Raw genomic sequence first — 56,080 nt, 5'->3', positions numbered from 1 at the left:
TTTCGTCCTGCTGGTCAGCTCGGACGGGGGCGCGGACGATCCGGCCACCAAGGCGGCGGGCACAGTGCTGGCCGACTCGCTCAAATCCCGCACGGACGTCCAGGGCGTCCAGTCCTACTGGACCACGCCGCAGCCGCTGGCGAACGCGTTACGCAGCACCGACGGCAAGAGCGCCTTGGTGGTCGCCTACATCGAAGGCGACGAGACCCAGGTGCAGCAGACCGCGAGCGACCTGGAACGGCAGTTCGCGGGCGTCTCCAACGGCATCACCGTGCGCCAAGGCGGCATCGCCGCGATCTATCACGACGTCACCGAGCAGACCACCCGCGACCTCGCGCTGGCCGAGGGCGTCGCGGTGCCGCTGTCGATGATCGTGCTGATCCTGGTGTTCGGCAGCCTCGTCGCCGCGTCCCTCCCGTTGGCCATCGGGGTGTTCGCCATTCTCGCGACGCTGGCGCTGCTGCGCATGTTCACGCTGTTCACCGATGTCTCCATCTACGCGCTGAACATGACGACGGCGATGGGGCTGGCGCTGGCCATCGACTCCAGCCTGTTCATCGTCAGCCGTTTCCGGGAAGAACTCGCCAACGGCTTGGATCCAGCCGCGGCCACCATCCGGTCCGTGCAGACCGCGGGGCGCACCGTGCTGTTCTCCGCGCTCACCGTCGCACTCTCGATGGCCGTCCTGAGCGTGTTCGACCTGTACTTCCTGAAAAGCTTCGCGTACGCGGGCGTCGCGGTGGTCGCCGCCGCGGCGATCGCGTCGATCGTGGTGTTGCCCGCGGCGCTGGTGCTGCTCGGCCATCGGGTGAACTCCCTCGACCTGCGGGCTCCGCTGCGCCGCCTGTTCGGTCGCGGCGCGCCCGCACCCGGCCCGCAGGCGCCGGAGGACACCGCCTGGTACCGGCTGGCCGGCGTGGTGATGCGGCACGCCGCGCCGGTCGCGGTCGCGATCATCGCGCTGCTGCTCGCGCTGGGCGCGCCGTTCCTCTCGGTCAAGTTCGGTTATCCAGACGATCGGGTGCTGCCGGACTCCGCCGCCAGCCGTCAGGTCGGCGACGCCCTGCGGACCGAGTTCCCCCAGGCCGATCCGGTCGCCAGCACCACGATCGTGCTGGACGGCTATCGCGGCGACAGCGCGGCCCTCGGCGGATACGCCGCGCAACTGTCCAAGGTGGACGGCGTGCCCGCGGTGCTTTCGGCCGCGGGCGTCTACGTGACCGGCGCGCGAGTCGCGCCGCCGCCGCCCGGAATGATCAACGACACCGGGACCTACTTGAGCGTCGCGACCAAACTCGACCCCTTCTCGCCCGCCGGTGACCGTCAGCTGAAAGCGATCCGGGCGGTCCCCGCACCGGGTGACGCGCTCTACGGCGGCGCCGCGGCGGCCAACGCCGACTCGCTGCAGGCATTGGCCGCCCGGCTCCCGCTCGCCGCCGCCTTGATCGCGCTGACCACGTTCGTCGTGTTGTTCCTGTTCACCGGCAGCGTCGTGCTGCCGGTCAAAGCGCTCGTGCTGAACACCTTGTCGCTGGCCGCCGCGTTCGGCGCGATGGTGTGGGTGTTCCAGGAAGGCCACCTGTCGGGCCTGCTCGGTTTCACCGCGGTCGGATACTTGGTGCCGACCATGCCGATCCTGATGTTCTGCCTGGCCTTCGGCCTGTCCATGGACTACGAGGTGTTCCTGCTGTCGCGGGTGCGCGAGGAATGGCTGGCCACGCACGACAACACCCGCGCGGTCGCGATCGGCCTGGCGCGCACGGGCCGGATCTTCACCGCCGCCGCCGTGCTGATGGCCATCGTGCTCGGCGCCCTGGTGACCGCGAAGGTGTCGTTCATGCAGCTGCTCGGGCTCGGCCTCACGCTGACCGTGCTCGCCGACGCCACGCTCATCCGCGGCTTGCTCGCGCCCGCGCTCATGCGCCTGCTCGGTCCGGCCAACTGGTGGGCGCCCGCACCCCTGGCCCGCCTGCACGCCAAGATCGGGTTGACCGAGGGCGAGGAGGACACCGCAGCACGCCCGCTGGAAACCGCGGGACGCGCATGATCGGTGGGAGGCGTCCGCGATCGCCGCGCGGTTCCGGAGCCCAGTTGCGCGACGAGATCCTGCGGGCCACGGCCGAGCTGCTCACCAGCACCGGGCACGCCGACGCCGTCTCGATCCGGGCGGTGAGCAAGCTGGTGGGGGTGAGCGCGCCGTCGATCTACCGGCACTTCGCCGATAAGGACGAGCTCCTCGAGGCGGTCGTGGCCAAGGTCTTCGAAGACCTCGCCGACGCGATCCGGGCCGCCACCGACCCCGCGACCTCTCCGTTGACCCAGCTGCACGACCAAGGCATGGCCTACGTCCGTTTCGCCCTCGAGCATCCCGAGCAGTACCGGCTGGCGACCGCGCCCACCGAGACCGGAGGAGCGGTGGATCAGGTCCTCACCAGCGGGGCCTTCCAGCATTTCGCGGCCACCGTGCGCAAGTGCATGGACGAGGGGACGATCGCGCCGCGCGACCCGCTGCCGATCGTGCTGGAGCTGTGGTCGGTGGGTCACGGCATCGCCTCCCTCCTGCTCGCCAAACCCTTCCTACCCTGGGGTGACGCGGAAGCGACCGCCTCCCGCGTGATGGGCGCGGCATGCATCGGCTACACCGTGCTCGACCTGGTCGGCGCGGACCCGCCCACGCCGGACGCGGTCGCCGCGTGGCTGCGCGGTGTCCGGAAGGATCAGCCCTCCGCCTGACCCGAGAGTCACACTTTCCCGATCTGTTGTCGGCCCGCGAGCGACCATTCGGTAACTTCCTCGCAGCGCATTCGCGCGGAAGGAGTAACCCGTGTCCCCGACCATCGACCCCGCGGCCACCGCTTGGCTGCTGATCAGCACGGCGCTCGTCTTGCTGATGACCCCCGGCCTGGCCATTTTCTACGGCGGGATGGTGCGCTCGACCGGCGTGCTCAACATGCTGATGATGAACTTCATCGCGATCCCGCTGGTGACCGTGGCCTGGCTACTTTTCGGCTACAGCCTGGCGTTCGGCGCGGACGCGGGCGGCGGCCTGATCGGCGGCCTCGATCACCTGGGCATGGCGGGCATCGATCCGGGTTCGGTGCACGGCTCGGTGCCGGAGTTGTTGTTCGTCACGTTCCAGCTCGCCTTCGCCGTCCTGACCGCAGCGCTGATCAGCGGCGCCATCGCCGACCGCGCCAAATTCTCCGCGTGGATGATCTTCGTGCCGGTGTGGGCGCTGGCGGTGTACGCGCCGATCGCCCACTGGGTGTGGGGCCCGGACGGCTGGCTCGCGCGGTTCGGCGCGCTGGACTACGCGGGTGGACTGGTGGTGGAGATCGCCTCCGGCGCGTCGGCCCTGGCCCTCGCGCTCGTGCTCGGCCCCCGCATCGGATTCCGGACCGACGCGATGCGCCCGCACAATCTGCCCTTCGTGCTGCTCGGCGTCGGCCTGCTGTGGTTCGGCTGGTTCGGCTTCAACGCCGGTTCGGCGCTGGCGGCCAACGGCCTCGCCGCGGCCGTCTTCCTGAACACGCTGGTGGCGGGCTGCCTCGGCATGCTCGGCTGGCTGGCGGTCGAGCAGATCCGCGACGGCAGGCCGACCACCTTCGGCGCCGCCTCCGGCGTGGTGGCGGGCCTGGTCGCCATCACGCCCTCGTGCGGGTCGGTCAACACCCTGGGCGCGGTGCTGGTCGGGCTGGCCGCGGGCGTGGTGTGCTCGTTCGCGGTGGGCTGGAAGTTCAAGGCCGGTTACGACGATTCGCTCGACGTGGTCGGCGTGCACTTCGCCGGTGGAGTCGTCGGCACCGTGCTGATCGGCTTGCTCGCCACCGCGGTGATGACCGGCGGCGCCGATGGGCTGTTCTTCGGCGGTGGACTCGCCCAGCTCGGCAAGCAACTGGTGGCGGTGCTGGTCGTCGCGGCCTACGCCTTCGGCGTCTCCTTCGCGCTCGGCAAGGGCATCGACCGGCTCGTCGGCTTCCGCGTCAGCAAGGAGGACGAGACCGCCGGGATCGACTTCGCCCTGCACGCCGAGACGGCATATGCGGAAGGGGTGCACGGACACGCGCCCCGCCGCCTCGGCGAGGGGCATTTCGGACGTCCACATCCCGATCGCACGCTCGACGACGATCCGAAGCTCTGATCGATGGGGCCACTCCCGGCAATCGGCACCGGGCTCGGGGCGGTATCGCGGACTATCTCACCGGGGAGCGCTGCCGCCCTTCGCCCGGCCTGAGCCGGACCGGATGATCACCGCGAGGCGAGTGCCCGCTCGGCGCGTCAGCTGACCGAGCCCGCCGACGCGGTGAACGTATTGCACTGGGCCGCACGGTTCTTGTTCAGTCCGGTCTCGAACCACTGACCGCCGTGCTCGGCGGACCCGTGGTCGCGCATGTCCCCGGCTTGGTCGCCGCGCCCATAGGCGTCCTTGCGGGCCACGGTGATCTGCGGATCGGTCAGCGAGCCGCCTTTCGACGACGAGGAGAGGTACATGCCGTCGAAACAATTGGCCTGCAATTCGACTCGCCGGGACAGTTCCAAACCCTTGGCGGTGCGCGGCCCGGCGTCGGCCCGATCGCTGTTGGCCTTGCGCAGGATGCCGGACATCGCCTGCACATGGTGTCCGTACTCGTGCGCGAAGACCGAGAGGTAGACCACCCAGTTGTCCTTGAAGTAGTCCGTCTGCAACTGGCTGATCGGCATGTAGATGGTCTTGTTCGCCGGGCAGTAGAACGCGGCGAAATTGCTGGTCGAGCCGGTGCACGGCGTGGTTATGCCCGACGTGGTCGCGCTGACGTTCAGCGACGGCGGCTGGAACGGCAGATTCGCCTCGCGCAACACGGGTTTCCACGCGGACTCCAGGCACGACGCGGCGCTTTCGAAGAACTTGCGGGCGGCGTCGACCTGGGTGCCCCACGGCGAGTAGTCGCATCGCGCCGGAACGAGTGTCGTGCTCGGATCGGTCAGCAACGGGTTGGTTCCGGTTTCCGACGGTCCGGTCGAGCCGTCCGGCTGGGCGTCGAACGTGAAACTCGGTCGCGGGCCGGACGCGTCGTTGTCGCCGCGTCCCACCGAGATCGCGTTGCGCACCAGCCCCGCCGCGACCAGGAACACGATGACGATCAGCAGCACCACCCATCCACCGCCACCGCGTTTGCGCCGCGGCGGGTAAGGAGGCCGCCCGGGCGGACCATAGGGCATCGGCGGAGGGACTGGAGAGCCGTATCCCGGCGGCGGGCCGTAACCGGGCTGGGCATACCCCGGCGGCTGGCCGTAGCCGGGCGGCGGGCCGTAGCCGGGTGGCGGACCGTAACCGGGGCGTGGTCCATAGGGCGCACCGTAGCCGGGCGGCGGAGGAACCGGACGCCCCCTGTGCGGGACCGGTCCGTGTCCGTACGGTGGTTGTGTCACGCCCCCGTACCCCCTCGTCTCAGTGATCGCCGACAGCCGCTGACGCAGAATAGCAAGCTGTCTAAAGTAGGCAGCCATGCTGACTTTTCGGGGGGCCGCCCTAGGCGCGCTGCTTCTCGCCATCGCGGCAATGTTCGCGGCGGCCCCGGTCGCCCAAGCCCAGCCCGCACCCGACGGCGTGACCATCACCGCCGATCTGAAGCTGAATCGCGCGGGTGTCCTCGAGGTCGTCGAACAGATTTCGGTGCCGACGGACGGATCGTTCCGGATGTCGCTTCCACTGCGGCTGAAGGTGAGCGACGACGCCGAGCGCGTCTTTCGGGTCACCGATGTGAACACCGAAGGCCCTGGCACCGCGACGGTCGCGAACGACCAGTTCACCATCGAGGCGCGGCCGGGCAAGTCCACCTTCCAGTACTCCGTGCAGAACACCGTCAGTGACGCGCCGGGCACCCAGGTGTTCCATTGGCTCGGCGTGCTTGGCGCCGACATCGCGTCCATCAGCGCCTCGCTGATCAGCCCGAGCTTCGAAATGGGCATCGTGGACTGCAAACTCGGCCCGCCCGGCAACACCCGCCCGTGCGCCGACGTCAAGATCGAGTCCGACGGCGTCCTCTTTCTCGAGCAAACCGACCTGCACAAGGGCGACGCGATCGACCTGACGCTGCAATTGCCGCCCGGCACCGTGCCGAGCAACGCCGACGTGCGCGGCGGCGGCGACGCGGGCCCCTTCGCGATCACCGCCCCGGTGCTCGTGGCGTTCGGTGTCCTGCTACTCGCGCTGGCGATCCTGGTCGTCTTCGTGCTGCGCGCCCGCCGCCAGGACGCGACGGTGGGCGGCGGCACGGAGACGATCGACCCGCTGCTGCGCGAAGGCGATCGAGTGCAGTTCACCTCACCCGACGGCGCGCTGCCCGGCGAGGCCGGCCTGCTGCTGGACGGGTATGTCGATCCGGTAGACATCGCCGCCACGGTGGTGGATCTCGCGGTGCGCCGGTACATCCGGATCACGCCGCTCAGCGACAGCGACTGGCGGATCACCCGGGTGAATACGCCCGACGATCAGCTGCGCGACTACGAGAAGGCCGTCTACCAGACATTGCTGCCTGGTGGCGCCGACGCGGTGACACTGGGTGAGCTGCGCGCGCCGGGGCGGATGACCTCCGGTCCGGTTCGCGCCGCACTGATCGCCGACGCCGTCGCCCGCGGCAACTTCCTCGATCGCCGACGTCCCGGCATCGCGGTGTGGCTCGGTGGGGCGCTGGTGGTCGCGGGTATCGCGGTGACCGTAGCGCTCGCGCTCACCTCGGGGCACGCCTTGGTCGGTGTCGCCATCGCGCTCGGCGGTGTCGCGACTCTGCTCTCCCCGAAGTACCTGCCGGTGCGGACGACTCGGGGGCTGGAACTCGCCCGGCAGATCCGCGCGCTCCAGCGCGGCCTGGAGACCACGCGGCGCGAACATATCCCGCCGATCGACCAGGAGACCGTGTTCTCTCGCGCCCTGCCGTTCACGGTGCTCGGTGCGCGGGCCGACAATTGGATCCGCGCCTTCCGCGACCTCGATCCGTCGGCCGACGCGCAACCGGGCCTCTACTGGTTCGGCGGCTTCGAACGCGACCGCAACTTGCAACGCTTCGCAAGCCACTTCCCGTTCTTCATCACGGCGTTGGAAGGCTTGTTCGCGAACGCGGGCGACCCGCATCGGTAAACGACCCACACGCACGAAAAGGGCGACCGGACAGCACGTCCGGTCGCCCTTCGTCGTATTGCTCAGTCGGTCAACGCGGTTCGCCGGACTGCGGCCAGCGGATCGGCGTAGAGGACGCTCAGCGAGGTCACCACGGCGGCGTATTCCTGTACCTTGCCACCGAATCCGCTGATGCGGATATCGGTGGGCGGCAGCGTCGAACCCTGGTTGAACGCGCGCGCCACATGCGCTACCGCCGGGCGATAGCCGGTGAAGGCCTGGCCACCGAGGATCACCCGATCAGGGTTGAGCATGTCGCGCACCATCGCCACGGTGTGGCCGAGGATGGTGGCCCGCTCGGCGAGCAGCTCGCGCGCCGATTCCGAACCTGCCTCCGCCGCGCGATACAGATCCGCGATGGTCGAACCCGCGGTTCCGTTGTGCGCCGGGATGATGCCGCGGCCGACGGCCCTGGAGTGCAGCGACCGATCACCGACGGTCACCTCCAAGCAACCACGCCGTCCGCAGGTGCATTCGACGTCCGAACCGGTGGGGAGGTGCGCGATCGATCCCGGACCGTTGCTCGGCGTGTGCACGCGACCGTCCAAAGTCACCGCGATACCGGCGGTTTCACGCACGTAGAAATACAGGCTGCTGCCCCGCTCGACGCGGGCCTGGTCTTTGGGCTCACCGGTGGGCAGCAACAACTCCGAGCCTGCCATCGCCTCGACGTGCGGCGCGACCGAGACGGGCAACTCCAGCACCTCGCCGAGCACCGAACCCACCTGCGCGCCACGCCATTCCAGCTTCGGGTGGTCGACGACGCCGGTCAGCGGGTCGACTCGGCCACCGATCGCGACACCGGCCCACAGCGCTTTGCGACGGTGCCAGCGCTGCAGGAACGCCTTGGCGCTGCGGGCGACGGTGGTGGTGGCGAATTCCTGGCCGGTCTGCGGCGTGGCGATGGCCAAGCCGCCGAGGATGCGGCCGCGCAGATCGGCGGCGACGATCTTGGTGACCGCGGCGCCGATGTGGATGCCGATGGTCAGGTAGGCGTCGTGATCGATTTCGAAGGGGACGCGGGGGCGTCCGACCGCACCCGAGGCCGTCAGGTCGGGACGTTCCCGCAGCAGGCCGGCCGCGAGTAGTGCGGAGACCTGGCGGTTGACCGTGGCGATGCTCAAACCCGTTGTGCGCGCGGCATTGTCGCGGGAGACGGGACCGCCGGTCGCGGAGCGCAGCACCGCGGCCGCCGGATTGTCGCCGATGCGGAGCTCAGGGGCGACAACCGGGCGCTGGACGCGGGCACGGCTGCCCGCAACCCTGGAGACGGATCGTTCAAGGGTGGGAAGGGACATTGTGCAGATCCTTGCTGAAGTCCCGTAATCGAACGGGACATGCCTACATGGGCGGCGAGGCAGCAAACGAGCAGGAAAAACAGCTCAGCTGCAGCAAGAGAGGCGACACAGTTCGCGTGTCAACGGCAGCCGCAGGCCCAACGCGGCGGTCACGTAAGTGACGCGCAGGAGGTTCCATCGGCCGGCAGACATGTCATTAAAATTAACACCGATTTGCCCGACGCACCAACCCTCGACGCGCCGCTGTGTGCACACGCACATTGTTTCCCCAGGTCGCGAGCACGCGAAAAAGACCCCGCTCACCCGGAAGACGGGCAGAGCGGAGTCTTTTCACGCGGAAGGATTACTTCGGTGCGACGAACGGCTGATTGATCGTCGTGAAGTACTGGATCGCGGCGCCGATGGCGACCGGGGCGGTGATCAGGATCTGGCCCGCGAGGGTGCCGAGCGCGCCGACGGCGACGATGCCGCCGAGGCAGCCGATGGCCGCGGCCGGGATGAACGCGCCGAACAGGCCGACGATCGCGGCGGAGGCGACAGTCGCCCCCGCGATGCCGCCGAGCACGCAGCCGATGGCGCCGCCGGCCAGGCCGCCGACGAGCGTGCCGATGGTCGCACCGGCGGAGATCGTGCTGGTCAGACGGGTCCAAGCGGCGACCTCACGGTCGTACTCGGTCTTCCACGGGGCCTTGTCCTCGTACGGCAGAGCGACCGGCTTGTAGACCGCGTGTTCCCGGTCGAACACCGGCGTCAGCGTCGCGGTGCGGCCGGAAACCGCTGCGGCGATCGGGAATTCGAAGTCGTCGAGTTGAAACCGCAGCGGCTGCGCGGCGAGCACGGTACCGTTGGAGGCCTTCACCTCGAGCACCTCGTTCTCGACCACCAGCGAGCCCGCGTCGATTTCGATGATCGACTGGGTATCGGTCGCGTGCGCGGTGAAATTGATTGCGCTTTCCGCGTTTTCTTCTGCCGGGGCGGCACCGGACGTACCAGCGGCCACTCCGGTCGCAATGGTCACCAGCGCCGCCACCACGGCGAGCTTCCTCATCCTCATGTCCTGCAATCCCTCATCTCAGGTGGAGCCGTACCAGCCAAAAGCATCGGGCACCGACTCTGCGATAACGAGGAAAAAACGCAGGGCGATTTCAAATAGGCAACCAGGGAGTTACGGTCACCGGACTACTTCGCTTTGGCTGCCGCTTTCGCCTGCTTCTTGAATTCCCTTACCTGCGCGAGGGATTCGGCGTCGGTAACGTCGGCAACCGAACGGCGCGAGCCCTCGTCGCCGTACGCGCCCGCCGCCGCGCGCCAGCCTTCCGGCCGCACGCCACGTTGCTTGCCCAGCAGGGCCAGGAAGATTTTCGCCTTCTGCTCGCCGTAGCCGGGGAGGTCCCGCAGGCGGCGCAGCACCTCCTTGCCGTCCGGGTCTCCCGCGGTCCAGATGTTCTCGGCCTTGCCGTCGTAGTGCTCGATGACGTAGCGAGCCAGCTCCTGGGCGCGCCGGGCCATGGACCGCCCGTAGCGGTGGATCGCGGGCGGGGTCGCGGCGAGATCCTCGAACTCCTGCGGATCGGCCTCGGCGATGCGCTGGATGTCGAAGCCGCCCATCCGGTCGGCGATCTTCTTCGGGCCGCGGAAGGCGTGCTCCATCGGATATTGCTGGTCCAGCAGCATGCCGAGCAGCGTGGCGAAATGGTCCTCGGTCAGTAGCCGGTCCGCCTCGGCGTCCTGCGCCAGGCACAGCGTGCGCGTCACTGTCCCGCCTCTCCGTCTATTCGGGCAGTACCAGACTAGTCATCGACCATAGTGACCCACCTCACATCCCCTACGCGCGGGTAGATGACCTGCCGCGTAGGCTCCAGGCCATGCCTCAGACGACGGCGACACCGACCAAGACGACGGCAACGGCCAGGGATGGACACGGGCCCATGAACACCTACGCATTGCGCCCCGATCGGTTCGACCGGGCAGGCCACGACCAGCTCGTCGACGTGCGCGACCTACAGGCCGCGCTGCCCGGTATCCGCCGCTTGCGCACCTGGGCGCACGAAGCGCTCGCGCTGCGGCCCGGCGAACACGCCGTGGACATCGGCTCCGGCACCGGGTCGGAGGTCATCACCTTCGCCGAAGCGGTCGGCCCGAACGGCAACGCGGTCGGCGTCGAGCCGGACCCGCAGCTGCTCGCCTCCGCCGAGCGTCGTGCCGCCCAGGCCGGCTCGACGGCGAAATTCCACTCCGGGGACGCCTACGGCGTGCCGTTCGGCGCGGACTGCTTCGACGCCGTTCTGTGCGAGCGCGTCTTCCAGCACCTCACCGCCCCCGCCCGCGCGGCCAACGAGATCGCCCGCGTGCTGCGTCCCGGCGGACGCGTGGTCGTGGTGGACAGCGATTGGGGCACGGCGATCGTGCACCCCGGTGACCGGCGGGTTGTCCGCGAGGTGATCGACACACTCGTGTCGGCGACCACCAATCCGCTGTCGGGCCGTCGCCTGCCCGGCCTGCTCACCAAGGCGGGCCTGGTGGTCGACGACATCGGCTCGGAGGCCCTGGTGCAGGACCGCAGCGTGGGCGCGGGCTCGCTGATCACCAGGATCTCGGCGATGGCGGTCGCGCGCGGCGCGATCACCGAAACGGAACGCGATCAACTGCTCGCCGACCTCGACGCGGGCGCCGCCAATGGCGACATCCATCTCTCGGTGACGATGTTCGCCGTCCTCGCGCACAAACCGCGCTGACCCGGCCGATGGCCGTCGACGTGCTGACCGACGTCGTGATCAACCGATCGCGCGAACTGGTCGCCGCGTATTCGGCCGATCCGGGGCACGCTCCGGCCTGGTACTCGCGCATCCACAGCGTCACGTGGGAAACGGAGCCGCCGCTGCGCGTGGGCTCGCGGATGACGTTCGTCGCCCACTTTCTCGGCGGCAGGCTCACCTATACCTACGAGGTGGCCGACTACGCGCCCGGCCTGCGGCTGGTGATGCGTGCCGTGACAGGTCCGTTTCCGATGGAGACCACCTACACCTGGGCCGATACGTCCGAAGGCGGTACCCGCATGACGCTGCGCAACCGGGGCGAGCCGAGGGGTCTGCGAAGGCTGGCCGCGCCCGTGCTGGAAGCAGCGATCCGGCGGGCGAATCGCGCGGACCTGGCGCGGCTGAAGGAACTGCTGGAGACCGGGTAAGCGTCGGGCCTCGGTCAGGGTCCCGTTCGCGGCGCGGTTTCCGTCAGTGCTGCCAGCTGTGCGCGCGTCGCAGCACGGCTCGAAGCGGGCTCTTCGGCAGCGCAGCCAGCCGTCCCGCCTCGATCGGAACACTGTCTCCTTCGTTTCGGCCGCGCCTCCGGCGTTCGATACAGACGGGAACGCCCGGCACGAAATCCATGCCGGGCGATCAATCGTCGGGGTCTGCTCCTACTTGCCGAGCAGCCTCTCGGTGGCCGCCAGCAGCACGCACGTGGCCAGCCCGTCCATCGCCTTCTCCAGCTCGGGCAGCTTCGGGAAGCTCGGCGCGATCCGGATGTTCTTGTCCTCCGGATCGTTCCGGTACGGGAAGGCCGAACCGGCCGCGGTGAGCGCGATGCCCGCCTCCTTGGCGAGGGCGATCACCCGCGCCGCGGTGCCCTCGAGCACGTCGAGGCTGATGAAGTAGCCGCCCTTGGGCTCGGTCCAGGAGGCCACCTTGGAGGCGCCGAGGCGGTCCTCGAGGATCTTCAGCACCAAGGCGAACTTCGGCTCCAGGATGGCGCGATGCTTCTGCATGTGCGCGCGCACGCCGTCGGCATCGCGGAAGAAACGCAGGTGGCGCAGCTGGTTGATCTTGTCCGGGCCGATGCTCTTCTTCGAGGCGTGGCTCAGATACCAGTCCAGGTTCGCGGTGGAACCGCCGATGAAGCTAACGCCCGCGCCAGCGAAGGTGATCTTCGAGGTGGAAGCGAACACCAACGGGCGGTTCGGATTTCCGGCGGCGGCGGCCAGCCCGAGCACGTCGATCACCGGGGCCGCGGTGTCGGTGAGCGGGTGCACCGCATACGCGTTGTCCCAGAACAACCGGAAGTCGGGCGCTGCGGCGGGCATCGAAACGAGTTCGCGGACAACCTCTTCGGAGAAGACGACGCCGGTCGGGTTGGAGTAGTTCGGCACCGCCCACAGACCCTTGATCTGCGGATCGCTCGCCAGCAGCTCGGCGATGGCGTGGGTGTCCGGGCCGTCGTGGCGCATCGGGATCGGGATCATCTCGAAGCCGAGCGCCTCGGTGATCGCGAAGTGCCGGTCATAACCGGGGGCGGGGCACAGGAACTTCAGCGTGTCCTCGGCGGCCCAGCGGCGCTCGGAATCATTCGTGCCGTACAGCATCGCGTAAGTGATCACGTCGTGCATCAGCTCGAGGCTGGCGTTGTTGCCCGCGAGCAGGTTGTCCACCGGGATGCCGAGCAGCTCGCCGAAGATCGCGCGCAGTTCCGGGAGACCTTGCAGGCCACCGTAGTTGCGGCAGTCGGTGCCGGTGCCGTCACGGAAATCGCCGTCGCCGGGCAGGCGCAGCAGTTCGGCGGACAGGTCGAGTTGCTCCGGCGAAGGTTTCCCCCGGGTCAGGTCCAGCGTGAGCTTCTCGGTCTTGAGCGTCGCGTAGTTCGCGGTCTGGGTGTCGTGCTCGAGCACGAGCTCCTCATGGCTCATCAAACCGATCTGCGTTTGCCGGGGCATCCTGGGCAGCCTTTCAAGCAGCGAGGGGACGATGGGTTTGGCCGGACCGATGTGCGGCGGCGACCGAACAGTTGTCCGCGCAGACGCACGTGCACCCGCGGACGGTGTTCACGTTACCCGTGCAGCGGCCGGAATTGGAGGCGTTATCCGAGGGCGGGATGCAGAGGCGAAACCGAACCGCGCCCGCACCGGCCGGGCACCGCACGAGGCCAATGAAAGGGGACCCCGCGCACCCGGCAGAGCCCGTTGACCCTTGCTGCCTTCCGGCCCTGGGGGGATTCACAGGATGCGCGCCGCGCGGGATCCGTCGGCCAGTGTAGCGCCTCCGGCCCGCAAACCCATCTTCCGGGTCCACCACCCCCGATCGACCAGGCACTTCCCCCACGTCACCCCACCTATTTGGCGACCGGCCGGGGGCTACCGGTATGCTGCTCCACGGAGGATTCGCCTAGTGGCCTATGGCGCTCGCCTGGAACGCGGGTTGGGTTAACGCCCTCAGGGGTTCAAATCCCCTATCCTCCGCTTAAGAAGGGCCTGGTCAGGACGGTTTTACGCCGTTCTGACCAGGTCTTTTCTCATCGGCGGCCGAACGCATCGAAGAGATGTCGGCTCGGTCGTAGCGCCGCTGGAGGGTGACCCGGCGGGCAGATGCCGACTCCGTGACCTGCGTCGGTCAGCCTGTCCGACGAATAACGCGCCCCCACCTCCATTGATTCGGGCGCGGGCCGAATCGCTGTATCCGGTGTGCCGGCCTACTTCTCCAGCTTCTCCAACATCCACGTGCCGAGGGCGTACATGTCGTCGGCGGGGATGGTGCGCGTGTAGTGCAGGGGCGGGGTTATCCAGCGGAACCGACGCCACCCAATGGCCGGACGGATGACCCAACCGCTGTATTCGCGGTGAGGATGCCACTGGCCCTCACCGGTATAGCCGGGCTCGCGGGATTCACGCCGGAACCAGGCGTGCATGTGGCGGCGCAACAGAAACCAGCGAGTGGACCATGTCGGAGGGCCGCTAGTGATAACGAGCAGCTTCATCGGAGTGAACTTAGCACTGGAGGATGGCGGGCACGGTTTCCTTGCGGCTCTCGCTCGTCCCGGTGTCCCAGGTGGCGCGCATGACGATCTTGCCCTGCCACATGCCGGGCAGGCAGTCCAGCGCCATCGCTGCGATGTGGACGCTGGGGTTGGGAATCTGCGTGACGATGTCCGGCTCCCCCTTCGGCTTCGGGTTGCTGGTGCCCGACCGATGCCACAGTTGCAACGTGAGGCGGAACTCGAGCGGGGCGGGATCGCAGGTCACTGTTCCGCCGACCACGACGGCCTTGTGCAGCACGTACGGGATCTTGTTGAACTCGAAGGTGCATGCTGCCCCGGTGGGCTTGGCCGCCACGGGCTCGACGGCCGCGGTGGCTCCGGCCGGAGCGGCGACTGCGGCGAGCATTGCCACTGCGGAGCATCCCGCGAGCAGAGCGCGGCCGATTCGTACCTTCATGGTTTCCTCCTTGGGTGGGCGTGCCGACCGCTTCGCCGGGTCGGTGCCATTGATGTGATGTCGAGAGGTGGGGCGACTCCGGCCGCCCGCAAAGTCCGCTGGATCTCCCGCTTCCGGGCGCAGTGGGTGAGGCGGCAGCCCAAGTGCCGGGCCCACTGCTGGCGCGCCTGCTCGACCGTCAACGGCCGGGGCGGCGGTTCGTGGCAGAGGCGTTCGTCGATCTCGGTGAACCGCAGCCCGGTCGCCGGTGCGCCGATCAGCAGCCAGGCGGCGACGAATATGCAGGCGATGACGGCGGCGGCCATGGCGGCGACGATCAGCACCGGCCCGGCGGGCATGGCTGTCCGTCCACCACTGCGGCGACGAGATCAGCCCACTGGGTGGCGAGGTAACCCACCTGAGACCACGCCGAATGCAAGATCTCCCCGGTAACCTCGTCCCGCGCCATCAGCAGCGACTCGGCGTCGACGTATGCGGCGACGAGCGCGTCAGCCACAGGCCCAACCGCATCGGCATCGGCACGGGGCGGTGCAAGGTGCGTGGCGACCCACTGGTTGATCAACGCCACGAGTTCGACTCGACGCCGGTCTATCTCGTCGACGCGTTCAGGGCTGACGCGACGGGTGCGATGCAGCTGCGCGAGCGCACGCGTCCACCGAGTGACCAGGTGATCGCCCGGCTTATCGCCGGTGACGTAGCGGATCGCCGCGCTGACCTCATGCCAGTCCGGCAGTCCGGGCCGGGATTTGCGGCCGAAGTCCATAATCGCGCTACCCCTGCGATCCAAACGAGAAAGCCATCGCCGCGAGGTATTGCAGGCACCAGCCGCAGTGGCCGGAGTGAGCGGCGAGAATGAATCGAGCGCGGTCCAGATCGAGATCGGCGGGCTCGGTACCGCAGTCGCGGTAGTTCGCGTCCCATAGGTCCCGCGTGTCTCGCGAGATACGCATGACAGCCTCCGTGACAGACGATTACGGGTACACCGGTGCAAAGGTCGACCCACCAGGCAGGCTGGACGACCACCGCTCGGTCGGGTGCGTATCCAGACCTGACGAAGCGTCTGCCTCCGATACCGGCGTGCTGTTTCAGCGTTCTCGCTCCGAAGGCCAACGAACAGCGCAAAACTGGAGGCAAACAAGCGGTTTCGGCCGTAGGGGGCGAAGACGAACGAGCTGTTCAGATCTCTCAGGCTGGCTCGCGGCTGGACACACAGCGAGTTGGCGGAATTGGTGTGCGCCGAAGTAGAGCGAGCCACAGGCCGTCGGTCGGCGGTTGATAGCCAGGCAATCGGCAGACTCGAGCGCGGCGAGATTCGATGGCCTCGAGCTGCGACGAGACGGGCACTTGTGGCACTGTTGGGAGCAGCTTCGGAAGCCGAGATAGGGCTGTACCCGAAGCGGACCCAGCGCGACGCCGAGAAGGATGAAGCCACGAGACGCAGGGATTTTCTGGCAGCGGCGGGAGTATCGATTCCGCTTGTCGGCGCTGGCTCACCGGGGCGGGTGGGCGCGGCGAACCTGAATGAGATGCGTGACCGGTTCGCTCGCCTGCAAGATCTCGACAACGTCGTCGGAGGCGGTGACACCTTCCACCTGTACTTCTCCGAATTGACATGGACTGAACAGGTGTTGCGCCACGGCAGTTACAGCACCGCGATACGCATAGCGCTGACCGAACTCGCGGGCGAACAAGCCCAGCAAGCCGGTTGGGCCGCTTTCGACGCCGGGTTCTCCGAGCACGCAATACGCCTGTATCGGTACAGCCATCGCGCCGCAAACGAGGCCGCCAACCCTGAACTCGCGGCGAACGCGCTCATTCAAATCGCCTATGCCACACAAGATCGCGAAGCGGTGGTAGCAGCAGACGCTGCTTGTTCAACCATCGGGCTCGATGCTCCCGCACAGGCTCGGGCCCTGCTCGAATCACGTCGAGCCTGGTCGCTGGCAACGATTGGTGAGCGCGACAGAGCTGCTCGCGCTTTGGATATCGCTGCACGCGCGCTCGACGACACCACCTGCCGTCCGGCGGCGAAGTGGTTCGTGTGGATGAACTGGGACGAGTTGGACATCATGACGGGCCGCGTATGGTCGGTTCTGCGCGATCCCGACAAGGCGACCGCACCGCTCAACCGCGCGCTCGATTCATATCCGGATCACTGGTTCAGGGACAAAGCCCTGTACATGACTTGGCTGGCCGATGCTCACCTCGACGCGGGTAACTTGGAGAAGGCGCTCGCGCTCACCGAGAACGCCCTCGCTTCTGCCGAAAAGGTAGCGTCAGTCCGGCCGCTGGCTCGCGTACAGCAGGTAGCGCAACGTGTCGCCGGGCTACCTGGCGGCGCCCAGCTGTGGGCACGCGCAAGGGCAGCGAGGGTTTCTACTCCGACGCGTTTGTAGCGCGGGCCACCCAGCTCACGTATTCCTCTGGACACCACTCGATGGGCTGGCCCACCAACTCGGGGTTGTCCCATGGATGCAGTTCCTTGATCCGTTCCGCGAGTTTGTCTCGCGTAGCGTCAGATGTGCGGAGCTCGACGCGCCACTCTTGTCCGTCACCGAGTTCGCCGAGATGCCAGAACACCGACTTGATCGGACCCGTGATCGATGCCCCGGCCGCCAACCGCTCGCTCACCACCGCGCGAGCGATCTCTTGGGCTGCTTCCTCGGTCGGGGTGGTCGTTGCCATAGACCACACACTCGGGATCGCCATCACGCCAGCCTAAGCGACGGTCGCACGATCGGACTTGGTCCTTTGATGCAAATTCACCGCAGCACTCGACATGGCAGGTCCCGGTGCCGAGCTTCTACACGGCTCCGGACCAGGTGGGCATAGACCGCCCGGCTCATCAGGTTCAAAGATGCGCGCCATGTCGGTCACACCGAACCTAGTGTCGTGGAGCGGGCGGCATCATATCATCTCGCCAAGAAGTCGGCGAGGGTGTACAACCGCACCGGCCATTACGTGACCGTGGACGCGGTGTCGAACTGCGGGAGCGGATGCGGCCACTGGTTGCCGCGACAGCATAGGAGCACATCTGCATGGTGCGGATCGGCGTCACCGGGCACATGAACATCACCGAGGCCACGGCACCGTTGGTGTACGACGCGGTGTGCGCGCTGCTCGATAAGCATGATCCGAGCGATCTGGTCGGCGTGAGTTGTATTGCGCGCGGGTCTGATTCGGTGTTCGCACGGGCGGTCCTCGATGCGGGCGGCCGGCTGGAGGTGGTGTTGCCGTCCCGGAATTACCGCGAGCGGAAGGTGAAACCGGATCACGCCGAACTGTTCGATGAGCTCGTGAAACGCGCGACCACCGTGCGTGTGATGGATTTCGATGACGCGGGCCGCGCAGCGTACGAGGCGGCCAACGATGCCGTAGTCGGGTCGGTCGATCGACTGGTCGCGGTGTGGGATGGCGATGCCGGGCAGCGGGCAGGCACCGGGACGGTGGTCGAACTCGCGCGTGAACGTGGTTTGCCGGTCGATGTCGTGTGGCCGAACGGCGCTGCACGAAGCTGACGCCCCGTTCGTCCGATCTGGGCTGTGCGACTGCCCATTCCGGTGGAATGATCTTCTCCGTGACTCAGTGGCTCCCGCTCTTCGGTTCTCTCATCGTTGCCATTGCGGCATTGGTCGGCGTGCTGGTCAACAACCGCACGAACCGTGCGGCGCTCACCGCCGCGGACGAGCGGAACCGGGTCACCTTGGACGCGGCGCAGCGCAATGTGGAGTCGACCAACGCGGCGGCCGAGCGGCGCGAGCACGACAAGTGGCGGCGGGAATCGGTGCTGACCGCGGTCTCGTCCGTGCTGTCCATCTCGAGCGACGTCCGCCAGCAGTTGCTGCATTGCGAACTCTGGGAGGCCGACGAGCTCGATGAGGTCGATACGGAGATCCGGCAGATCATCACCGGCTCGCGAGCCTACATCAGCAACCTGCGCGTCGTGTCGCATCGCAAGATCCCCAATCGCTGCGAGGACCTGATGCGCACGCTCACCGCGGCGCTCAACATCAGTTTGCAGCGCCGCCGGATCGAATTCGACGGCGAGGCCACCGCCGAAGAGATCACCGAGATCCAGGCGCTGTGGTCGCGGGCGATCGAGAACACCGTCGAGGAGGAGCGCTCGGTCATCAACGCAACCCGGCTCGAACTGGATATCAAGATCTCCGCCGAAGTGCACCAGGCCGCGCCGCAGCCGGCCCTCGCCCGTTCTTGACCGGCGGGCTCGTCACACCGATGGCGACGCCGGAGCGGAGTCGACCCGCGTGAGGTGCGCTTCGAGCAGCGCGGCACGCAGGTGGGCGGCGTAGGCGTCGAGGTCGGGCAGCACCGCCGGGTCGGCGTGCAGCGAGATGGTGACGGTGTCGCCGAGTCCGTGCACGCCGTGGGTGAGATGCATGACGGAACCGAGGGCCGGGAACCCGGCCGTGAACAGTACCGCGCCGCCACCGAACGAAAGATCGGCTGGACCACGGTCGACACTCGAGACGACGGTGTGGCCCGCGATCGAGTCGGGCACGGCGTCGAGGGGGTAGCGATCCACGTCGCGGCGCAGCAGCGGGGCCGGCATGGCCGCGGTGACCCGGCCCTGCGCGGACAGCAGCGGGTGCTGTGCGCGGACGCGCCGGTCGGCGAGCGCCGCGGCGATCTTGTCGGCGCGCAGGCGCAGATCGGGCTCGTCGATGAACAGGTCGACGCCGAGACCGCGATAGTTGTTGCGTGCGCGGCCGGCTTCGGGAAGCGCCATCGGCACCTGCGCACCGAGCCGCTCCACCGGCTCGCCCAGCTCGGCCAGGTGGCGGGCGAGCGCCAGCGACACCGCGGTCAAGACGACCACCGTGACGGTGCGGCCGGGCACCCGCAGGTCGGCGGAGGGGAACACGAGCATTCGAGCTTCGTGCCGCGAGATGCCTTGCGGTGAAGACCGATTCAGCACACTCGGCGGGAAACCGGCTGCGGGTGGCGGCACTTCACCCGATTCGGTCAGTTCCGCGAGCCGCCGCTGCGCCCGAAATGCCTGGTAGCCGCGGACCGCGGTCGCCGCCACCCGGACCGGCGTGCGCAGCACACCCACCGCCGAGTCGACCAGCACCCCGGCCGCCGACACCGCCTCACCGATCGTTCGCGCCCGTGCCGTGACCTCCGGCCGCCGCGCGAGGGTCTCCAGCCGCGATCCGGGCGCGGTCCTGGCGTCCGCCGCCGAACCCGCCGCTTCGGGCGCCGCCGACGCCATCCGGCTTCCGTCTTCGACCGCGGGAGTCTCCGAGAACAGCGCACGCGCGATCGCTGAGGACCGCCGCCCATCGGCCAGGGCATGGGACATCTGGAGCACCGCCACCAGCGCGGGCTCGCCGCCCAGCCCCGGCGCGTCGGCGATGGCACGGAACACGTGCAGCCGCCACGGGTGCACGGCGGCATCGACTCCGGTGCCGAGCAGATCGCCGAGGACCTCCAGCAAGCACGACCAACTGCGCTCCGGCAGTTCGTGTTCCACGAATTGCTCGGCGCCGAATTCGCATCGGGTCCACATCGGGTAATCGATGTCCGCGGGCAGTTCGCGCAGCCGGACCCCAAGGTCGTCGATCCGCGCGCTCCGTTCGGCGACGGCGGCGCGCAGTTCAACCGTGGGCAGTCCACGATCGGCGAAGCAATACAACAGAAAAAGGTCGTTGCGCGTACGTTCGGACAACCAATACATCGTCGCGTCCTGCGGTGCCATCGCGCTCACAGGTAAAACGATATCGACTCGGGCCGGATCGCCTCCGGCGGGCCGGAGCAATGTGAATGATCTTGTTCCACAATTCCGTCCGGAAAATCCCATCGATTCCGCCACGCAGCTCTGCTACCGTCTGTAGTAGGAACGGATACCACTCACCCAGGCGGGGTGTCGGCCATGGCTATAGATCTAGCTCGCAGAATCGCCAACCAAGCCGATGAGGCGGACGAGCGATATAAGGCCGCCGCGTTCGTCAAGCGGTCGATCAACAAGGTGTTCCCCACGCATTGGTCGTTCCTGCTCGGCGAGATCGCGCTCTACAGCTTCATCATCCTGCTGCTGTCGGGCGTCTACCTGACACTGTTCTTCGACCCGTCCATGACGGAGGTCGTCTACAACGGCTCCTACCAGCCGATGCGCGGCGTGACCATGTCCCGGGCGTACGAGACGGCGCTGAATCTGTCCTTCGAGGTTCGTGGCGGCCTGTTCGTGCGGCAGGTCCACCACTGGGCGGCGCTGCTGTTCGCGACCTCGATCATCGTGCACCTGTTCCGTATCTTCTTCACCGGCGCGTTCCGCAAGCCGCGTGAGGCGAACTGGGTGCTCGGTTCACTGCTGCTGATCCTGGCGATGTTCGAGGGCTTCTTCGGTTACTCGCTGCCCGACGACCTGCTCTCGGGCACCGGCCTGCGGGCCGCGTTCTCCGGTATCACGATCTCGATCCCGATCATCGGCACCTGGCTGCACTGGCTGATGTTCGGCGGCGACTTCCCCGGCGACATCATCATTCCGCGGCTCTACGTCGCGCACGTGCTGCTGTTCCCCGGCATCATCCTGGCGTTGATCGCCGCGCACGTGGCGCTGGTGTGGTACCAGAAGCACACCCAGTTCCCCGGCCCAGGTCGCACGGAGAACAACGTGGTCGGCGCCCGGATCGTGCCGGTGTTCGCCGCCGACCAAGGCGCGTACTTCGCCTTCACCCTCGGCATCGTGGGCCTGCTCGGCGGCATCTTCCAGATCAATCCGATCTGGAACCTGGGTCCGTACAACCCGTCGCAGGTGTCGGCGGGTTCGCAGCCGGACTTCTACATGATGTGGACCGACGGCATGGCGCGATTGATGCCGCCGTGGGAGCTGTACCTGGGCCGTTACACCGTGCCCGCCGTCTTCTGGGTCGCCGTGATCATGGGGCTGGTCTTCGTCGTCCTCATCGCCTATCCCTGGATCGAGAAGCGGCTCACCGGCGACATCGGCGCGCACCACAACCTGCTGCAACGTCCCCGCGACGTGCCCGTTCGCACGGCCATCGGCGCGATGGCCATCGCGTTCTACACGGTGCTCACGCTGTCGTGCGTCAACGACATCATCGCGTACAAGTTCCACATCTCGCTCAACGCGACGACCTGGGCCGGACGCATCGGCCTGCTGCTCGCGCCCCCGATCGCCTATTTCCTGGCCTACCGCATCTGCATCGGCCTGCAGCGCAGCGACCGGGCCGTGCTCGACCACGGGGTGGAGACCGGCGTGCTCGTGCGCCTGCCGCACGGCGAGTACATAGAGGTCCACCAGCCGCTCGGCCCGGTGGACAAGCATGGCCACCCGGTTCCGCTGGAGTACCAGGGCGCGCCCGTGCCGAAGAAGATGAGCAAGCTGGGCGCGGCGGGCAAGCCGGGCACCGGCAGCTTCCTGCGCGCGGATCCGCGGGACGAGAGCGCGAAGCACTTCGAGATCGAGCACGAAGAGGAACGCAAGCAACTCGCGGTGCTGCGCAAGGTTCAGGAACGGGCGAACGGCGACGGAAACGGTTCCGCCCACTGAACATTCGGCACCCGACCCGCCCGGAAAACCGCGAAGGCCCCGAGTCCGATACGACCCGGGGCCCGCTTTGCCTTGTTCAGGCGATTCCGGAGCAGTTCAGCCGCACCGGAATGCTCCCGTCGAGACCCCCACTAGGAATGCATCCCACTCACCCGGCGCAAACGCCAAGACCGGACCACGTCCACTGGCTTTGGTGTCACGAACCGCGACACGGCCGTCGACGAGAAAAGCTACTTCCACACACGCGCCATCCGGACCGCTGTATGTGCTCTTGCGCCATACAGCGCCCGTCCAACCAACCTCCACGGTACTAGCTCCTTTGCTGCGTCGAGAGCGAGATTTCTCCTGACATCGTTCCAGCTAGCAGCGGTATCCGACTGGAAAGCCGAATCCCGTGGTGCACCTTTTGCCGGAGCCCACTTTCCCGGTGCGTCGATATCGCACATCGAGTTCGAGAGGAAATTAACCTCGCGCGGGGCCCGTCCCCGCGCGGTAACACTAGCAGGTCCTTCGAAAGTTTGCCCGGCTCTTGCCTATTCAATCATCGCAACCACACACGTTTGCGAAGCAGCAGGGTTGCGGGAACATTGCCGACCCTAGGTATTCATTCCAAACACTGGCGTACCACAATGTTTTTAACGGATGTGATTGCTCTGTTATCGGCCGACAATTCCCCTCCGGCCGAGGGCAGCGTCGACGGCGGCACAGCGGCCGTGCATGATGGAACCTATGGTCGAACGCGATCGAGACGACGCAGGTCGCGCCCGTAATGCCCGTCCGCGCGACCGCCTCGGGCGTCCGCTGCCTCCCGGCAGTACCGGAGTTGCCCGAATTCCGGATGATCTCGATCTTCCGCCCCAGCAAACCTTGACCTTCGCCCAGCAACTGCTGGACGAGGGACTCGCATTCAATGCACACGAGGTTTTAGAGGCCGCATGGAAGAACGGATCGTTCGCCGAGCGGATGCTGTGGCAGGCGCTCGCGCAGTTCGCTGTCGGTCTGACGCACATACAGCGCGGAAATCCCAAAGGGGCGCGTACACTGCTCGCCCGCGCAGTGTCGCGGATGACGGCATACCGACCGGAGAGCGGGCAGGCGCCCTACGATATCGACCTACCCGGATTGATCGCCCACGCCGAAGCTCTGCTCGCGACGCTGGAAGCGGGCGGCGAACCGGCGGACGCCGACCTGCGGCCGCGTCTGCGCGGCTGATCGCCTCGCTTCTACCATGGCCGGGGTGCGCTTCTCATCGTCCATCAGACGAGCCCGTGCCTGAGCCGGGTGCGGGCCGGTATGCGCCGAGCCCGTCCGGGGACCTGCATCTCGGCAATCTCCGCACCGCACTGCTTGCCTGGGCATTCGCTCGTTCCACCGGCCGCCGCTTCCTGCTCCGGATCGATGACCTGGATCGAGTGCGGCCCGGTGCGGAGCAGCGGCAGCTCGACGATCTCGCCGCGATCGGCGTGGATTGGGACGGGCCCGTGGTACGACAGTCCGATCGGTTGCCGCAGTACGAGGCGACCATCGAACGTCTCACCGCCGCCGGGCTCACCTACGAATGCTTCTGCACGCGAAGGGAGATACAGAAAGCAGCGACGGCGCCGCACGGACCGATGGGCGCCTATCCCGGAACCTGCCGCACCCTGATTCCTTTGGAGCGCGAGCGGTTGCGCGCGCAGGGCCGCACGGCCGCACTCCGGCTGCGCGCCACGGCCACCGAGTTCGAGGTGTACGACGAGTTGCACGGTCGCTACCGGGGCCCGGTCGACGACGTGGTGCTACGGCGCGGTGACGGCATCCCCGCCTACAACCTCGCCGTCGTGGTGGACGACGCGGCGCAGGGCGTCGACCAAGTGGTTCGCGGCGACGACCTGCTGCCATCGACCCCGCGACAGGCATACCTCGCGACGCTGCTCGATCTGCCTGTACCGCACTATGCCCACGTGCCGCTGGTGCTCAATTCGGAGGGGCGGCGGCTGGCGAAACGGGATGGGGCGGTGACACTCCGCGAACGATTGGCGCTCGGCAACACGCCGGAGGAAGTAGTCTCGGCACTGGCCGCTTCGCTCGGCTTCACCGCGACATCGTCGTCCGAGCTACTCGAGCGTTTCGACACCCGGCGGCTACCCCGTGAACCGTCGGTATTCGACGTGGACGGGTTGTTGCGAAGCAGCCCATGTCCGTAACGTACGCATCGTCCAACTACTGATCAATCGACGAGGACAAACAACTATGACAAGCGGTGGGTACGACCCCAACCAGTATCCGCAGGGCGGGCAGCCGTACGGCCAGCCGTACCCCCAGGGGGGCGACCAGTACGGCCAGCAGCAGCCGCAATACGGGCAACAGCCCCAGTACGGCCAACAGCAGCCGCAATACGGGCAACAGCCCCAGTACGGCCAACAGCAGCCGCAATACGGACAGCAGCCGCAGTACGGCCAACAGCAGCCGCAATACGGACAGCAGCCCCAGTACGGGCAGGAGCCGCTCGGCCAGTACCCGCAGCAGCCCGGTTTCAACAGCTACGGCGGTCAGCCGGGTGACCTCGGCACTCGTATCGGCGCGCGTGTCATCGACGCGCTCATCCTCTACATCCCCTACATCATCCTGTACACCCTGGTCAACAACTCGCTGGGCCTGACCATCGGTCTCAGCGTGGTGTGGACTTTGGTCCAGCTCGGCTACTTCGTCGGCATGGAGACCTCGCAGGGCACCACGCTCGGTAAGAAGATCCTCGGTCTGAAGGTGCTCGCTCCGGGCGGCGCCGCGAAGATCGACCCGGCTACGTCGTTGAAGCGCAACATCTTCGTCGCGGCCAACATCATCCCGTGCGTCGGCGGCCTCATCTCGCTGATTATGGCGATCTACATCATGGTCACCATCTCGCAGGACCCGAACAAGCAGGGCTGGCACGACAAGTTCGCCGGCGGCACCCAGGTCGTGAAGGCCTGATCCGCCGCGGCGGCACGAACAAACAGGGGCGCACCCAATCGGGTGCGCCCCTGTTGCTTTCGGGCGAACCGCGCCGCTACGCGCTGGTCGTCCCCGCGATGATCACGACGACGAACCACAGGATGGCGAGCACGATGGCGCCGACGCCGATCCAGATGCCCGCGAGCGCCATACCGCGGCCCTCCTGGCCGTTCTGCTTGATCTGGTTCAACGCGATCACGCCGAGGATGATGCCGACGATCGAGCCGAGCCCGCAGGTGACGAACCCGACCAGCGACGAGATCAGCGCACCGATCGCCATGCCGTTGGTGCCCTGCGCCGGGACTCCGTAGGGCTGGTACGGAGTCTGGTAGCCGTATTGCGGCTGCGGATACGGCTGCGCGGGCTGCTGGTAGGAGGGGTACTGCGGCTGCGGAGGCGGCGTCATCGGCTGCGAAGGCGGCTGCACCGGGTACTGCGGCGCCGACGGGTAGCCCGACGGCTGCTGCTCCGGGCTCGGGTATTGCGGGACCGAATTCTGTCCACCGGACTCCGGCGACACGCCTTGGCCACCGTACTGCTTCCACCACTCGTCGGAGTCCCCGGGATTCGTCATTGCTACAGCGTATTCCACAACCTGGTTGGATGATGCGGGTGAGTGAGTCGAAAACCACACAAGAGCACGGCGGGCCTGGACGCCCCGCGGACCACGCGGCATTTGCCCAGGTAGCGCGGGGGTACTACGCACCGATCGTGGCCCTTTTCACGGCAACCCTGATCATTTCCAACATCTGCGCCACCAAGGGGGTGGAGTTCTTCGGCGACCGATCGGTGTCGCTGGGGCCGCTGCAAATCCTTCCGATCGCCACCGACGGCGCATTCTTCCTGTTCCCGCTGGCCTACATCCTCGGCGACGTGCTGAGCGAGGTGTACGGCTTCCGCGCCACCCGGCGGGCCATCTACTACGGCTTCGCTGCCCTGCTGCTGACGGTCGTGTGCTTCGCCGTCGCGATCCGGCTGCCCGCCGCGAGCTTCTACGACAACCAAGAGGCGTTCCGCACCGTCCTCGGGACGACGCCTCGGCTCGTCATCGCGGGCCTGGCCGGGTACTTCGTCGGCCAGCTGCTGAATTCCGCGACGTTGGTGCTGATCAAGGAGCGGACGAAGGAAAAGTACCTGTGGGCCAGGCTGATCGGATCGACCATCGTCGGCGAGTTCGCCGACACGCTGATCTTCTGCTCGATCGCCGCGGGCGCCATCGGCATCGATACCTGGCAGCAGTTCATCAACTATGTGATCGTCGGCTTCATCTGGAAGACCCTCTGCGAGGTGTTCGTGCTCCCGATCACCTACCGAGTGATCGCGTTGCTCAAGAAGCACGAACCGAGCTACTCGCCGACCGAAGTGGATCCGCTGCACACCTGACGAAATTCCCGGCAGACCCGAGAGGGCGCGGGCCACGAGAGACGATCGAAGACTTCGCGGAGTTACCGATCCACTTCGTGCCCCGCGCCCTTCTTACTTCTCCAGCGGCCCAGTGTCTGCGCCTTGTGTTCATCGAAGTAACCGCCCTCGATGCTCTCGCGGATCCGGTCGACCAGGCGAATCGTGAACCGCTCGTTGTGAATCGTGCACAGCGTGGCGGCGAGCATCTCCTTGGCCTTGAACAGGTGATGGAGGTAGGCGCGCGTGTAGTTGGCGCAGGTGTAGCAGTCGCAGTTCTCATCGATCGGGGTGAAGTCGCGACGAAAGCGGCTGGTGTTGATGTTGAACCGGCCGGTGTCGACGTAGATCGCGGCGTTGCGGGCGACCCGGGACGGGTTCACGCAGTCGAAGGTGTCCGCGCCGTTCTCGATGGCGGTGAAGATGTCCTCCGGCTCGCTGATGCCCAGCATGTGGCGCGGTTTGTCCTCGGGCAACTCGTCACAGCACCACCCGACGATGGCGCCCAGATTGTGCTTCTCCAGCGCGCCGCCGATGCCGTAACCGTCGAATCCCGTTCCCGCGTTTCCGCGAATCGACTCGAGTCCGCGGCATGCCTTTCGGCGCAGGTCCTCGTACTGCGCGCCTTGGACGACGGCGAACAGCGCTTGATACGGCCGGTGCGTGCGCGCGGCGGTCAGCCGCTCGTGCTCATCGATGCAGCGCTGCGCCCACTCGTGGGTACGCTGCACCGATTGTTCCTGATAGGCGCGGGTGTTCAGCAGCGTGGTGAGTTCGTCGAACGCGAACATGATGTCGGCGCCGAGCTGGTGCTGGATGTTCATCGACACCTCGGGCGTGAAGCGGTGCACCGAACCGTCGAGGTGGGAGCGGAACGTGACACCGTCGTCGTCCACGGTGGCCAGCCGCTCTTTGCCGGGTGCGATCACGTCGTCGCTGCGTACGTCGACCGCTTCCATCGCGAGCACCTTCTTGAACCCGACGCCCAGTGACATCACCTGGAACCCGCCGCTGTCGGTGAAGGTCGGCCCCGGCCAGTTCATGAACGCGCCGAGCCCGCCCGCCTCGTCCACGATGTCGGCGCCCGGCTGCAAGTAGAGGTGGTAGGCGTTCGCCAGCAGCGCTTGGGCGCCGAGTTCCCGCATGGTCTCCGGCAGGACCGCCTTGACTGTCGCCTTGGTGCCCACCGGGATGAAGGCGGGCGTGGCGATCGGCCCGTGCGGCGTGGCGATCACACCGGACCGGCCGTGCCGCCCGTCCAGGCGCGTACCGACGGTGAAGGAGAAGGATTCGGGACCGGACACCCCGCTATCCTCGCAGTTCGGCAGACGCCGCCCGAACCAGGCCACCGCTCGCCCCGGCCCTCGGCCCCGGTCAGTCGGATTCACCGAGACGCGACACTCGCTCGGTCTGCTCCTGGTGCACGCGCAGTGCGGTGCGCAGGAAGTCGAGCGCGATGTGCAGCTCGTCGGTGTCGAACCGAGTGAGAGCGTCGGCCCCCGCCATGCCGACGGGCTCGAAGATCTCTCGCGCCACCTCCTCGGCCCGCGCGGTGCCTTCCACCAGTATCCGCCGCCGATTGCCGGGATCTTGTGCGCGCGAGACGAATCCGGCCCGCGCCAATCGGTCGACGACGGTGGTGGTGGCAGCGGGACTCAGTCGCAGCGCGACGCTGAGCTCCCCCGCCGCCAGCGGCCCACGGCCGAGCACGATGTCCAGGCAGCGCAGGTCGGTGCGATTCAATCCCAGGCGCACCGCCGCGGCCTCGTCGAAGGCGTCGAAACTCTGCTGCAGCAGCCGCAACTCCTGCGCGATCGCACCGATCAATTCATCTTTCGACATTCGAAACTTTCGTCTATCGTACATTTCGATGTCCGAATCTTAGCATCGAAAGGCACGCTCCCATGAACACGACACTCGACCAGCGCCGCGCCGACGATCCAGCCCTGCGCGGCCTGTTCGACAAACTCATGCAAGCCTGGACCGATAACGACGCCGCCGCCTACGCTGCGCTGTTCACCGAGGATTCCGACTACGTCTCCTACGACGGCACCCGAGCCATCGGCCGCAGCGAGCATCAGGCCAACCACGCCAAGCTCTTCCGCGGCGTCCTGGCCGGTTCGGCACTGGTCGGCGATCTCGAGTCGATCCGCATCATCACCCCCGACGCGGCGATCCTGCACGGCACGGCATCGGTCCTGATGCCCTGGCGCTCCCGGCTGCCCGAACGCCGCCTGTCCCGCCAGACACTGGTGACCGTCCGCACCGACCACGGCTGGAAGATCACCGCGCTGCACAACGGCCGCGTCCGCCCGGTACGCATCCCCGAACCGGATTCCTTCCCGTCGAGGATGTCCCAGCTCATGGCCCGCCTGGCGCGACGCCTCCGTTTCGGCCACAAGCGATCGTGAGAGCCGGTGCGCAGGCGGTCAGTTGCACGGGATAACTACCGCCGGGCTTCTCCCCAGGGGACACCATGCCCGTAATAGGTCCCAGATAGGCCAACCGACAGTCAACTACCACGCGCCGCGTGCGTCGATCCCGAGCTTTGATGCATAAATGCGCAGCGCACCGCAACCACGTCTTTCGAGCGAAGCGAGACCGAGCATCCGCCGTTCGCGGCCCGGCTCGCGTCCGAGCGGCCACCGCGTCCGCGACGAAGTCGCCAGCGGTGGTCGCTCGGACGCGAGCCATAAGAGGGCCGCGAACACCCAGCGCCGCAGGCGCTGGAAAACCAACACAGCCGCGCCGAAGGCGCGGCCAAACTACACAGCGCCTGCGAACTGGGCGTTGTACAGGCGGTAGTACGCCCCGCGCTCGTCGAGCAAGCGTTCGTGCGAGCCGTGTTCCACGATTCGGCCCGCTTCCATGACGACGATCAGGTCGGCGTCGCGGATGGTGGACAGGCGGTGGGCGATGACGAAACTGGTCCGGTCGCGGCGCAGGGCGGCGGTGGCGTGCTGCACGAGCAGTTCGGTGCGGGTGTCCACCGAGCTGGTCGCCTCGTCCAGGATGAGGATGGACGGTTTGGCGAGGAACGCGCGCGCGATGGTGATCAGCTGTTTCTCGCCGGCGCTGACGCCGGAGCCCTCCTCGTCGATGATCGTGTCGTAGCCGTCGGGCAGCGCGTGCACGAAACGGTCGACATAGGCGGCGCGCGCCGCGGCGAGGATCTCCTCTTCGCTCGCGTTCGGGTTGCCGTAGGCGATGTTCTCCCGGATGGTGCCCTTGAACAGCCAGGTGTCCTGCAACACCATGCCGATGCGCGAGCGCAGGTTGTCGCGGTTGATCTCGGTGATGTCGACGTCGTCGATGGTGATGGTGCCCGCGTCCAGTTCGTAGAACCGCATGAGCAAGTTCACCAGCGTGGTCTTGCCCGCGCCGGTGGGGCCGACGATCGCGACCACGTGCCCGGGCTCCGCCACCAGCGACAGCCGCTCGATCACCGGCTTGTCGGGTTCGTACCGGAACGAGACGGCCTCGAACTCCACCCGGCCGCGGTCGACCGGGCGCGCGTCGGCCATCACCGGGTCCGGGCTCTGCTCCTCGGCGTCCAGGATCTCGAAGATCCGCTCGGCCGAGGCGACGCCGGACTGCAGCAGGTTGGCCATCGCACCGAGCTGGGTCAGCGGCTGGCTGAACTGGCGGGAGTACTGGATGAACGCCTGCACCTCGCCGAGCGAGAGGCTGCCCGTGGCCACCTTCAACCCGCCGACGAGCGCGACCAGCACGAAGTTCACGTTCCCCAGGAACATGATCGAGGGCATGATCAGGCCAGAGATGAATTGCGCTTTGAAGCTCGCCTGATACAGCTGTTCGTTGCGCTCATCGAATGCCTTGCCGACTTCGCGGTTGCGGCCGAACGCGGTGACCACCTCGTGCCCGGTGTACGCCTCCTCGACCTGGGCGTTGACCAGGCCGGTGTACTTCCACTGGTCGACGAAGTGCGGCTTGGACCGTTTCGCGATCTGCGCGGTGACCACGATGGCGGCGGGCACGGTGAGCAAGGCGATCACCGCGAGCTGCCAGGAGATCCAGAACATCATGACCAGGATGCCGAGCACCGAGAACACCGAGATGAGCAGCTGGCTCATGGTCTGTTGCAGGCTCTGCGAGACGTTGTCGACGTCGTTGGTGACCCGGCTGAGCACGTCACCGCGCGGCGCGGAGTCGAAGTAGCGCAACGGAAGTCGATGGATCTTGTCCTCGACCTCGCTGCGCAGCCGCTTCACGGTCCGGTTGATCACGATGTTGAGCAGGTACCCCTGCAACCACCCGAAGACGGCCGCACCGATGTACAGCGCCAGCACCAAGGCGAGGACCCGCCCGACCGCGCCGAAGTCGACCCCCACCCCTGGCACCACGTCCATGGCGCTGAGCATGTCGGCGAAAGTGTTGTCGCCCTTGGCTCGCAGGGCTTCGATCGCCTGGTCCTTGGACACGCCGGGCGGCAGCTGTTTGCCGACCACGCCGTCGAAGACCAGGTTGGTCGCCTTGCCGAGGATGTAGGGGCCGACGGTGTTCAGCACCACCGAGACGATGACGAGCGCGATGATCAGCGCGACCTGTAACCGCTCCGGCGCGAGCCTGCGCAACAGTCGTTTCAGCGAGGGCACGAACGATTTCGCCTTGGTTCCCGGCGCACCGGGCGTTGGCATTCCGGGTCTCATCGCGCCTCCTCGGCACTCAGTTGCGACTCGACGATCTCCCGGTACTCCGAGCACTCCCGCAGGAGCTGCTCGTGCGTGCCGATGCCCGCTATCGCGCCGTCTTCGAGCACCACGATCTGATCCGCGTCCCGGATGGTCGCGATGCGCTGCGCGACGATGACAACCGAGGCGTCCGCGGTCTCCGGCTTCAGCGCCTCCCGCAGCCTGGCGTCGGTCGCCACGTCCAGCGCGGAGAACGAGTCGTCGAACAGATAAACCCGGGGCTTCTTCACCAGCGCTCGGGCGATGGCCAACCGTTGACGCTGGCCTCCGGAAACGGTGGTGCCGCCCTGCGCGACGGGGGTCTGCAGACCCTCCGGCATCTCGCGGACGAAGTCGGCGGCCTGCGCGATCTCCAGCGCGCGCCACAGCTCCTCGTCGGTGGCGTGCGGATTGCCGTAGCGCAGGTTGCTCGCGACCGTGCCGGAGAAGAGGTACGCCTTCTGCGGCACCAGGCCGATCTGCGAGCGCAACACCTCCAGGTCGATGTGGCGCACGTCGGTGCCGCCGATATAGACCGCGCCGTCGGTGACATCCATCAGCCGGGGTATGAGGTTGATCAGCGTGGTTTTGCCCGCGCCGGTGGACCCGACGATCGCGGTGGTGGTGCCGGGGCGCACCTCGAATCGGATGGCTTTCAGCACCGGCTTCTCCGCGCCGGGGAAGGCGAACTCGGCGAACCGGAAATCCACGACAGCCGGGTCGTCGGTGAACGGCTGCGGCAGGCGCGGCGGGTGCACCGAGGACTCGGTGTCGAGCACTTCACCGATCCGGTCGGCCGACACCGCGGCGCGCGGCGCCATCATGGCCAGGAACGAGGCCATCATTACGGCCATCAGGATCTGCATGATGTAGGACAGCATCGCGGTGAGCGAACCGATCTGCATGTGCCCGGCGTCGATCGCGTGCCCGCCGAACCAGATCACCGCGACCGCGGTGACGTTGCTGATCAGCATGACCGTGGGGAACATCAGCGCCATCAACCGGCCGACCCGCAGCGCGGTGTCGGTGAGTTCGGTGTTGGCCAGGCCGAACCGCCAGGTCTCCTGCCGTTCCCGCACGAAGGCCCGCACCACGCGAATGCCGGTGATCTGCTCGCGCAGTACCCGGTTCACCTCATCGATCCTGGCCTGCATGTCGCGGAAGCCGGGCACCATCTTGGAGATCAGCACGGCCATGGACAGGCCGAGCGCGGGCACCGCGATCAGCAGCAGCCAGGACAGGCCGAGATCCTCGCGCAACGCCATGATGATGCCGCCGACGCACATGATCGGCGCCATCACCAGGATGGTCGCCGACATCACGATGAGCAGCTGAACCTGCTGAATGTCGTTGGTATTGCGGGTGATCAGCGAGGGCGCGCCGAACATGCCCACTTCGCGCGCGGAGAAGGTGCCGACGCGGTGCAGCAGCGCGCCACGCAGATCGCGGCCCGCGCCCATGGCCGCCTGCGCGCCGAGATAGACCGAAGCGGCCGACGCGACGATCTGCACGCCCGTGACCGCGAGCATCCACAAGCCGGTGCTCCAGATGTAGCCGAGATCACCTTTGGTGACGCCGTTGTCGATCAGGTCCGCGTTGAGGCTCGGCAGATACAGCATCGCGATCACGGAAATCAGCTGAAGCACAACGACCCCCGCGAGCTGGGTGCGGTAGGGGTACAGATGCGTGCGGAGCAGTTGGGTCAGCATGATGAATCGCAGGCTACCGGCTGTCGGCGCGATACGTCGTGAAGATTTCTGACCTGCATGAATGCTCTCCCGTCGGGGTCTGCGGAGCTAGCGGCGCGCCCAGGCGCCTGGGTCTTCGGTGAGCGTTTCGACGAATCCGGGCAGCCGGTTGCTCGCGATGTCGGCGATGGTGACGTTCTCCAGCACCGCGCGAATATTGACCCGCAGCGCGATCCACACCCGCTGCAACGGCTCGGCCGCACCGGCATAGCGGACGTCCTCCGGCCGCGCGCCGCGCACCGACGCGAGCGGGCCCTCGATCGCGCGGATCACGTCGGCGATGGAGATGTCGGCGGCCGGCCTGGCCAGCCAGTAGCCGCCGTCCGGGCCGCGCCTGCTGATCACGAGTTCCGCGCGGCGCAGTTCGCCGAGCACGGACTCGAGCACCTTGGGCGGAATCCGCTGGGCGGTGGCGATCGCTTCGGCCTTGACCACCGGCGCGGCCTGCACAAGGGGTGCGCCGAGTCCGACCGCCGACTGGTCCAGCCGCGGCGCACTGGCGATCTCGAGCAGCGTTCGCACCGCGTAATCGACCTTCGCGGTGATGTGCACAGCAGCGACTCCTGGCGTCGAGGGGATGGCTCGAATCTACGCGGCGCCGCCGCCCGCGAGCACACAGGTCGCGGCGTCCAGCAGTGACGATTCCACCAGCGAGTCGTCCGCACCAGGCACGAGTTCCTTGGACACCAGCGCAACACCGATCACCTCGAGCGCGGCGCAGGCGCGCAGGTGCGCCTCCTCGGTGGCGTCCGGTCCGGCCAGCCACTCGCGCAGCGCCTTGCTGGTGTTCATCAGATCGGGGTAGCGGTCGGCCATGGCGTTGATGATCGCGACCGTGTCGCGCACGACCAGCGCCCCGGCGTCACGGTGATGGATCAGACCGCGCAGATACGTCCGCAGCACCTGGCGGATGCCTTCGGCATCGTGCGGCACCCGGTCGAGATCGTCCACCACCGAACGCATGAGATCGACGATCGGATCGATGATCGCCAGTAGCAGATCGAGCTTCGACGCGTAGTGATAGTAGAGCGACGCCTTTGTGATTCCTACCGCATCCGCGACCTCGCGCAGGCTCGTCTGCTCGAATCCTTTGGCTCCGAACAGCTTTACCGCGGCGTCCCGAATCGCGATTTTAGTGCTTCCACCTGCGGCGACAGCGCCGGGTGCGTCACGCACGGCCATTCGACGATCCTCTCATCACCTTCGCATCGAGCGAAGATCACCCGTAAAATTGAGGTTGTACCTCCGCTTAGCTCCTGGGTAGTCTACCTACCGCACGGTAGGCAGAAAGCGTCAGTGGAGGCGGAGGCAGGCAGGGCACCTCCGCGAGTGCTGTCTACACGCAGAACCAGCACGATCCCAGTCATCGCTAGGAGTAACCAGTCGTGTCCGTTTACCTGTACAGATGGGGGAAGTTCGCCTTCCGCCGGAAATGGATAGTGCTTCCCGTCTGGCTCGTCTTGTTCGTGCTCCTCGGTGGCTTGGGCGCGCAGCTCAGCAAGCCGATGAGCAACGACTTCAGCATGCCCAACCTGCCCTCGGAGCGTGCCAACGAAATCCTCGACAAACACTTCCCCGGCGCCTCCGCCGCGTACAAGTTCGACGCGGTCACCGGCACCTACGTCGCCGCCGCGCCGGAGGGTCAGACGCTGACCGATCCGGCGAACCGTGCGGCGCTGGACGCGTTCATCGCCAAACTCGGCCGGCTCGACATCGTCGACCACGGCAAACCCATCACCAACCCGGTCGAGGCGACCGAGAAGATGGGCTGCCTGAGCAATCCCGATCCCGCGCAGTGCAGCGCCGCCCCGCTGAACGTGCTGAGCAAGACCGCGCCCGCGACCGTGGCTGTGATCAATGTCCCGTTCACGATCGCGAAGGTCACCGACGTGACCGACGCCCAGCGGGAAACGGCCTACGACGTGGCCGCCGACGCGCGCAACGCCGGGCTGACGGTCGAGATGAGCGGTTCGATCGCGCAGAAGCAGGAAGCGCCCAGCGGCAAGTCCGAGATGATCGGCATGGCCGTCGCGCTGGTCGTGATGGTCGTGGCGTTCGGCGCCATCGTCGCGGCGTTCGTGCCGATCGTCACCGCGATCATCGGCCTCGGCGCGGCCACCTCGCTGATCATGCTCGGCACCTCGGTGATCGAGATCCCCAGCTTCACCACCTTCCTCGCCTCGATGATCGGCATCGCGCTGTCCATCGACTACGCGCTGTTCATCGTGTCCAGGTACAAGCATGAACTCGCGGTGCAGGATTCGCCGGAAGAGGCCGCCGGCACCGCGCTCGGTACGGCCGGTTCCGCCGTCGTGTTCGCCGGTCTGACCGTCATCATCGCGCTGGCGGGCCTGAGCATCGTCGGTGTCGAGTTCATGACGTTCATGGGTCTGGGCGGGGCCATCGCCGCCGGTTTCGCGGTGCTCACGGCGATCACGCTGATGCCTGCGCTGCTCGGCGCGTTCGGCCGGTTCCTGTTCAAGCCGAAGCTGCCGGTGGTCGCACAGCACGATCCCGAGGACGAGAACTCGGTCACCAACGGCATGCGTTTCGGCCGCCTGATCGGCCGCGCGCCGTGGGTCGCGCTGATCCTGAGCGTCGTGGTGCTCGGCGCGCTCGCCGCCCCCGCGGCCGGCTTGAACCTGGGCCTGCCCGGCGAGGACAGCATGCCGAAGACCTCCACCATCCGGAAGGCCTACGAGCTGCGGACCGAAGGCTTCGGCGAGGGCAGCAACGGCGTGCTGAACGTGGCCGCCGACCTGAGCGCCGTCCCCGCCGAGAACCGGGACGCCGCGGTGAAGGCGCTGCGCGACAAGCTCGCGTCCTACCCCGACATGGACTACGTGACCGAGCCGCAGTGGAGCCAGGACCAGCAGGGCGCGCTGCTGAACGGCGTGCCCAAGTCCGGGCCCAACAACCAGGCCACCAAGGATCTGGTGCGCGACGCCAGGGAGGCCGAGGGCCAGCTGAAGGCCGAGTACGGCATCGAGTACGGCATCACCGGCACCACGGCGATCTTCGCCGACGTGGACCACGTGCTGCTCAGCAAGATCGTGCCCTACCTGGCGATCGTGGCGGGCGCGGCGTTCGTCCTGCTGATCCTGGTGTTCCGGTCGATCCTGGTGCCGCTCACGGCGGCGCTCGGGTTCCTGCTGTCGATGGCCGCGACCTTCGGCGCGACCGTGCTGATCTTCCAGGAGGGCAAGCTCGGCCTGATCGAGGACCCGCATCCGCTGGTCAGCTTCATGCCGATCATGCTGATCGGCTTGGTGTTCGGCCTCGCGATGGACTACCAGGTCTTCCTGGTGACCCGGATGCGCGAGGAGTTCGTGCACGGCAGGTCGGCCAGGGACGCGGTGGTCGCCGGCTACCACCACGGCGCGCGCGTGGTGACCTCGGCGGCGATCATCATGATCTCGGTGTTCGGCTCGTTCCTGCTGGAGACCGACGTGACCGCGAAGTCGTTCGGTTTCGCCCTGGCGGTTGGCGTGCTGCTGGACGCGTTCATCGTCCGCATGGTGCTGATTCCGTCGCTGCTGGTGCTGATGGGCAAGTGGTCGTGGTGGATGCCGAAGTGGCTCGACCGCATCCTGCCCGATATCGACGTCGAGGGTACGAAGCTGCGTGAGCTGCAGCGGCGTTCCGCCGAGACGGCGAAGGTGCCGGTCGGCGTCAGCTGATCCGAAGGCCATGGCTCGGCCCCGCATCCGGAGTCCGGATGCGGGGCCGAGTGCGTTTCACCGGCTCGGTTGCGGCAGTTCGCAGTCGCCGACCTTCGGATCGACGCCGACATAGTTGAGCGGGCCCGCGAGGGCGGTGAGACCGATCGTGCCCCAACCGGCGCAGTTCAACGGCGGCCCGCTGTCGAAATAGTGCCGCTGCCCGGCCGCGAGCAGGCCGATCGCCAGCCAGGCCAGCAGCAGGAACCCGAGCACCCGGGAGCCTATGCCCGGGCCGCGGCCGGCACGCGCACGACGTTCGTAATCACGCTCACGACGCCCGTAATCACGCATCTCCTCGGTTCCTTCCGTGCTCCCCGTCGAGGGGGGATACCCGGCCACACCGACAGTTACCCAATCAGCCCGAGGTAGTGTGGATCGAGTCGCGTCTCAGCAAATGTTTGGTTCACGGCCCGCGCAGACGAAAAACGGACAGCCGGGCGGCATACCCACCCGGCCGTCCGCGGTTACTCGATCGAACTACGGGCTCGGTTGCGGGACATTGCAATCCGCGACCTTCGGGTTGACGCCCATGTAGTTGAGCGGTCCCGCGATCACCGTTACGGCGATGGTGCCGAAACCGGCGCAGTTGACCGGCCCGCTGTCGAAATAGTGCCGTTGTGCTGCGGCGACCACGCCGATCAGCAACCAGATCAAGACGATTACACTTCCGATTCTCATGTTTCTCTCGCGCATCGTTCCCGCGCGGATTGTCCGACGGCGCATCTGGCATCGCGTCCTTCCCCGCACTTGCGTATCGGGCGTATACCCGCGATCACGTCGGTTACCCCTCATGAAAAGGACAATTTTCACTCCGGTTCTACGGGACTGCCGGCTGGTACCTTCGGTGGCATGGCGGCGCTGTTCCAGTGGACGATTCCAGGCTGGGTGATCCTGCTCGTGCTGGTGGCCGTCTACGAGTTGACCGTGAACAAGCGCCGCAGGCGCCGCCGCACACCGATCTCCGGCACGTTCACCGACGAATTCACCGCGCTGTTCTACTCGACCAAACGCATGGAGCTCGACCATCGCGAATCGGTGTCGATGTTGCGCGACGAGCAGGACCAGGGGGCACCGCCGCTGATCGGTGTCGACCTGGCCGGTCGCAAGGTCGTATTGCGCAGGGTCGGTAACGAGTAGCGCTGCGCGCCCGTGATTCTCAGCGAAGGTGACCGTCGTCGGACAGAATGAGGCCCATGCGCGGCTCGATGAATGAGAAATGGCAGCTGTTCGGCGAGCATCTCGAGTCCGCCCCGGCGCGGCTGTCGAGCAGGGTCCGCCGGGCGCTGAGAACCAGAGCCGCCGGGACAGCCGACTCCGGCCAGGACGTTCCCGCTGAACTCGCCACGTTCGCGGACCTGGTGGCCGACCGCTCCTATCGGGTCACCGAGCAGGAGATCACGGCGCTCAAAACGGCCGGGCACACCGACGACGAGATCTTCGAGGCGACCGCGGTCGCCGCCTACGGCGCGGCCGACCGGCGCCTGCGTGCCGCGCGCCTGGCTTGGGAGGGGTACTGAGATGTGGCTGGAGGCAGTGCGTTCCGGTCACGACCGGCCGACCAAACTCGTGTTGTGGACCATGCGGCGGTTCAGCGGCGTGGAGGTTCCCGCCGTGCTCAAAGTGTTGTTCTACCGGCACAGGTTCTTCGGGTCGCCGCTGTCGGAGCTGATCCAGGACATCATGCGCGGACCGTCGTACTGGACCGTCGCCGAACGGGAGATCTTCGCGACGCATACCTCGCAGGCCAACGAGTGCCCGTTCTGCGCCACCTCGCACGAGGCGATCGCGGGCGCCTACGTCGACGCCGACGTGGTGACCCGCGCCTTGGCCGGCGGCGCGGACTCTCCGCTGCGTCCCGAGGCGCGCGCGATGCTGGCCTTCCTCGCGAAGATGGCTCGTGACCCGGGCGGGTTGACCGCCGAGGACGCCGCGCTGGTCCGGCTGGCGGGCGTCTCCCGGGAAGCGTTCGACGAGGCCGTCTGGGTCGGCACCTGCTTCAACGTGATCAACCGGATGATGAACACGGTCGGAGCGGGCCCGCTGGAGGACGCGCAGCGCGGCGTGAGCGCCCGATTCATCAAACTCGCCGGCTACCGTATGCCGCCTCCGGTGACATTCTTCTCGCGCGGCGTCTGACCGCATTTCACCCGATCCGCTCGCATGCCGGATCCATGTGTGTTTTCCTCGAATGGTGAGCCAAGTCCACTTGGGGCACATTTTCCACATCGCCGGAAGTCCCGCAGCCGGCGATGCGGCCGACGCGTTGGCCGATCTGCCGGACGGTGCGCTGATAATCGGGGAAAGCGGCCGGATAGTATTCTGCGGACCGCGCTCCGATATCCCGGCCGAGCACCGCGCCGGAGAAGTGTTCGATCATCGTCCAGGATTCCTGCTTCCCGGATTCGTCGACACGCATATCCACTTCCCACAGACCTTCGCGGGCGATGCCTACGGCGGCGGCCAACTGCTGGAGTGGCTCGAATTATGTATGTACCCCGCGGAATCCCGTTATGCCGATCCAGAATTCGCGCTATCGGCGGCCACCGAGTTCTGTGCACGGCGCATCGCAGCGGGGACCACGGCGGCGATGGTCTTCGGCTCGGCGTTCCCGCATGCGCAGGACGCCCTGTTCACCGAGACCCGGCGGCGTGGTCTGCGGATTGTCGCAGGCCGGGGAATCCAAACGACCGGAGCGGATGCGGCGGCGCCGCTGATCACCACCGAAGACGACGCCATCCGATTGACGAGCGAAGAGATCGACAAATGGCATGCCGCCGACACCGGTGACGTGGACACGGCGCTACTGCACGTGGCGGTCGTGCCGCGATTCTCGCTGGCGGTTACTCGCACGACGCTGAAAAACCTGGGCGATCTCTATGATTCGGTACGCGAACGCGGCGTCTATTTCCACAGTCACCTCAACGAGAACAACCGCCCTGGCACCGGCGAAGTCGATGCCACCAAGCAGGCGTACGACGTGGCGACCTATCTGGACACCTACGACGGGAAGTTCCTGCCCGGGTCAGCGGTGGGCGGCAAGAGCATGCTCGGCAAGCGCACCATTCTCGCCCACTGCGTGCACTGCCAGGACGACGAACTGCGGCGGATGGCCGAAACCGGCACGTCGGTCGCGCACTGCCCGGTATCGCAGCAGTTCCTCGGTTCCGGCACGATGCCGTGGAAGCGGACGCTCGCCTCCGGCGTCACGGTAGCCGCGGGCACCGATTACGGCGGTGGCGACGAATGGCTTATTCCACAGGTACTTTCCGCCGCGTTCAAAGTGCACATCTCCGAGCCGGGCGAGCAGGGCGTGTCGATGCATCCCGCGGAAATGCTCTTCACCGGCACGCTGGCCGGTGCGCGTGCCTTGGATATGGAGGACCGTTTCGGGAATTTCGACGTCGGTAAGGAAGCCGACTTCATCGTGGTCGAACCGGCGCGTGTTCCAGCGCTGGAAAGCACGCTGGCATACGGCGTTCGCTCCGACGACCCCGCACTGGCCCGGGATCAGACACTGTTCGCCTTGCTGATGGGTATCCGAGAGCCCGCGATCACCGAGGTCTACGTGCGGGGCCGTCGCGTCGACGTCGTGTAGCGCCGATGAATGCCGCGGCGACCGTCGTAACGGTCTTTCACCGACCGGCGAACGACGCGGCCTTCCGGGACTGGCTGGCGCGGCTGACCGAAATCGCCCGCGCGATGCACGGGTTCACGCATTCCTCCGTCGCGGTGACCGAGAGCCCGATGCTCGAACCGGGATTCAGCGTCACATTCCGATCCGAGCCATTGCTGCACGAATTCCTGGACTCGGCCGAACGGGCAGCCACCGTCGCCGACGGTGAAGCGCGCGGCTTCCATTGCAAGAGCGCCGATCTGATCATCGTCGAGGGAGAGTCGCCGCCGCCGGGCGTCTGCGTGTTCCGGCACAGTGTCGCACGCGACAAGGAATTCGAATTCGAGGCGACCGAGGCGCAGCTCGTCGCGGCGAGTTCGAGATTTCCGGGATTCGAGGGCGCCGCCCTTTTCCCGGCGGACGGCGGCCGCTGGTTCTCGGTGCTCCGATTCCGGACACAACGGCAGTTGACGGAATGGCTGAGCTCGGACGAACGCGCCGCCGCGCTACCGGAATTGCGTTCGAAGCTGACCGAGGACTTCACCGTGGACGCGCACACCACGCCGTTCGGATCTACCGTCCGCACGGTCGACGGCGAGACCAGGATGACACCGACCTGGAAGACCGCCATGCTGGTGCTGCTGGTGCTGTATCCGACGGTGATGGTGCTGTCCCGATTCCTCGGTCCGGTGCTCGACCGGCTCGGCGCGCAGCCGTGGCTGGCGTTGTGGCTCAGCCAGATCGTGAGCGTGGGCGTGATGAGCTATTTCCTCTCACCCGCGGTCGCACGCCGGTTCCGCCGGTGGCTGGACCCGGTCGACGGCGCGAGCCCCCGGATCAGCATCGTCGGGGCGGCGGTGGTCGTCGTCCTCTACGCGCTGACACTGCTGCTGTTCGCGTCGGTGCGCTGGCTGCAGTACTGGGACTACGACTGAAGCTCAGGACAGGTCGAGGTGCCGGTTCATCGACATCGCCGCCTCGGCGAGGTCGGCGAGCTCGACCACCGTGACCCCCGCCTGCCGCAGTTTCTCCACGCCCACGCAGTTCGCCACGAATGTCGACGGCTCGCGCCACGCGATCACCACGACCGGAATACCGGCCCGCAATATCCGGTCCGTGCACGGCAGCCGATCCTTCGACCCCCGCTCCGAGCAGGGTTCCAGCGTGCTGTAGATCGTGGCACGCGCCAGCCGGGGATCGGCCGGGTCCACCTTGCGGAGCGCGGCCTCCTCGGCGTGCTCCTTGGGATCGGACTCACGCGAATAGCCGGTGGCGATCTCCGCACCATCGGCGACGATCACCGCACCCACCGAGAACGCGCCCTCCGCCACCGGGCACAAGCGCGCGAGTTCGATGGCCCGGTTCATCCAGTAATCGTGGTCGGGCTCGGTCACCGGAATCAATCTCCTTCGACTCGTCCTGCGGAAGATGAAAAAGCCCCTCACCTGTGCGAACAGATGAGGGGCTTTGGCGGTGGCGGAGGGATTTGAACCCTCGGAGGGGGGTTACCCCTCACACGCTTTCGAGGCGTGCTCCTTAGGCCGCTCGGACACGCCACCGCCGACAACCATACCGGACCGGTGCCGGATCACTAAATCGCCTGTAGACCTGGGGTGGGTGGGCTCAGCGCTGGGTGCGGAAGAACTCGTCGAGCAACGCCGCGCATTCGTCCGCGAGCACTCCGCCGCGTACCTGCGGCCGGTGGTTGAGACGGCGGTCACGCACCACGTCCCACAGCGACCCGACGGCGCCGGTCTTCGGCTCCCACGCCCCGAAGATCAGACGGCCCACCCGCGCGAGCACCAGGGCACCAGCGCACATGGTGCACGGCTCCAGCGTCACGGCGAGCGTGGCGCCCTCCAGCCGCCACCCGTCACCGTGGACCGCGGCGGCGCGACGCAGCGCCAAGATCTCCGCGTGCGCGGTCGGATCGCCCAGCGCCTCCCGCGCGTTCGCGGCTCGCGCGAGTTCCATTCCGGCGGAGTCGAACACGACAGCGCCGACGGGTACGTCACGCTCCCCGGCGGCCGCCGCGGCGGCGATGGCCGCCCGCACCATATCGGCGTCGGCGGAGAACGGGTCGTCCGGGAGAACGCGCACGTCAGCGCGGTAGTTTGTCCAGCACCGCGGCGAATTCACCGGCGAAGCCGAGACGCTCGGCGATCATGCCGAGCTGCTCATCCGGATAGAGATCGGTCTCGGCGAGGATGACGCTCAGCACCGGTTCGGGCAGGCCGAGATCGGCGAGCACACCGAGGTCGCCCTCTTCCCACGGCTCCACGTCGTCCAATTCATCCGGATCGATATCGGGGATTTCCACGTTCAGCGCCTCTAGGACGTCCGCGGCGATGTCGTAATCGATCGCGGCCGTGGCGTCCGAGACGAGCATCCGGGTTCCGCTCGGCGCGGGCCGGAGCACGATGAAGAACTCGTCGTCGATGTCGAGCAATCCGAACACCGCTCCGGAGCTGCGCAAAGCCTTCAGTTCGTTTTCCGCGGCGGACAAATCGGTGAGCGCGTCCCGGCTCAGCGGACTGCACCGCCATTTGCCTTCTTCGCGGACAACCGCCACTGCGAACCCTTCCACGTCGTCGTAATCGTCCGACGCCGCCCTGTTCGTGCCCGAGCGCTGTGCTGCCATGGCCGCAACGGTAGTCTGCTCGAGCGGAAATGTTGAAGTCGTATGCCAATCTGTTCGGGTGACTTCGGCGAAGAAAGCACCCGTGTGCGTCCTCGGGACCGGTTTGATCGGTGGGTCGCTGTTGCGTGCGGCCGTAGGCGCGGGCTACGACGGCTGGGGATACAACCGCTCCGCGGTGGGTGCGCAGGCCGCCCGTGCCGACGGATTCGACGTCACCGAAGACCTACCTGCCGCGCTGCGGCGCGCCGCGGAGACCGACGCGCTGATCGTCGTCGCGGTGCCGATGCCCGCGGTGGACCACATGCTCTCGGCGATCGCCGACTACGCGCCGGAATGCGCGCTCACCGATGTGGTGAGCGTGAAAGGGCCGGTCGCGGCGGCCGTACGCGAACACGGACTCGCCGAGCGGTACGTCGGCGGCCATCCGATGGCCGGTACGTCCGAATCCGGCTGGGCCGCCACCGATCCCACGTTGTTCCGCGACACGGTGTGGGCGGTCGGCGTCGACCAGGGCACGCGGGTCGACCCGTGGAGCCGCGTAGTGCGCCTGGCGCTGGATTGCGGCTCGGTGGTGGTACCGGTCGTGGCCGCGGAACACGATCGTGCCGTGGCCCGCATCTCCCACCTGCCGCATGTGCTCGCCGAGGCACTGGCCCTGGCGGGCGCCACCGGTGGTGAGCTCGCGCTGGGTCTCGCGGCCGGGTCGTTCCGGGACGGCACCCGCGTCGCGGGCACGGCGCCCGACCTGGTTCGTGCGATCTGCGAACCGAATTCCGCGGCGCTACTAGAAGTTCTGGACGAGACACTCACCGTGCTCGGCGCGGCGCGCGACAGCCTGCGCGACAAGCAATCCCTCGCGGACCTGGTCGAAGCCGGGCACGACGCGCGACAGCGCTATGAATCCGCGCGCCGCTGGGAGATCACGGACATTCGTCCCGGCGACCGCGGTTGGCTGGAAGAACTGCGGGCCGCAGGCGAGCGCGGTGGGGTCATAACCCGGCTGAACTGACCGCGCGAGAACCGTCCCCTCCCCGACATTCCAGAGTCGGTCCGGCCGCTGCTGATCGCGGGTGAACAACTCGCGACGTTTTCTCCGGCGGAGATCCATCCGCGTCGAGGTGCGCGAGCCTGGGCGGCTCCGACGACACTGCCTCTCGGGCAGTAGTCGCGGCGCCGAGAGACCGGCCGCGGGTGTCGACCCGGCGCGGCCTTCGGTGGCAGGTGCGTTCCCGGAGCGCCGGCGGCGATCACTGGAACCTCGGGGCTCGACGACCCGGTCCTCGGCACGAAAGCCTCGACTCGCGCATGCCAGCTCGTGGGCCGTCGCGCGGTGCCGCGTCAGATCCGTTCGGCCAGCCCCGGGTATTCCAGCAGAAAGCCGTCGGCGTCCACCGTGACCGTCGCGCTGGAGACCGGCGAAAGCACGCTGATGCCGTCGGCGGCGCTGCTGTAGATCAGCGTGGCCTCTTGGACGAGCAGGTCGGGCAGGCGGACGTAGACCACGGGGACCTGGACGTCCTCGACCGCATGCTGCAGGTCGTAGCGGCGGATCGGCAGGGTGTTGAAGAACGGGCTGAGCACCACGTCCACGTCGAGTGCTCCGGCGAAGGTGGAGCGCACGTGGTTGCCGCCCGCGTCGACGAGCCAGTAGTTCTCCTCGTCGCGGGCGATGGAGGCGTGCCGCTCCCCGGCGGCCGTCGTGGTGCGCAGCGACAGCCGCTTCGTCACGCCGTTCTCGTCGGTGACCAGGTCGTACGACGCGCTGAACGCGGGGTGATCGGCGCCGGCGCCGCCGATCATCCGCCCGGTGGCGCGGATGCGGTTGCCATTGAGCTGTACCCGCACCGACTCCATCCGGGTCGCGTCGTGGGCGCGCCAGGTGAGGATCGCCGGCCACCGGGATTCTTGCGTGTTCGCGGCGGGGCTCTCGGGGTCGGAGGCTGGGGTCGTCACGTATCTACCGTAAGCGACGTCCGGCCCCCGCCCGTAGAACCGCCGCTCATCACACGAGCGACTCCCGCCACGCCGCGTGCAGGTCGGCGAACCGGCCGGTCCCCGCGATCAGGGCATCCGGCGCGCCGTCCTCGACGATCCGGCCGGACTCGAGCACCAGCACCCGGTCCGCGATCGCCACCGTGGACAGCCGGTGCGCGATGATCACGGCCGTGCGGCCGCGCAGCACGGTCTCCAGCGCCCGCTGCACCAGCCGTTCGCTGGGGATGTCCAGGCTCGACGTGGCCTCGTCCAGCACGATCACGGCGGGATCGGCCAGGAACACCCGCGCGAACGCGACCAGCTGCCGCTGCCCCGCCGAGAGCCTGCCGCCGCGTTTGCGCACGTCGGTGCCGAAGCCCTCGGGCAACGCCTGCACGAAGTCGTACAGGCCGACCGCGCGGGCCGCCGCGAACACCTCCGCGTCGGTGGCCTCCGGCCTGCCCAACCGGATGTTGTCGGCCACCGAACCGGAGAACAGGTAGGACTCCTGGGTGACCATCACCACGTTGCGGCGCAAATCGGCGTCGGACAGCAGGCGCAGGTCGACGCCGTCCAGGGTGACCACGCCGCCGGACGGGTCGTAGAACCGCGTCAGCAGCTTCGCCAGCGTCGACTTGCCCGCACCGGTCGCACCGACCAGGGCGATGATCTGCCCGGCCGGGATGTCCAAGGTGAACTCCGGCAGCACCGGTCGCGTCCGGCGATCCGACCGCACCGGCGAATCCGCGGACGGTACCGGCAGGGCGTCGGCAGGCGCGTTCGACTCCGCCGCGACGGCGCTGCTCGGCGAGCACCCGCCGACACTCGTGGACGCACCGGGCAGGACATGCGAACCGGCCAGCGGCTTGCCGGTCGCGGCCAGGCCTCGCACATCCGACGGGCGGTCCGGTTCGTCACCGGTCGGGGCGCCGCCCGGCCGGACCGCCGAATCACCCACCGCGCCGGCATGACGGCCGCCGTCGTCCAGCCGGACGGCATCCGACTTCTCGGATGCGCCGCTGTCGGCCGTCGAACCGGCCGCGTAGCCGAACCACACCTTCTCCATCCGCACCGCGCCGGACGCCTTCGCCAGGGCGACCGGGCGCCCGGGCTCCGGCACCGAAGGCTCCTCCTCGAGCACGCCCGAGATCTTCTCCAACGCGGCCGCCGCGGACTGGTAGGCGTTGAACACCTGCGCCAGCTCGTCCAGCGGCCCGTAGAACTCGTTGAGGTACAGCAAGTAGGCCGCGAGCACGCCGACCGCGAGATCGCCCTCGATCACGCGCCAGGCGCCGACCACGATGATGGTCACCGTGGTGAGGTTGCCGAGCAGTTTGGTCAAACCCGCGTAGTCGCCCATGCCGCGCATGGCCGCGGTGGTCGCCTGGCGGTATTCGGAGTCCTCCACCGCGAGCACCGACTCGTTGCGCTGCTCCCGGCGGAACGCCTGCACCGCCCGCATGCCGCCCATCGACTCGACGAACTGCACGACCACCTTGGCGATCGCGGCGCGCGTTCGCCGGTAGCCCGCTCGCTGCCTGCGCTGCGCCCAGCGGGTGACCAGCGCCAGGGGAACGAATCCGATCAGCACGATCGCGGCGAGCGCCTGGTCCAGGTAGATCAGCAGCGCCGCGATGGTCAGCACCGACAGGATCGCGCTCAGCGCCTGGTTGAGCGCACTCTCCAGCAGTTCCTGCAGCGTCTCGATGTCGCCGGTGAGCCGCGCCACCACCTTGCCGGAGGTGTACTTCTCGTGGAAGGCGACGCTGAGCCGCTGCACATGTGTGAACGCGCGCACGCGCAGGTCGAACAACACGCTCTGGCTGAGCTTGCCGGTCACCCGCAGGAAGGAGTACGTACAGATCGAGCCGAGCAGGATCGAGCCGACGTAGCCGCCCACGGTCCTGGCCAGTGGCGCCCAGTCGCCCGCGACACCGCGCGCGATGCCGGTGTCCAGCGCGTGCGCGACGAACAGTGGCGCGGACACCTTCGCGATGTTGTCCAGCACGATGAGCACCAGCGCGAGGCCGGTGAGCTTGCGGTAGGGCTTGACCAGGTCGAGCAGCAGCCGCCGGGAGCGTCCGGCCAGCACCAGGTTCCCGGTCTCGGTGACCTCCTTGTCCTCGCCCGCGATGCCGCGCCAGTCGGCCGCGCCTTCCGCACGGGTCGGATCAGTCTGCGGCGCTTCGTCTTCCGAGACAGTGGTCGTAGTACTCACAGCTACTCACCTCCCATCAGTTCGCGGTAGCTCTTACTGGTGCGCAGCAATTGATCGTGGGTGCCCTCCGCGACGACCCGGCCGTCGGCGAGCACCGCCACCCGGTCGGCCAGCGCGGCCGTGGACGGACGGTGCGCGACGAGCAGCGTGGTCGCGTCGGCCAGCACGGTGCGCAGGCGTTCCTGCACTCGCTCCTCGGTCTCCACGTCGAGCGCGGACAGCGGGTCGTCGAGCACCATGATCCGGCTGCGCCTGCCTCCGCCCGCGCCGGTGAGCACCGCGCGAGCCAGCGCGAGGCGCTGCCGCTGGCCACCGGACAGGCTCAAGCCCTGTTCACCGATCCTGGTGTCCAAGCCCCAGGGCAGGTCGTCGACGAACGCGGTGGCCTGCGCGACCTCCAGGGCGCGGCGCACATCGGCGTCCGTGGCGGACGGGTCGCCGAGCGCGACGTTCTCCCGCACACTCGCCGAGAACAACACCGGTTCCTCGAAGGCGACCGACACCAGCGATCGCAGGTCGGCGACCCGCATCGCCGCGATGTCGATGCCGTCGATGGTGATCGCACCGCCCGTCACGTCGTACAAGCGCGGGATCAAGTTGAGCAGCGCCGTCTTGCCGCTTCCCGTCGCGCCGACCAGCGCCACCGTCTCGCCCGGGCGCACCCGCAACGACACCTCGCGCAGCACCTCGTTCTCCGCGTCGGGAAAAGCGAAACGCACAGCCTCCAACCGCAATTCACCACGGATGCGGTCCGGCAAGCGCACCGGATCGGCCGGATCGGTGATGTCGACCGGGGTGTCGATGATCTCCCAGTATCGGTCGGCAGCGGTGCGCGCGTCGTTCAGTTCCGCGAGCAGGAAGCCGGTCCAGATGATCGGCCACTGCAGGAAGGTCGCCAGCGTGATGGCCGCGATCAAGGTGCCGAGCGTCATCGTGCCGTGCGCCACCGCGTACCCGCCGTAGCCGAGAGCGAACGCGATGGCCAGTTGCGGAATGCTCAGCATGCTCGACCACAATGTCGCGTCCAGGCGCGCTTTCAGCAGCTCGGTCTGCCGCAATACCTGCGCCTGGGCGGTGAAGCGGCGGCCGAAGAACACGCCCCGCCCGAACGCCTTGAGCACCCGAACGCCCTGCGCGGACTCCTCGGCCGTGGTGGCCAGGTCCCCGGACTGGTCCTGCGAACGCCGCGAGGCCACCGCGTACCTGCGCTCGAAACGAATGCAGATGAACACCAGCGGAATGGCGATCACCGCGAAGATCAGCCCGATCTGCGGGCTCAGCCCGATCAGCACGAGCAGGCCTACCGGAATGATCACGCAGTGGATGAGCAGGAACGGTCCCGCGAACGAGACGAACCGGCGCATGGTGGCCAGGTCCTCGATCGCGCGGGACAGCAGCTGACCCGACTCCCACGCGTCGTGCCTGCCGATCGACAACGCTTGCAGCTTCCGGAAGATCTTGGCGCGCAGCGTGATCTCGATACGCGTCGCGGGGGCGGCGATCAGCCAGCGGCGTCCCCACACGCCACCGGCCTCGACCAGGCCGAGCGCCAGGACCACGGCCACCGGCCCGAGCGCGCCCGCGAGATCGCGGTGGGCGACCGGGCCGTCGATGATCCGCGCGATCATCAGCGGGATGACGACGGCCGTCAGGCCGGACAGCAGCGCCAGTCCGCTGGCGGCGAGCAGAATGCGGACGTGCGGACGCAGGTACGGCCAGAATCGGCGCAGGGAATGCAAGCGGCCCGTGGCGGCGGGCCGCTCCGTTCTGTCGGCCTCCGATTCGGCCGACGAAACGTCCAGCGTGACAGACAAGACTCCCCCTGTAGGTATGTGACTGGCGGCGGAGAACGAGACCCACGGTGATGTTCGCAGCAGGGTCCGACACCTCAGGGTCGCACCGGAACGCGCGTCGACCAACCGATTTTCCGGCCGCCGCCGGACATCCACGGCTCGTCGCGGCGACGGATTCGGCACTCATTCGCCCAGTTCACAACCTCTAGCGAACTCGAGGTCAAGTCGCGCGGATCCAGGCTCCCGGATACCCGCGGGTCACCGATCGCGACCGCTACCTCGAGACCGAGCTCTAGCCGACGCCCGCGGTCTCCGACTCCCACTCTTGCGGCGCGTCCGGGAAAGCCTGCTGCTGGTGGCCGCCGCGCAGCGTGCCCTCCAGATAGGCTGCCCGGCAGGCGCGGCGGGCGATCTTGCCGCTGGAGGTGCGCGGGATCGACCCCGCGGGCACCAGCAGCACGTCACGGACCATGACGCCGTGGCGGCGCGCGATCGCGGCACGCACCGTGTCGGCGACCGGCTCCGGCTCGAGCTTGCCCGCGCGGGCATTGCGCTCCGCGACGATCACCAGCTGCTCGGAGGTGTCCTCGGCATCGAACCTCAGACCGGACTGGCTGCCCTGTTCGAAGACCAGCGCGGGCAGTTCGTTGGCGGGTACCGAGAACGCCGCGACGAAGCCGGGGCGCAACGCCGTGCTCGATTCCTGGGCCGAGAACTCCAGATCTTGCGGATAGTGGTTGCGGCCGTCCACGATGACCAGGTCCTTGACCCGTCCGGTGATGTACAGCTCGCCGTCGAGGTACGCGCCGAAGTCGCCGGTGCGCATCCAATTGGCGTCCTGCGGCGTGCCCTCCGCGTGACTGCCCTCGGGCAACCGAGCGGTCAGCTCGGCACGGAAGGTGGCGGCGGTCTCCTCGGGACGGCCCCAATACCCGGTGCCCATGTTCTCGCCGTGCAACCAGATCTCGCCGACCTCGCCGTCACGCCTTTCTGTGCCGCGCTCCGGGTCCACGATCACCGCCCACTGCGACCGCGCGACGTATCCACAGGACACCTGTGCGATCGCGTTGACCGCGTCCGCCGCGACCTCGACCATCCGCCCGGCGTTCAGCTCGGCCCGATCGACATAGACCACCTTCGCCTTGTCCTCGGCCCTGGTGGCGGAGACGAACACCGTCGCCTCGGCCATGCCGTAGCACGGTTTGATCGCCGTCTCCGGCAACCCGTACGGCGCGAACGCCTCGTTGAACTTCTTCATCGACGACACCGACACCGGCTCGCTGCCGTTGATCAGCCCGATCACATTCGAGAGGTCCAATTCCTCGCCGGGCTTGGGTCTGCCGCGCGCCGCGGCGTGCTCGAACGCGAAGTTGGGTGCGGCGGCGAAGGTTCCGGCGCCGTCCGACGCGGCGGCCAGTTCCTTGATCCAGCGATAAGGACGGCGCACGAACGCGCTCGGCGACATGATGGTGATGAACCCGCCGCCGACGGTCGGCAGGATCACGGCCAGCAGACCCATGTCGTGGAACAACGGCAGCCAGGTGACCCCGCGCGAATTCTCGGTGACGCCGATGGCGTCGATCATCTGCAGCAGATTCGTGCCCACCGCGCGGTGGGTGATCTCCACGCCCGCGGGCGTCCGGGTGGAACCCGAGGTGTACTGCAGGTAGGCGACGCTGTCGATGTTGATGTCCGGGCGCACCCACGAAGCGCCGACACTGTCCGGGATGGCCTCCACCGCGATGATCCGCGGACGCTCCTGCGGCGGCAGGTGCCGGAAGAATTTCCGCACACCGCTCGCCGCCGAGCCCACCGTGAGGATCGCGGCGGGCTTGCAGTCGCCGAGCACCGCGTGCAGCCGGTCGGTGTGGCCCTGCTCCTCCGGATCGAACAGCGGAACCGCGATATTCCCCGAGTACACCGCGGCGAAGAGCGCAACGACGTAGTCGAGTCCTTGCGGAGCGAGGATCGCCACCCGGTCGCCAGGGCGCGTGACCTGTTGCAGCCGGGCGGCCACCGCGCGCAGGCGCACACCGAACTGCCGCCAGGTGAGCTCGAGGTATTCGCCGTCCCGCTCCCGGGAGTAGTCGATGAAGCGGTAGGCGAGGTCGTCGCCGTTCTCCACGCTGTGCTTGTCGACGAAGTCGATCAGGGTCTTGTCCCCACGAATCTCGATATTGCCCTGATCGTCCAGATAGTCGTCGAAAGTTTCGTCGATCATCGCCTTATCCTTTTCCAGCGCACAGACACTCGGGCCGTGCAATGACACCGAACACAGGTCGATAACGAAGCGTCGGGAAGGCTAGCAGGTGTCCCGGCCACCTGGCCCTCAGTACCGGCCGAAGGCGAGCGCGACATTGTGCCCGCCGAATCCGAACGAATTGTTCAAGGCGTAATCGATACGGCCCGGCCTGCTTCCGCCGTGCACCACATCCAGATCGATCTCGGGATCTTGATTGTCCAAATTCAATGTGGGCGGAATGATTTCGTCCCGCACGGTAAGTACCGTGAGCACCGATTCGAGCGCGCCGACCGCGCCGATGGAATGCCCGAGAGCCGATTTCGGCGCGTAGACCGACGCATGGGTGCCAACGGCCTCGCCGATCGCACGCGCCTCCGCCGTGTCGCCGATGGGAGTGGCGGTCGCGTGCGCGTTGACGTGCGTGACATCGGACTTGGCCAGGCCTGCCGTCCGCATCGCCCGCGACATCGCGCGCGCGGCGCCGGTGCCCTCGGGATCCGGCGCGACCAGATGGAAGCCGTCGGAGGTGACGCCCGCGCCCATCAGCCGGGCGTGAATGGTCGCGCCGCGCGCTTTGGCGTGCTCCTCGGTCTCCAGCACCATCAGCGCGCCCGCCTCACCGAAGACGAAGCCGTCGCGGTCGGCGTCGAAGGGACGGGAGGCGCTCTTCGGTGCGTCGTTCCTGGTGCTCATGGCGCGCATCATGGTGAACGCCGCGATCGCGAGCGCCTGGATGGAACCCTCCACGCCGCCGGTGACCATCACGTCGGCGTCGCCCATGACGATCATCCGCCATGCGTTGGCGATCGCCTCCGCACCGGAGGAACAGGCCGAGACCGGCGTGGTCACCCCGGCCCGCGCACCGATCTCCAGCGCGACGCAGGCCGCCGCGCCGTTCGGCATCACGGCCTGGACCGTGTACGGCGACACTTTGCGGTAACCGCCGTTGTGCAGCTTGTCCCGAGCGTGGATGATCGCCTCCGCGCCGCCGAGCCCGGTGCCGATGGACACCCCGAGACGGCGCGTGTCCACCTCGGGGCTGCCCGCGTTGCGCCAGACCTCACGCCCGAGCACGACGGCCAACTGCTCCACGTAAGCGAGCCTGCGGGCCTCGGCGGCGTCCAGATACGCGGCGGGCGGCACCTTCAGATGCCCGCCGATGCGGACCGGCAGCTCGAATTCGTCGATGAACTCGTCTTCCAGGACGTCGATACCGCTGTCGCCGTTGAGCAAGCCTTTCCACGTGGAATCCACGTCACCCGCGATGGACGTGGTCGCCGCCAGGCTGGTGACCACGACCGAGGGAAACTGTCCGTTTTTAGTGGAAGGCATCTGCATGTTTCGCTCACTTTCCCTAGCGTCGCTCTGGAACTTCGTCGAGCAAAAGCAATGCGCGAGCGCGCCACCAGGATCGTGGGCGGCCCGCGCGGATGGCACTGGAGCGCAGGCGGATCGGCCGGTCATCACGTCCGGGTGCGACCACCCTTGTGCATTATTGGAAAAGCGCACCGATCGCACGGCGTGACACGCGGACCGTACCAGGTGCCGGGGACGATGGTCGCGATGTTCGGGGAACGCCTCGGACGACTCGAGTAACCTGCTCCCCGGGCACAGGACGCGCGGGCGGCGTCCGGTGTGGACGCGAGAAAGGGAAGGTCGTTGACGGGCGCGCGGATGGTCGGGCTGTTCGCCGGGATCGGCGGACTCGAGCTCGGCCTCGGCAGGCACGGCTGGCACACCGAGTTGCTGTGCGAGATCGAGCCCGGAGCCCAAGGCGTGCTCGCCGCCCGTTTCCCGGACGTGCCGCTGCATTCCGACATCACCAGACTCCGCGCCATCCCGGCGGGAACGGAACTGGTCGCGGCGGGATTCCCGTGCCAGGACCTCTCCCAGGCGGGGCGCACCGCCGGTATCACCGGCGCGCGCTCGGGTCTGGTCGACGAGGTGTTCCGCCTGGTACGCCGGAAGCGGGGCCCACGCTGGCTGCTGATCGAGAACGTGCCGTTCATGCTGCAACTCGGCCGCGGCGCGGCCATGCGGCACATCACGGGCGCGCTCGACGAGCTCGGCTACACCTGGGCCTACCGGGTGGTGGACGCCCGCGCGTTCGGCCTGCCCCAGCGCAGGCAGCGGGTGCTGATGCTGGCGTCCCGCACCGAGGACCCGCGCGGGGTGCTGTTCGGCGAGGACGCCGGTCCCCGCGCGATCGGCGATCCCGAGATCGATCCGTGCGGCTTCTACTGGACCGAGGGGGTGCGCGGACTTGGCTGGGCGGTGAACGCGGTTCCGACCCTGAAGGGCGGCTCCGCGCTCGGCATCGCCAGCCCGCCCGCGGTGCGGCTGCCGTCCGGGGAGATCGTCACGCCCGGCATCGCCGACGCCGAACGTCTGCAAGGTTTCGACGCGGGCTGGACGGCGCCCGCGACCGACGTGCCCGGCATCAGGAAGGGCCACCGCTGGAAACTGGTCGGCAACGCGGTGAGCGTGCGAATGGCGGCCTGGGTCGGGTCCCGGCTGGCCGCTCCGCTCGCACCGATCTCCGGCGAGCAACCGCTGTCGCCGGGCACTCCGTGGCCGGTCGCCGCATGGGGACACAACGGTGCCGCCTATCGGGTGCCGGTTTCCACCTGGCCGGTGCACGAGCCGTACGAGGACCTGGCCCACTTCCTCACCGACGCGCAGTTGCTCTCCGCCCGCGCGACGGCCGGATTCCTGCGCCGCACCACCATGGGCAGTCTGCGCTTTCCGCCCGGCTTCCTCGCCGACGTAGAAAGCCATCTCGATCGAATGGGTGGATGGGCGGCATGACCCGCAGGCCCACCACCGACGCGGCCACCAGTGCGAGGATGGCGCGTCAACGGCGCACCGGAACCGATCCGGAGCTGGCGCTGCGCCGGGAACTGCACCGGCGCGGGTTGCGCTACTTCGTCGATCGCGCGCCGATCCGAGGACAGCGCAGGCGCGCCGACCTGGTGTTCCCGCGCAGGCGCATCGCGGTCTACGTGGACGGGTGCTTCTGGCACCGCTGCCCACAGCACGCCACCGACCCGAAGAACAACGCCGAGTGGTGGGCGGCCAAACTGGCGGGCAACGTGGCCAGGGACCGGGCCACCGACGCGGCGCTCATCGCCGCGGGATGGCACGTGGTCCGCGTCTGGGAGCACGAAGATCCCGTCAGTGCGGCCGACCGCGTGCAGGCCGCGCTGTCAGCGGTGTCGCACCCGCACGAGTGAACGCGGAGCGTGGGCGGCCAGATAGCCGGACGCCACCATCACCGTCATGACCGCGATTCCGGCTGCGGCAGTCGCGAAACCGAGCATGGGGACCTCCTCGAGTTGCAGCTGTCGACCAGCGTGCCGGGCGAAGCTGACAAGACCCTGTGTGCCGGATGGTAATGACGTGTGCGGCCCGCCGCTGTCCGGCGCGCTCGAGCGACCAGCAGAATGAAGGCGTGACGAGTGGCCCGGAGATCGCTGTTCGGCGCGTACGACCGGCGATGGTGCTGGTCGCCGCGGCGATCGCGATCGCTGGGATCTGCTACTCGTCCTGGGTGCTGCAGTTCGTGCTCGGCATCGACCTCGACCCGGTCGACACGTTCCTCAGCGAACTGGACGCGGAGGGCAAGCCGTACCGGGAGGTGTTCGCGACCGCCGACCTGATCGTCGGGGTGGTCCTCGCGCCCGCGGCGATCGCGGGCCTGGTGTTGTTCCCGCGCCGCAGACTGACCAACGTCGGCTGGATCGCGCTGTTCTGCTTCGGCGCGGCGACCGTCGCCGACGTGCTGCTGCCGCTGCACGACTGCGTCCCCGGTGAGAGCGGGTGCGGCGGCCCGAGCGAACTATTTCCGCAACTGCATCAGCCGCACGCGCTGACGAGCACGCTGGCGGTCACCTCGATCGCGGTCGCCGCCTTCGCCTTCAGCCTCGCCGCGTTCCGCTATCGACGCTGGCGGGTGCTGCGCGAATCCGGGCTGGTCGTGCTGGTGATCGGCTCGCTGGCGACGGTGTGGATGCTGGTGGCCGACAACCTGCCCGGGAACTACGCCCTCGGCATCGCCCAGCGGATCCAGGTGGGCGCGATGTCGCTGTGGTTGTTCGCGCTGGCCGCCGCGGTGATCGTGGAGGGCCGGGAGTCGAGCTGACGGGCCGATGGGGGAGTTCGGCGATCCGGTGACGCATGCCGGGCATTCGACCAGCGGCGGGACCGGACAGCACTCCAAGTACCTGCGAAGGCGGAGAGTACTCATCGACCGGTGCGGGTGTGCACACGGTTCGGCGATCTGGTGGCGGATCTAGGGCGGGTGACCGGCGGCGGAACCGGCCGACACTTCCCGGTTGCTCTGACCGCGTTCGGAACGACTGCGGAGATTCGCCTCACGCGGGTGCCGACAGAGCGCGATGACGCACCCGCGCCGAGCGCCGTGGGATGCTGTCGCGCATGAGTGATCGCGTGAACATCTCCTCGGGTTCGGAGTTCGAAGACATCGTCGGCTACTCGCGGGCGGTCCGGCTCGGCGATGTCATCGCGGTCAGCGGGACCACCGCTTCGGCTCCCGGCGGCACGGCGGTCGGCGGCGACGACATCGGCGAGCAGACCAGGGAAACCCTGCGACGCATCGCGTCCGCGCTGGAAGAGGCCGGCGCGAGCCTGGCCGACGTGGTGCGCACCCGCATCTTCGTCACCGATATCGCCCGCTGGCCCGAGGTCGCCAAGGCGCACGCCGAAGTCTTCGGCGAGATCCGTCCCGCGACGGCTATGTACGAGATCAAGGCGCTGATCACCCCGGCATTGCTGGTCGAGATCGAGGCCGACGCGATCGTCGGCGGGTAGATCGCCGGGCGGGCTTCCAGGCCGCCGTGGTCTGTCCGGCTACCTGCCGA

56 protein-coding genes, 2 tRNA genes and 1 other RNA gene (1 of these 59 only partly in view) are annotated in these 56,080 nt (G+C 67.7%); 27 read left to right on the top strand and 32 right to left on the bottom strand.

Going from position 1 to position 56,080, the window contains the following annotated elements; translation table 11 throughout:
* The 3 genes from ACL03I_RS28540 to ACL03I_RS28530 form a co-directional block, all read left to right on the top strand.
* Positions 1-2,047, top strand: the 3' portion of a protein-coding gene (locus ACL03I_RS28540) for an MMPL family transporter (RefSeq protein WP_412807398.1). The gene continues 200 nt to the left of window position 1, outside the view; the window shows 2,047 of its 2,247 coding nt (coding positions 201-2,247); the start codon falls outside the window, past its left edge; the stop codon is at positions 2,045-2,047.
* Positions 2,048-2,091: 44 nt separating this feature from the next.
* A complete protein-coding gene (locus ACL03I_RS28535) occupies positions 2,092-2,733 on the top strand; it encodes a TetR/AcrR family transcriptional regulator (RefSeq protein ID WP_356963414.1) in 642 nt (213 codons plus the stop codon).
* Positions 2,734-2,824: 91 nt separating this feature from the next.
* Positions 2,825-4,141, top strand: a complete 1,317-nt coding sequence (locus ACL03I_RS28530) for an ammonium transporter (protein WP_356963413.1) — start codon at positions 2,825-2,827, stop codon at positions 4,139-4,141.
* Positions 4,142-4,278: 137 nt separating this feature from the next.
* Here ACL03I_RS28530 and ACL03I_RS28525 read toward each other — a convergent pair whose 3' ends face one another.
* Positions 4,279-5,133 carry a neutral zinc metallopeptidase gene (locus ACL03I_RS28525; protein WP_412807397.1) on the bottom strand — a complete coding sequence of 285 codons (855 nt, stop codon included), beginning with the start codon at positions 5,131-5,133 and terminating at the stop codon, positions 4,279-4,281.
* Positions 5,134-5,485: 352 nt separating this feature from the next.
* On the opposite strand from ACL03I_RS28525, the gene ACL03I_RS28520 reads away from it, so the two are divergent.
* Positions 5,486-7,117 carry a DUF2207 family protein gene (locus ACL03I_RS28520; protein ID WP_412807396.1) on the top strand — a complete coding sequence of 544 codons (1,632 nt, stop codon included), beginning with the start codon at positions 5,486-5,488 and terminating at the stop codon, positions 7,115-7,117.
* 62 nt (positions 7,118-7,179) lie between these two features.
* Here ACL03I_RS28520 and ACL03I_RS28515 read toward each other — a convergent pair whose 3' ends face one another.
* From ACL03I_RS28515 to ACL03I_RS28505, 3 genes are all read right to left on the bottom strand, one after another.
* Positions 7,180-8,454, bottom strand: coding sequence for an ROK family transcriptional regulator (locus ACL03I_RS28515; protein ID WP_356963410.1), 1,275 nt, complete (start codon positions 8,452-8,454; stop codon positions 7,180-7,182).
* 343 nt (positions 8,455-8,797) lie between these two features.
* The gene (locus ACL03I_RS28510) at positions 8,798-9,508 is read right to left on the bottom strand and encodes a hypothetical protein (RefSeq protein ID WP_379249986.1); all 711 of its coding nucleotides are present in this window, start codon (positions 9,506-9,508) and stop codon (positions 8,798-8,800) included.
* 125 nt (positions 9,509-9,633) lie between these two features.
* Positions 9,634-10,209 (bottom strand): HhH-GPD-type base excision DNA repair protein, encoded by a 576-nt coding sequence (locus ACL03I_RS28505; RefSeq protein ID WP_356963408.1) that lies wholly within the window; start codon positions 10,207-10,209, stop codon positions 9,634-9,636.
* Between the two features lie 173 nt (positions 10,210-10,382).
* Between ACL03I_RS28505 and ACL03I_RS28500 the strand changes: the two genes are divergently transcribed.
* A complete protein-coding gene (locus ACL03I_RS28500) occupies positions 10,383-11,189 on the top strand; it encodes a methyltransferase domain-containing protein (RefSeq protein WP_412807407.1) in 807 nt (268 codons plus the stop codon).
* 8 nt (positions 11,190-11,197) lie between these two features.
* Positions 11,198-11,638: an SRPBCC family protein gene (locus ACL03I_RS28495; RefSeq protein WP_397079191.1), complete on the top strand. Its 441-nt coding sequence runs from the start codon at positions 11,198-11,200 to the stop codon at positions 11,636-11,638.
* A 228-nt stretch (positions 11,639-11,866) separates the two neighbouring features.
* Here the strand turns inward: ACL03I_RS28495 and ACL03I_RS28490 are convergent, their stop codons facing one another.
* Entirely contained in the window at positions 11,867-13,156 is a 1,290-nt protein-coding gene (locus ACL03I_RS28490; RefSeq protein WP_412807395.1) for an aminotransferase class I/II-fold pyridoxal phosphate-dependent enzyme, read from the bottom strand.
* Positions 13,157-13,370: 214 nt separating this feature from the next.
* Positions 13,371-13,465, bottom strand: an RNA gene (ffs, locus tag ACL03I_RS28485) — signal recognition particle sRNA small type.
* 128 nt (positions 13,466-13,593) lie between these two features.
* On the opposite strand from ffs, the gene ACL03I_RS28480 reads away from it, so the two are divergent.
* A tRNA-Ser gene (locus ACL03I_RS28480) sits at positions 13,594-13,678 on the top strand.
* Positions 13,679-13,908: 230 nt separating this feature from the next.
* Here the strand turns inward: ACL03I_RS28480 and ACL03I_RS28475 are convergent.
* From ACL03I_RS28475 to ACL03I_RS28460, 4 genes are read right to left on the bottom strand one after another with little or no spacing between them, the layout of a single operon-like run.
* The gene (locus tag ACL03I_RS28475; RefSeq protein WP_412807394.1) at positions 13,909-14,193 is read right to left on the bottom strand and encodes a hypothetical protein; all 285 of its coding nucleotides are present in this window, start codon (positions 14,191-14,193) and stop codon (positions 13,909-13,911) included.
* Between the two features lie 10 nt (positions 14,194-14,203).
* Positions 14,204-14,650, bottom strand: coding sequence for a hypothetical protein (locus ACL03I_RS28470; protein ID WP_412807393.1), 447 nt, complete (start codon positions 14,648-14,650; stop codon positions 14,204-14,206).
* Positions 14,647-14,988, bottom strand: coding sequence for a hypothetical protein (locus ACL03I_RS28465; protein ID WP_412807392.1), 342 nt, complete (start codon positions 14,986-14,988; stop codon positions 14,647-14,649). Before ACL03I_RS28465 ends, ACL03I_RS28470 begins: the two co-directional genes overlap by 4 nt.
* Positions 14,967-15,413 carry a hypothetical protein gene (locus ACL03I_RS28460; RefSeq protein ID WP_412807391.1) on the bottom strand — a complete coding sequence of 149 codons (447 nt, stop codon included), beginning with the start codon at positions 15,411-15,413 and terminating at the stop codon, positions 14,967-14,969. Before ACL03I_RS28460 ends, ACL03I_RS28465 begins: the two co-directional genes overlap by 22 nt.
* A 583-nt stretch (positions 15,414-15,996) precedes the next feature.
* On the opposite strand from ACL03I_RS28460, the gene ACL03I_RS28455 reads away from it, so the two are divergent.
* Complete coding sequence (locus ACL03I_RS28455; protein ID WP_412807390.1) at positions 15,997-17,046, top strand: tetratricopeptide repeat protein; 1,050 nt, start codon at positions 15,997-15,999, stop codon at positions 17,044-17,046.
* On the opposite strand, the gene cutA is transcribed toward ACL03I_RS28455, so the two are convergent.
* A complete protein-coding gene (gene cutA / locus ACL03I_RS28450; RefSeq protein ID WP_412807389.1) occupies positions 17,027-17,335 on the bottom strand; it encodes a divalent-cation tolerance protein CutA in 309 nt (102 codons plus the stop codon). The two genes, ACL03I_RS28455 and cutA, sit on opposite strands and share 20 nt — an antisense overlap.
* A 410-nt stretch (positions 17,336-17,745) precedes the next feature.
* Here cutA and ACL03I_RS28445 point away from each other — a divergent pair, with 410 nt between their 5' ends.
* Both ACL03I_RS28445 and ACL03I_RS28440 read left to right on the top strand, forming a co-directional pair.
* A complete protein-coding gene (locus ACL03I_RS28445; RefSeq protein WP_412807388.1) occupies positions 17,746-18,168 on the top strand; it encodes a type 2 periplasmic-binding domain-containing protein in 423 nt (140 codons plus the stop codon).
* Positions 18,141-18,866 carry a hypothetical protein gene (locus tag ACL03I_RS28440; RefSeq protein WP_412807387.1) on the top strand — a complete coding sequence of 242 codons (726 nt, stop codon included), beginning with the start codon at positions 18,141-18,143 and terminating at the stop codon, positions 18,864-18,866. The genes ACL03I_RS28445 and ACL03I_RS28440 overlap by 28 nt, the downstream gene beginning before the upstream one ends.
* 12 nt (positions 18,867-18,878) lie before the next feature.
* On the opposite strand, the gene ACL03I_RS28435 is transcribed toward ACL03I_RS28440, so the two are convergent.
* Positions 18,879-20,369, bottom strand: coding sequence for a wax ester/triacylglycerol synthase domain-containing protein (locus tag ACL03I_RS28435; protein WP_412807406.1), 1,491 nt, complete (start codon positions 20,367-20,369; stop codon positions 18,879-18,881).
* Positions 20,370-20,543: 174 nt separating this feature from the next.
* Between ACL03I_RS28435 and qcrB the strand changes: the two genes are divergently transcribed.
* Entirely contained in the window at positions 20,544-22,184 is a 1,641-nt protein-coding gene (gene qcrB, locus ACL03I_RS28430) for a cytochrome bc1 complex cytochrome b subunit (protein WP_356963396.1), read from the top strand.
* A gap of 96 nt (positions 22,185-22,280) precedes the next feature.
* On the opposite strand, the gene ACL03I_RS28425 is transcribed toward qcrB, so the two are convergent.
* The gene (locus ACL03I_RS28425; protein ID WP_356963395.1) at positions 22,281-22,490 is read right to left on the bottom strand and encodes a DUF397 domain-containing protein; all 210 of its coding nucleotides are present in this window, start codon (positions 22,488-22,490) and stop codon (positions 22,281-22,283) included.
* Between the two features lie 423 nt (positions 22,491-22,913).
* Here ACL03I_RS28425 and ACL03I_RS28420 point away from each other — a divergent pair, with 423 nt between their 5' ends.
* From ACL03I_RS28420 to ACL03I_RS28410, 3 genes are read left to right on the top strand one after another with little or no spacing between them, the layout of a single operon-like run.
* Complete coding sequence (locus ACL03I_RS28420) at positions 22,914-23,396, top strand: DUF309 domain-containing protein (protein ID WP_356963394.1); 483 nt, start codon at positions 22,914-22,916, stop codon at positions 23,394-23,396.
* A 56-nt stretch (positions 23,397-23,452) separates the two neighbouring features.
* The gene (gluQRS, locus tag ACL03I_RS28415; protein ID WP_412807386.1) at positions 23,453-24,370 is read left to right on the top strand and encodes a tRNA glutamyl-Q(34) synthetase GluQRS; all 918 of its coding nucleotides are present in this window, start codon (positions 23,453-23,455) and stop codon (positions 24,368-24,370) included.
* Positions 24,371-24,416: 46 nt separating this feature from the next.
* Positions 24,417-25,136, top strand: a complete 720-nt coding sequence (locus tag ACL03I_RS28410; protein ID WP_412807385.1) for an RDD family protein — start codon at positions 24,417-24,419, stop codon at positions 25,134-25,136.
* Positions 25,137-25,212: 76 nt separating this feature from the next.
* On the opposite strand, the gene ACL03I_RS28405 is transcribed toward ACL03I_RS28410, so the two are convergent.
* The gene (locus ACL03I_RS28405) at positions 25,213-25,731 is read right to left on the bottom strand and encodes a DUF4190 domain-containing protein (protein WP_356963390.1); all 519 of its coding nucleotides are present in this window, start codon (positions 25,729-25,731) and stop codon (positions 25,213-25,215) included.
* Positions 25,732-25,760: 29 nt separating this feature from the next.
* Between ACL03I_RS28405 and ACL03I_RS28400 the strand changes: the two genes are divergently transcribed.
* The gene (locus ACL03I_RS28400; RefSeq protein ID WP_412807384.1) at positions 25,761-26,540 is read left to right on the top strand and encodes a queuosine precursor transporter; all 780 of its coding nucleotides are present in this window, start codon (positions 25,761-25,763) and stop codon (positions 26,538-26,540) included.
* A gap of 62 nt (positions 26,541-26,602) precedes the next feature.
* Here the strand turns inward: ACL03I_RS28400 and tgt are convergent, their stop codons facing one another.
* Together tgt and ACL03I_RS28390 are read right to left on the bottom strand one after the other, a co-directional pair.
* Positions 26,603-27,862, bottom strand: a complete 1,260-nt coding sequence (tgt, locus tag ACL03I_RS28395) for a tRNA guanosine(34) transglycosylase Tgt (protein ID WP_397079209.1) — start codon at positions 27,860-27,862, stop codon at positions 26,603-26,605.
* Between the two features lie 70 nt (positions 27,863-27,932).
* Entirely contained in the window at positions 27,933-28,400 is a 468-nt protein-coding gene (locus ACL03I_RS28390) for a MarR family winged helix-turn-helix transcriptional regulator (protein WP_356963387.1), read from the bottom strand.
* Between the two features lie 62 nt (positions 28,401-28,462).
* Here ACL03I_RS28390 and ACL03I_RS28385 point away from each other — a divergent pair, with 62 nt between their 5' ends.
* Positions 28,463-28,969, top strand: a complete 507-nt coding sequence (locus ACL03I_RS28385) for an SgcJ/EcaC family oxidoreductase (RefSeq protein ID WP_412807383.1) — start codon at positions 28,463-28,465, stop codon at positions 28,967-28,969.
* A 354-nt stretch (positions 28,970-29,323) separates the two neighbouring features.
* On the opposite strand, the gene ACL03I_RS28380 is transcribed toward ACL03I_RS28385, so the two are convergent.
* From ACL03I_RS28380 to ACL03I_RS28365, 4 genes are all read right to left on the bottom strand, one after another.
* Positions 29,324-31,228: an ABC transporter ATP-binding protein gene (locus ACL03I_RS28380; RefSeq protein ID WP_412807382.1), complete on the bottom strand. Its 1,905-nt coding sequence runs from the start codon at positions 31,226-31,228 to the stop codon at positions 29,324-29,326.
* A complete protein-coding gene (locus tag ACL03I_RS28375; RefSeq protein ID WP_356963385.1) occupies positions 31,225-32,958 on the bottom strand; it encodes an ABC transporter ATP-binding protein in 1,734 nt (577 codons plus the stop codon). The genes ACL03I_RS28380 and ACL03I_RS28375 overlap by 4 nt, the downstream gene beginning before the upstream one ends.
* 87 nt (positions 32,959-33,045) lie before the next feature.
* A complete protein-coding gene (locus ACL03I_RS28370; protein WP_355073010.1) occupies positions 33,046-33,549 on the bottom strand; it encodes an RrF2 family transcriptional regulator in 504 nt (167 codons plus the stop codon).
* A gap of 36 nt (positions 33,550-33,585) precedes the next feature.
* Positions 33,586-34,179, bottom strand: coding sequence for a TetR/AcrR family transcriptional regulator (locus ACL03I_RS28365; protein WP_355073012.1), 594 nt, complete (start codon positions 34,177-34,179; stop codon positions 33,586-33,588).
* 203 nt (positions 34,180-34,382) lie between these two features.
* On the opposite strand from ACL03I_RS28365, the gene ACL03I_RS28360 reads away from it, so the two are divergent.
* Positions 34,383-36,677, top strand: coding sequence for an MMPL family transporter (locus ACL03I_RS28360; protein WP_355073014.1), 2,295 nt, complete (start codon positions 34,383-34,385; stop codon positions 36,675-36,677).
* A gap of 57 nt (positions 36,678-36,734) precedes the next feature.
* Here the strand turns inward: ACL03I_RS28360 and ACL03I_RS28355 are convergent, their stop codons facing one another.
* Together ACL03I_RS28355 and ACL03I_RS28350 are read right to left on the bottom strand one after the other, a co-directional pair.
* Entirely contained in the window at positions 36,735-36,932 is a 198-nt protein-coding gene (locus ACL03I_RS28355; protein ID WP_452428788.1) for a hypothetical protein, read from the bottom strand.
* 264 nt (positions 36,933-37,196) lie between these two features.
* On the bottom strand, positions 37,197-37,397 hold the full coding sequence (locus ACL03I_RS28350) for a hypothetical protein (protein WP_039794406.1): 201 nt from the start codon (positions 37,395-37,397) through the stop codon (positions 37,197-37,199).
* A gap of 171 nt (positions 37,398-37,568) precedes the next feature.
* Between ACL03I_RS28350 and ACL03I_RS28345 the strand changes: the two genes are divergently transcribed.
* From ACL03I_RS28345 to ACL03I_RS28335, 3 genes are read left to right on the top strand one after another with little or no spacing between them, the layout of a single operon-like run.
* Positions 37,569-37,856 (top strand): DUF6191 domain-containing protein, encoded by a 288-nt coding sequence (locus tag ACL03I_RS28345; protein ID WP_355073018.1) that lies wholly within the window; start codon positions 37,569-37,571, stop codon positions 37,854-37,856.
* A 56-nt stretch (positions 37,857-37,912) separates the two neighbouring features.
* Positions 37,913-38,236, top strand: coding sequence for a hypothetical protein (locus tag ACL03I_RS28340; RefSeq protein ID WP_412807381.1), 324 nt, complete (start codon positions 37,913-37,915; stop codon positions 38,234-38,236).
* Position 38,237: 1 nt separating this feature from the next.
* Entirely contained in the window at positions 38,238-38,855 is a 618-nt protein-coding gene (locus ACL03I_RS28335) for a carboxymuconolactone decarboxylase family protein (RefSeq protein ID WP_412807380.1), read from the top strand.
* 7 nt (positions 38,856-38,862) lie between these two features.
* On the opposite strand, the gene ACL03I_RS28330 is transcribed toward ACL03I_RS28335, so the two are convergent.
* Positions 38,863-39,096: a hypothetical protein gene (locus ACL03I_RS28330; protein ID WP_355073023.1), complete on the bottom strand. Its 234-nt coding sequence runs from the start codon at positions 39,094-39,096 to the stop codon at positions 38,863-38,865.
* Between ACL03I_RS28330 and ACL03I_RS28325 the strand changes: the two genes are divergently transcribed.
* Positions 39,085-40,314: an amidohydrolase family protein gene (locus ACL03I_RS28325; protein ID WP_412807379.1), complete on the top strand. Its 1,230-nt coding sequence runs from the start codon at positions 39,085-39,087 to the stop codon at positions 40,312-40,314. The two genes, ACL03I_RS28330 and ACL03I_RS28325, sit on opposite strands and share 12 nt — an antisense overlap.
* A gap of 5 nt (positions 40,315-40,319) precedes the next feature.
* A complete protein-coding gene (locus tag ACL03I_RS28320) occupies positions 40,320-41,267 on the top strand; it encodes an antibiotic biosynthesis monooxygenase (RefSeq protein WP_412807378.1) in 948 nt (315 codons plus the stop codon).
* A 3-nt stretch (positions 41,268-41,270) separates the two neighbouring features.
* On the opposite strand, the gene ACL03I_RS28315 is transcribed toward ACL03I_RS28320, so the two are convergent.
* From ACL03I_RS28315 to ACL03I_RS28300, 4 genes are all read right to left on the bottom strand, one after another.
* Positions 41,271-41,726: a deaminase gene (locus ACL03I_RS28315; RefSeq protein ID WP_412807377.1), complete on the bottom strand. Its 456-nt coding sequence runs from the start codon at positions 41,724-41,726 to the stop codon at positions 41,271-41,273.
* Between the two features lie 74 nt (positions 41,727-41,800).
* Positions 41,801-41,891 (bottom strand) — tRNA-Ser (locus ACL03I_RS28310).
* Between the two features lie 64 nt (positions 41,892-41,955).
* On the bottom strand, positions 41,956-42,390 hold the full coding sequence (locus ACL03I_RS28305) for a nucleoside deaminase (RefSeq protein WP_356963511.1): 435 nt from the start codon (positions 42,388-42,390) through the stop codon (positions 41,956-41,958).
* A 43-nt stretch (positions 42,391-42,433) separates the two neighbouring features.
* Positions 42,434-42,973: a tRNA adenosine deaminase-associated protein gene (locus ACL03I_RS28300; RefSeq protein ID WP_355073031.1), complete on the bottom strand. Its 540-nt coding sequence runs from the start codon at positions 42,971-42,973 to the stop codon at positions 42,434-42,436.
* Positions 42,974-43,031: 58 nt separating this feature from the next.
* On the opposite strand from ACL03I_RS28300, the gene ACL03I_RS28295 reads away from it, so the two are divergent.
* Positions 43,032-43,982: a prephenate dehydrogenase gene (locus ACL03I_RS28295; RefSeq protein ID WP_412807376.1), complete on the top strand. Its 951-nt coding sequence runs from the start codon at positions 43,032-43,034 to the stop codon at positions 43,980-43,982.
* Between the two features lie 329 nt (positions 43,983-44,311).
* Here the strand turns inward: ACL03I_RS28295 and ACL03I_RS28290 are convergent, their stop codons facing one another.
* From ACL03I_RS28290 to ACL03I_RS28270, 5 genes are all read right to left on the bottom strand, one after another.
* Entirely contained in the window at positions 44,312-44,926 is a 615-nt protein-coding gene (locus ACL03I_RS28290) for a putative glycolipid-binding domain-containing protein (RefSeq protein WP_412807375.1), read from the bottom strand.
* Between the two features lie 49 nt (positions 44,927-44,975).
* Positions 44,976-47,165: an ABC transporter ATP-binding protein gene (locus ACL03I_RS28285; RefSeq protein WP_412807374.1), complete on the bottom strand. Its 2,190-nt coding sequence runs from the start codon at positions 47,163-47,165 to the stop codon at positions 44,976-44,978.
* Positions 47,166-47,167: 2 nt separating this feature from the next.
* The gene (locus ACL03I_RS28280; RefSeq protein ID WP_412807373.1) at positions 47,168-48,979 is read right to left on the bottom strand and encodes an ABC transporter ATP-binding protein; all 1,812 of its coding nucleotides are present in this window, start codon (positions 48,977-48,979) and stop codon (positions 47,168-47,170) included.
* A gap of 271 nt (positions 48,980-49,250) precedes the next feature.
* Positions 49,251-51,179, bottom strand: a complete 1,929-nt coding sequence (gene fadD32 / locus ACL03I_RS28275) for a long-chain-fatty-acid--AMP ligase FadD32 (protein ID WP_397280740.1) — start codon at positions 51,177-51,179, stop codon at positions 49,251-49,253.
* A gap of 108 nt (positions 51,180-51,287) precedes the next feature.
* Complete coding sequence (locus tag ACL03I_RS28270; protein WP_355073040.1) at positions 51,288-52,538, bottom strand: KasA/KasB family beta-ketoacyl-ACP synthase; 1,251 nt, start codon at positions 52,536-52,538, stop codon at positions 51,288-51,290.
* Positions 52,539-52,874: 336 nt separating this feature from the next.
* Here ACL03I_RS28270 and ACL03I_RS28265 point away from each other — a divergent pair, with 336 nt between their 5' ends.
* The 4 genes from ACL03I_RS28265 to ACL03I_RS28250 all read left to right on the top strand — a co-directional run bounded on the left by ACL03I_RS28265 (position 52,875) and on the right by ACL03I_RS28250 (position 56,030).
* Positions 52,875-54,008 carry a DNA cytosine methyltransferase gene (locus tag ACL03I_RS28265; RefSeq protein WP_412807405.1) on the top strand — a complete coding sequence of 378 codons (1,134 nt, stop codon included), beginning with the start codon at positions 52,875-52,877 and terminating at the stop codon, positions 54,006-54,008.
* Entirely contained in the window at positions 54,005-54,433 is a 429-nt protein-coding gene (locus ACL03I_RS28260; RefSeq protein WP_412807404.1) for a very short patch repair endonuclease, read from the top strand. The genes ACL03I_RS28265 and ACL03I_RS28260 overlap by 4 nt, the downstream gene beginning before the upstream one ends.
* Positions 54,434-54,651: 218 nt before the next feature.
* Complete coding sequence (locus tag ACL03I_RS28255) at positions 54,652-55,341, top strand: DUF998 domain-containing protein (RefSeq protein ID WP_412807372.1); 690 nt, start codon at positions 54,652-54,654, stop codon at positions 55,339-55,341.
* A 296-nt stretch (positions 55,342-55,637) separates the two neighbouring features.
* A complete protein-coding gene (locus ACL03I_RS28250; protein WP_355073044.1) occupies positions 55,638-56,030 on the top strand; it encodes a RidA family protein in 393 nt (130 codons plus the stop codon).
* Positions 56,031-56,080 lie beyond the last annotated feature (50 nt).

Origin of the sequence: Nocardia sichangensis (assembly GCF_047200615.1) — a bacterium.
GTDB lineage: Bacteria > Actinomycetota > Actinomycetes > Mycobacteriales > Mycobacteriaceae > Nocardia > Nocardia sichangensis.
This window is presented reverse-complemented; position numbering and strand designations above follow the sequence as displayed.

Bases quoted from the DNA above. Each gene is read 5' to 3' on its own strand.
- ACL03I_RS28520 (WP_412807396.1), top strand. From the start codon at position 5,486: ATGCTGACTTTTCGGGGGGCCGCCCTAGGCGCGCTGCTTCTCGCCATC.
- ACL03I_RS28515 (WP_356963410.1), bottom strand. From the start codon at position 8,454: ATGTCCCTTCCCACCCTTGAACGATCCGTCTCCAGGGTTGCGGGCAGC.
- ACL03I_RS28510 (WP_379249986.1), bottom strand. From the start codon at position 9,508: ATGAGGATGAGGAAGCTCGCCGTGGTGGCGGCGCTGGTGACCATTGCG.
- ACL03I_RS28500 (WP_412807407.1), top strand. From the start codon at position 10,383: ATGAACACCTACGCATTGCGCCCCGATCGGTTCGACCGGGCAGGCCAC.
- ACL03I_RS28495 (WP_397079191.1), top strand. From the start codon at position 11,198: ATGGCCGTCGACGTGCTGACCGACGTCGTGATCAACCGATCGCGCGAA.
- ACL03I_RS28490 (WP_412807395.1), bottom strand. From the start codon at position 13,156: ATGCCCCGGCAAACGCAGATCGGTTTGATGAGCCATGAGGAGCTCGTG.
- ACL03I_RS28475 (WP_412807394.1), bottom strand. From the start codon at position 14,193: ATGAAGCTGCTCGTTATCACTAGCGGCCCTCCGACATGGTCCACTCGC.
- ACL03I_RS28470 (WP_412807393.1), bottom strand. From the start codon at position 14,650: ATGAAGGTACGAATCGGCCGCGCTCTGCTCGCGGGATGCTCCGCAGTG.
- ACL03I_RS28465 (WP_412807392.1), bottom strand. From the start codon at position 14,988: ATGCCCGCCGGGCCGGTGCTGATCGTCGCCGCCATGGCCGCCGCCGTC.
- ACL03I_RS28460 (WP_412807391.1), bottom strand. From the start codon at position 15,413: ATGGACTTCGGCCGCAAATCCCGGCCCGGACTGCCGGACTGGCATGAG.
- cutA (WP_412807389.1), bottom strand. From the start codon at position 17,335: ATGGCAACGACCACCCCGACCGAGGAAGCAGCCCAAGAGATCGCTCGC.
- ACL03I_RS28435 (WP_412807406.1), bottom strand. From the start codon at position 20,369: ATGGCACCGCAGGACGCGACGATGTATTGGTTGTCCGAACGTACGCGC.
- qcrB (WP_356963396.1), top strand. From the start codon at position 20,544: ATGGCTATAGATCTAGCTCGCAGAATCGCCAACCAAGCCGATGAGGCG.
- ACL03I_RS28420 (WP_356963394.1), top strand. From the start codon at position 22,914: ATGGTCGAACGCGATCGAGACGACGCAGGTCGCGCCCGTAATGCCCGT.
- ACL03I_RS28410 (WP_412807385.1), top strand. From the start codon at position 24,417: ATGACAAGCGGTGGGTACGACCCCAACCAGTATCCGCAGGGCGGGCAG.
- ACL03I_RS28405 (WP_356963390.1), bottom strand. From the start codon at position 25,731: ATGACGAATCCCGGGGACTCCGACGAGTGGTGGAAGCAGTACGGTGGC.
- ACL03I_RS28400 (WP_412807384.1), top strand. From the start codon at position 25,761: ATGATGCGGGTGAGTGAGTCGAAAACCACACAAGAGCACGGCGGGCCT.
- ACL03I_RS28390 (WP_356963387.1), bottom strand. From the start codon at position 28,400: ATGTCGAAAGATGAATTGATCGGTGCGATCGCGCAGGAGTTGCGGCTG.
- ACL03I_RS28385 (WP_412807383.1), top strand. From the start codon at position 28,463: ATGAACACGACACTCGACCAGCGCCGCGCCGACGATCCAGCCCTGCGC.
- ACL03I_RS28380 (WP_412807382.1), bottom strand. From the start codon at position 31,228: ATGAGACCCGGAATGCCAACGCCCGGTGCGCCGGGAACCAAGGCGAAA.
- ACL03I_RS28375 (WP_356963385.1), bottom strand. From the start codon at position 32,958: ATGCTGACCCAACTGCTCCGCACGCATCTGTACCCCTACCGCACCCAG.
- ACL03I_RS28365 (WP_355073012.1), bottom strand. From the start codon at position 34,179: ATGGCCGTGCGTGACGCACCCGGCGCTGTCGCCGCAGGTGGAAGCACT.
- ACL03I_RS28350 (WP_039794406.1), bottom strand. From the start codon at position 37,397: ATGAGAATCGGAAGTGTAATCGTCTTGATCTGGTTGCTGATCGGCGTG.
- ACL03I_RS28345 (WP_355073018.1), top strand. From the start codon at position 37,569: ATGGCGGCGCTGTTCCAGTGGACGATTCCAGGCTGGGTGATCCTGCTC.
- ACL03I_RS28340 (WP_412807381.1), top strand. From the start codon at position 37,913: ATGCGCGGCTCGATGAATGAGAAATGGCAGCTGTTCGGCGAGCATCTC.
- ACL03I_RS28335 (WP_412807380.1), top strand. From the start codon at position 38,238: ATGTGGCTGGAGGCAGTGCGTTCCGGTCACGACCGGCCGACCAAACTC.
- ACL03I_RS28330 (WP_355073023.1), bottom strand. From the start codon at position 39,096: ATGATCGAACACTTCTCCGGCGCGGTGCTCGGCCGGGATATCGGAGCG.
- ACL03I_RS28320 (WP_412807378.1), top strand. From the start codon at position 40,320: ATGAATGCCGCGGCGACCGTCGTAACGGTCTTTCACCGACCGGCGAAC.
- ACL03I_RS28305 (WP_356963511.1), bottom strand. From the start codon at position 42,390: ATGGTGCGGGCGGCCATCGCCGCCGCGGCGGCCGCCGGGGAGCGTGAC.
- ACL03I_RS28300 (WP_355073031.1), bottom strand. From the start codon at position 42,973: ATGGCAGCACAGCGCTCGGGCACGAACAGGGCGGCGTCGGACGATTAC.
- fadD32 (WP_397280740.1), bottom strand. From the start codon at position 51,179: ATGATCGACGAAACTTTCGACGACTATCTGGACGATCAGGGCAATATC.
- ACL03I_RS28270 (WP_355073040.1), bottom strand. From the start codon at position 52,538: ATGCAGATGCCTTCCACTAAAAACGGACAGTTTCCCTCGGTCGTGGTC.
- ACL03I_RS28265 (WP_412807405.1), top strand. From the start codon at position 52,875: ATGGTCGGGCTGTTCGCCGGGATCGGCGGACTCGAGCTCGGCCTCGGC.
- ACL03I_RS28260 (WP_412807404.1), top strand. From the start codon at position 54,005: ATGACCCGCAGGCCCACCACCGACGCGGCCACCAGTGCGAGGATGGCG.
- ACL03I_RS28250 (WP_355073044.1), top strand. From the start codon at position 55,638: ATGAGTGATCGCGTGAACATCTCCTCGGGTTCGGAGTTCGAAGACATC.